At 53.4% G+C, this 56,452-nt stretch carries 57 protein-coding genes and 1 pseudogene (2 of these 58 only partly in view); 32 read left to right on the top strand and 26 right to left on the bottom strand.

What is annotated here, in order from left to right:
• The 3 genes from porT to B051_RS0105560 form a co-directional block, all read right to left on the bottom strand.
• Positions 1–735, bottom strand: partial view of a type IX secretion/gliding motility protein PorT/SprT gene (gene porT, locus B051_RS0105570; RefSeq protein ID WP_018477196.1) — the 5' portion only. 33 nt of this gene lie to the left of the window's left edge; 735 of the gene's 768 nt are visible here — the first part of the coding sequence; the start codon lies at positions 733–735; the stop codon falls past the left edge of the window.
• Entirely contained in the window at positions 684–1,406 is a 723-nt protein-coding gene (gene ubiE / locus B051_RS0105565; protein ID WP_018477195.1) for a bifunctional demethylmenaquinone methyltransferase/2-methoxy-6-polyprenyl-1,4-benzoquinol methylase UbiE, read from the bottom strand. Before ubiE ends, porT begins: the two co-directional genes overlap by 52 nt.
• A 140-nt stretch (positions 1,407–1,546) precedes the next feature.
• The gene (locus B051_RS0105560) at positions 1,547–3,514 is read right to left on the bottom strand and encodes an OmpA family protein (RefSeq protein WP_018477194.1); all 1,968 of its coding nucleotides are present in this window, start codon (positions 3,512–3,514) and stop codon (positions 1,547–1,549) included.
• A gap of 745 nt (positions 3,515–4,259) precedes the next feature.
• Here B051_RS0105560 and yihA point away from each other — a divergent pair.
• The 4 genes from yihA to B051_RS0105540 all read left to right on the top strand — a co-directional run bounded on the left by yihA (position 4,260) and on the right by B051_RS0105540 (position 6,240).
• Positions 4,260–4,877, top strand: a complete 618-nt coding sequence (gene yihA, locus B051_RS0105555; RefSeq protein ID WP_018477193.1) for a ribosome biogenesis GTP-binding protein YihA/YsxC — start codon at positions 4,260–4,262, stop codon at positions 4,875–4,877.
• 66 nt (positions 4,878–4,943) lie between these two features.
• Complete coding sequence (locus B051_RS0105550) at positions 4,944–5,351, top strand: energy transducer TonB (RefSeq protein ID WP_018477192.1); 408 nt, start codon at positions 4,944–4,946, stop codon at positions 5,349–5,351.
• A 20-nt stretch (positions 5,352–5,371) separates the two neighbouring features.
• Positions 5,372–5,851: a DUF5606 family protein gene (locus B051_RS0105545; protein ID WP_018477191.1), complete on the top strand. Its 480-nt coding sequence runs from the start codon at positions 5,372–5,374 to the stop codon at positions 5,849–5,851.
• Between the two features lie 80 nt (positions 5,852–5,931).
• Positions 5,932–6,240: a hypothetical protein gene (locus tag B051_RS0105540; protein WP_018477190.1), complete on the top strand. Its 309-nt coding sequence runs from the start codon at positions 5,932–5,934 to the stop codon at positions 6,238–6,240.
• Here the strand turns inward: B051_RS0105540 and fbp are convergent.
• Positions 6,237–7,262 carry a class 1 fructose-bisphosphatase gene (gene fbp, locus B051_RS0105535; protein ID WP_018477189.1) on the bottom strand — a complete coding sequence of 342 codons (1,026 nt, stop codon included), beginning with the start codon at positions 7,260–7,262 and terminating at the stop codon, positions 6,237–6,239. The genes B051_RS0105540 and fbp overlap by 4 nt on opposite strands.
• A 91-nt stretch (positions 7,263–7,353) precedes the next feature.
• On the opposite strand from fbp, the gene B051_RS0105530 reads away from it, so the two are divergent.
• The 4 genes from B051_RS0105530 (at position 7,354) to B051_RS0105515 (ending at position 11,047) form a co-directional block, all read left to right on the top strand.
• Entirely contained in the window at positions 7,354–8,616 is a 1,263-nt protein-coding gene (locus B051_RS0105530; RefSeq protein ID WP_018477188.1) for an aspartate kinase, read from the top strand.
• Between the two features lie 262 nt (positions 8,617–8,878).
• Entirely contained in the window at positions 8,879–9,652 is a 774-nt protein-coding gene (locus B051_RS0105525) for an enoyl-CoA hydratase-related protein (RefSeq protein WP_018477187.1), read from the top strand.
• Positions 9,653–9,913: 261 nt separating this feature from the next.
• Complete coding sequence (locus tag B051_RS0105520) at positions 9,914–10,378, top strand: Fur family transcriptional regulator (RefSeq protein ID WP_018477186.1); 465 nt, start codon at positions 9,914–9,916, stop codon at positions 10,376–10,378.
• A 30-nt stretch (positions 10,379–10,408) separates the two neighbouring features.
• Positions 10,409–11,047: a peroxiredoxin gene (locus B051_RS0105515; protein ID WP_018477185.1), complete on the top strand. Its 639-nt coding sequence runs from the start codon at positions 10,409–10,411 to the stop codon at positions 11,045–11,047.
• 82 nt (positions 11,048–11,129) lie between these two features.
• Here B051_RS0105515 and B051_RS0105510 read toward each other — a convergent pair whose 3' ends face one another.
• Complete coding sequence (locus B051_RS0105510; RefSeq protein ID WP_018477184.1) at positions 11,130–12,041, bottom strand: ClpXP adapter SpxH family protein; 912 nt, start codon at positions 12,039–12,041, stop codon at positions 11,130–11,132.
• 126 nt (positions 12,042–12,167) lie between these two features.
• On the opposite strand from B051_RS0105510, the gene B051_RS0105505 reads away from it, so the two are divergent.
• Positions 12,168–12,482, top strand: a complete 315-nt coding sequence (locus B051_RS0105505) for a winged helix-turn-helix transcriptional regulator (protein ID WP_018477183.1) — start codon at positions 12,168–12,170, stop codon at positions 12,480–12,482.
• A gap of 101 nt (positions 12,483–12,583) precedes the next feature.
• On the opposite strand, the gene B051_RS0105500 is transcribed toward B051_RS0105505, so the two are convergent.
• The 4 genes from B051_RS0105500 to B051_RS0105485 all read right to left on the bottom strand — a co-directional run bounded on the left by B051_RS0105500 (position 12,584) and on the right by B051_RS0105485 (position 15,365).
• Positions 12,584–13,306, bottom strand: a complete 723-nt coding sequence (locus tag B051_RS0105500; protein WP_018477182.1) for an HAD family hydrolase — start codon at positions 13,304–13,306, stop codon at positions 12,584–12,586.
• Positions 13,307–13,437: 131 nt separating this feature from the next.
• Positions 13,438–13,920, bottom strand: coding sequence for a GNAT family N-acetyltransferase (locus tag B051_RS0105495; protein ID WP_018477181.1), 483 nt, complete (start codon positions 13,918–13,920; stop codon positions 13,438–13,440).
• 8 nt (positions 13,921–13,928) lie between these two features.
• On the bottom strand, positions 13,929–14,573 hold the full coding sequence (locus B051_RS0105490; protein ID WP_018477180.1) for a trimeric intracellular cation channel family protein: 645 nt from the start codon (positions 14,571–14,573) through the stop codon (positions 13,929–13,931).
• Between the two features lie 111 nt (positions 14,574–14,684).
• Positions 14,685–15,365, bottom strand: a complete 681-nt coding sequence (locus B051_RS0105485) for a hypothetical protein (protein WP_018477179.1) — start codon at positions 15,363–15,365, stop codon at positions 14,685–14,687.
• Positions 15,366–15,635: 270 nt separating this feature from the next.
• Here B051_RS0105485 and B051_RS0105480 point away from each other — a divergent pair, with 270 nt between their 5' ends.
• From B051_RS0105480 to B051_RS21815, 3 genes and pseudogenes are all read left to right on the top strand, one after another.
• Complete coding sequence (locus tag B051_RS0105480; RefSeq protein ID WP_018477178.1) at positions 15,636–16,886, top strand: 3-deoxy-D-manno-octulosonic acid transferase; 1,251 nt, start codon at positions 15,636–15,638, stop codon at positions 16,884–16,886.
• Positions 16,883–17,806, top strand: a complete 924-nt coding sequence (rsgA, locus tag B051_RS0105475; RefSeq protein WP_018477177.1) for a ribosome small subunit-dependent GTPase A — start codon at positions 16,883–16,885, stop codon at positions 17,804–17,806. Before B051_RS0105480 ends, rsgA begins: the two co-directional genes overlap by 4 nt.
• Positions 17,807–18,710: 904 nt before the next feature.
• A pseudogene (locus tag B051_RS21815) lies at positions 18,711–19,411 on the top strand (SDR family oxidoreductase).
• Between the two features lie 57 nt (positions 19,412–19,468).
• On the opposite strand, the gene B051_RS20930 reads toward B051_RS21815, so the two are convergent.
• Complete coding sequence (locus B051_RS20930; protein WP_018477176.1) at positions 19,469–20,101, bottom strand: fasciclin domain-containing protein; 633 nt, start codon at positions 20,099–20,101, stop codon at positions 19,469–19,471.
• A 193-nt stretch (positions 20,102–20,294) separates the two neighbouring features.
• Here B051_RS20930 and B051_RS0105460 point away from each other — a divergent pair, with 193 nt between their 5' ends.
• From B051_RS0105460 to B051_RS0105435, 6 genes are all read left to right on the top strand, one after another.
• Positions 20,295–20,753 carry a peptidylprolyl isomerase gene (locus B051_RS0105460; protein WP_018477175.1) on the top strand — a complete coding sequence of 153 codons (459 nt, stop codon included), beginning with the start codon at positions 20,295–20,297 and terminating at the stop codon, positions 20,751–20,753.
• 274 nt (positions 20,754–21,027) lie between these two features.
• The gene (locus B051_RS0105455) at positions 21,028–22,338 is read left to right on the top strand and encodes a dicarboxylate/amino acid:cation symporter (protein WP_033316650.1); all 1,311 of its coding nucleotides are present in this window, start codon (positions 21,028–21,030) and stop codon (positions 22,336–22,338) included.
• 129 nt (positions 22,339–22,467) lie between these two features.
• On the top strand, positions 22,468–23,202 hold the full coding sequence (gene pxpB / locus B051_RS0105450) for a 5-oxoprolinase subunit PxpB (protein ID WP_026236207.1): 735 nt from the start codon (positions 22,468–22,470) through the stop codon (positions 23,200–23,202).
• Positions 23,192–24,199 carry a 5-oxoprolinase subunit C family protein gene (locus tag B051_RS0105445; RefSeq protein ID WP_018477172.1) on the top strand — a complete coding sequence of 336 codons (1,008 nt, stop codon included), beginning with the start codon at positions 23,192–23,194 and terminating at the stop codon, positions 24,197–24,199. The genes pxpB and B051_RS0105445 overlap by 11 nt, the downstream gene beginning before the upstream one ends.
• Positions 24,196–24,975, top strand: a complete 780-nt coding sequence (pxpA, locus tag B051_RS0105440; RefSeq protein ID WP_018477171.1) for a 5-oxoprolinase subunit PxpA — start codon at positions 24,196–24,198, stop codon at positions 24,973–24,975. The genes B051_RS0105445 and pxpA overlap by 4 nt, the downstream gene beginning before the upstream one ends.
• Positions 24,972–26,162 carry an NRAMP family divalent metal transporter gene (locus B051_RS0105435; protein WP_018477170.1) on the top strand — a complete coding sequence of 397 codons (1,191 nt, stop codon included), beginning with the start codon at positions 24,972–24,974 and terminating at the stop codon, positions 26,160–26,162. Before pxpA ends, B051_RS0105435 begins: the two co-directional genes overlap by 4 nt.
• A gap of 8 nt (positions 26,163–26,170) precedes the next feature.
• On the opposite strand, the gene B051_RS0105430 is transcribed toward B051_RS0105435, so the two are convergent.
• Positions 26,171–26,902, bottom strand: a complete 732-nt coding sequence (locus tag B051_RS0105430; RefSeq protein ID WP_018477169.1) for a hypothetical protein — start codon at positions 26,900–26,902, stop codon at positions 26,171–26,173.
• A gap of 190 nt (positions 26,903–27,092) precedes the next feature.
• Between B051_RS0105430 and B051_RS0105420 the strand changes: the two genes are divergently transcribed.
• The 3 genes from B051_RS0105420 to B051_RS0105405 all read left to right on the top strand — a co-directional run bounded on the left by B051_RS0105420 (position 27,093) and on the right by B051_RS0105405 (position 29,463).
• Positions 27,093–27,611 (top strand): hypothetical protein, encoded by a 519-nt coding sequence (locus tag B051_RS0105420; RefSeq protein ID WP_018477168.1) that lies wholly within the window; start codon positions 27,093–27,095, stop codon positions 27,609–27,611.
• A 233-nt stretch (positions 27,612–27,844) separates the two neighbouring features.
• Positions 27,845–28,258, top strand: a complete 414-nt coding sequence (locus B051_RS0105410) for a hypothetical protein (protein WP_018477166.1) — start codon at positions 27,845–27,847, stop codon at positions 28,256–28,258.
• Between the two features lie 128 nt (positions 28,259–28,386).
• Complete coding sequence (locus B051_RS0105405) at positions 28,387–29,463, top strand: calcium:proton antiporter (RefSeq protein ID WP_018477165.1); 1,077 nt, start codon at positions 28,387–28,389, stop codon at positions 29,461–29,463.
• Between the two features lie 13 nt (positions 29,464–29,476).
• Here B051_RS0105405 and B051_RS22385 read toward each other — a convergent pair whose 3' ends face one another.
• The 3 genes from B051_RS22385 to B051_RS0105395 all read right to left on the bottom strand — a co-directional run bounded on the left by B051_RS22385 (position 29,477) and on the right by B051_RS0105395 (position 32,725).
• The gene (locus B051_RS22385) at positions 29,477–29,758 is read right to left on the bottom strand and encodes a hypothetical protein (protein WP_157578513.1); all 282 of its coding nucleotides are present in this window, start codon (positions 29,756–29,758) and stop codon (positions 29,477–29,479) included.
• Positions 29,759–29,998: 240 nt separating this feature from the next.
• Positions 29,999–31,525, bottom strand: a complete 1,527-nt coding sequence (locus tag B051_RS0105400) for a sigma 54-interacting transcriptional regulator (protein ID WP_018477164.1) — start codon at positions 31,523–31,525, stop codon at positions 29,999–30,001.
• A 99-nt stretch (positions 31,526–31,624) separates the two neighbouring features.
• Positions 31,625–32,725: a vWA domain-containing protein gene (locus B051_RS0105395; protein ID WP_018477163.1), complete on the bottom strand. Its 1,101-nt coding sequence runs from the start codon at positions 32,723–32,725 to the stop codon at positions 31,625–31,627.
• Positions 32,726–32,881: 156 nt separating this feature from the next.
• Here B051_RS0105395 and B051_RS0105390 point away from each other — a divergent pair, with 156 nt between their 5' ends.
• Positions 32,882–33,163 (top strand): DUF427 domain-containing protein, encoded by a 282-nt coding sequence (locus B051_RS0105390; protein WP_018477162.1) that lies wholly within the window; start codon positions 32,882–32,884, stop codon positions 33,161–33,163.
• 77 nt (positions 33,164–33,240) lie between these two features.
• Here B051_RS0105390 and B051_RS0105385 read toward each other — a convergent pair whose 3' ends face one another.
• The 4 genes from B051_RS0105385 to B051_RS0105370 all read right to left on the bottom strand — a co-directional run bounded on the left by B051_RS0105385 (position 33,241) and on the right by B051_RS0105370 (position 36,916).
• Positions 33,241–34,218, bottom strand: a complete 978-nt coding sequence (locus B051_RS0105385) for an acyl-ACP desaturase (protein WP_018477161.1) — start codon at positions 34,216–34,218, stop codon at positions 33,241–33,243.
• A gap of 192 nt (positions 34,219–34,410) precedes the next feature.
• Positions 34,411–35,376 (bottom strand): glycosyltransferase, encoded by a 966-nt coding sequence (locus B051_RS0105380; RefSeq protein WP_018477160.1) that lies wholly within the window; start codon positions 35,374–35,376, stop codon positions 34,411–34,413.
• On the bottom strand, positions 35,369–36,490 hold the full coding sequence (locus B051_RS0105375; protein ID WP_018477159.1) for a DegT/DnrJ/EryC1/StrS family aminotransferase: 1,122 nt from the start codon (positions 36,488–36,490) through the stop codon (positions 35,369–35,371). The genes B051_RS0105380 and B051_RS0105375 overlap by 8 nt, the downstream gene beginning before the upstream one ends.
• 12 nt (positions 36,491–36,502) lie before the next feature.
• A complete protein-coding gene (locus tag B051_RS0105370; protein WP_018477158.1) occupies positions 36,503–36,916 on the bottom strand; it encodes a sugar 3,4-ketoisomerase in 414 nt (137 codons plus the stop codon).
• A 140-nt stretch (positions 36,917–37,056) separates the two neighbouring features.
• Here B051_RS0105370 and B051_RS0105365 point away from each other — a divergent pair, with 140 nt between their 5' ends.
• From B051_RS0105365 to corA, 3 genes are all read left to right on the top strand, one after another.
• Positions 37,057–37,965 (top strand): EamA family transporter, encoded by a 909-nt coding sequence (locus tag B051_RS0105365; protein ID WP_026236206.1) that lies wholly within the window; start codon positions 37,057–37,059, stop codon positions 37,963–37,965.
• Positions 37,966–37,969: 4 nt separating this feature from the next.
• Positions 37,970–38,572 carry an IMPACT family protein gene (locus B051_RS0105360; protein ID WP_018477156.1) on the top strand — a complete coding sequence of 201 codons (603 nt, stop codon included), beginning with the start codon at positions 37,970–37,972 and terminating at the stop codon, positions 38,570–38,572.
• Positions 38,573–39,517: 945 nt separating this feature from the next.
• Complete coding sequence (gene corA / locus B051_RS0105355) at positions 39,518–40,645, top strand: magnesium/cobalt transporter CorA (RefSeq protein ID WP_018477155.1); 1,128 nt, start codon at positions 39,518–39,520, stop codon at positions 40,643–40,645.
• 3 nt (positions 40,646–40,648) lie between these two features.
• On the opposite strand, the gene B051_RS0105350 is transcribed toward corA, so the two are convergent.
• Complete coding sequence (locus B051_RS0105350; protein WP_018477154.1) at positions 40,649–43,366, bottom strand: PQQ-binding-like beta-propeller repeat protein; 2,718 nt, start codon at positions 43,364–43,366, stop codon at positions 40,649–40,651.
• A 173-nt stretch (positions 43,367–43,539) separates the two neighbouring features.
• Between B051_RS0105350 and B051_RS0105345 the strand changes: the two genes are divergently transcribed.
• Positions 43,540–44,421 (top strand): universal stress protein, encoded by an 882-nt coding sequence (locus tag B051_RS0105345; RefSeq protein WP_018477153.1) that lies wholly within the window; start codon positions 43,540–43,542, stop codon positions 44,419–44,421.
• A gap of 8 nt (positions 44,422–44,429) precedes the next feature.
• Here B051_RS0105345 and B051_RS0105340 read toward each other — a convergent pair whose 3' ends face one another.
• A complete protein-coding gene (locus tag B051_RS0105340; RefSeq protein ID WP_245539593.1) occupies positions 44,430–45,308 on the bottom strand; it encodes an ATP-grasp domain-containing protein in 879 nt (292 codons plus the stop codon).
• 161 nt (positions 45,309–45,469) lie between these two features.
• On the opposite strand from B051_RS0105340, the gene B051_RS0105335 reads away from it, so the two are divergent.
• The 4 genes from B051_RS0105335 to B051_RS0105320 all read left to right on the top strand — a co-directional run bounded on the left by B051_RS0105335 (position 45,470) and on the right by B051_RS0105320 (position 48,677).
• Positions 45,470–46,120, top strand: coding sequence for a hypothetical protein (locus B051_RS0105335; RefSeq protein WP_018477151.1), 651 nt, complete (start codon positions 45,470–45,472; stop codon positions 46,118–46,120).
• A gap of 752 nt (positions 46,121–46,872) precedes the next feature.
• Positions 46,873–47,325 carry a D-aminoacyl-tRNA deacylase gene (gene dtd / locus B051_RS0105330; RefSeq protein WP_018477150.1) on the top strand — a complete coding sequence of 151 codons (453 nt, stop codon included), beginning with the start codon at positions 46,873–46,875 and terminating at the stop codon, positions 47,323–47,325.
• Positions 47,326–47,411: 86 nt separating this feature from the next.
• Positions 47,412–48,335 (top strand): hypothetical protein, encoded by a 924-nt coding sequence (locus tag B051_RS20925; RefSeq protein WP_157578511.1) that lies wholly within the window; start codon positions 47,412–47,414, stop codon positions 48,333–48,335.
• A gap of 15 nt (positions 48,336–48,350) precedes the next feature.
• Positions 48,351–48,677 carry a nucleotide pyrophosphohydrolase gene (locus tag B051_RS0105320; RefSeq protein WP_018477148.1) on the top strand — a complete coding sequence of 109 codons (327 nt, stop codon included), beginning with the start codon at positions 48,351–48,353 and terminating at the stop codon, positions 48,675–48,677.
• 231 nt (positions 48,678–48,908) lie between these two features.
• Here the strand turns inward: B051_RS0105320 and B051_RS0105315 are convergent, their stop codons facing one another.
• From B051_RS0105315 to B051_RS0105305, 3 genes are all read right to left on the bottom strand, one after another.
• Positions 48,909–49,634 carry a 2-phosphosulfolactate phosphatase gene (locus B051_RS0105315; RefSeq protein WP_026236205.1) on the bottom strand — a complete coding sequence of 242 codons (726 nt, stop codon included), beginning with the start codon at positions 49,632–49,634 and terminating at the stop codon, positions 48,909–48,911.
• Between the two features lie 91 nt (positions 49,635–49,725).
• Positions 49,726–50,814: a glycine cleavage system aminomethyltransferase GcvT gene (gene gcvT, locus B051_RS0105310; RefSeq protein WP_018477146.1), complete on the bottom strand. Its 1,089-nt coding sequence runs from the start codon at positions 50,812–50,814 to the stop codon at positions 49,726–49,728.
• 139 nt (positions 50,815–50,953) lie between these two features.
• Entirely contained in the window at positions 50,954–51,175 is a 222-nt protein-coding gene (locus tag B051_RS0105305; RefSeq protein ID WP_018477145.1) for a hypothetical protein, read from the bottom strand.
• A 112-nt stretch (positions 51,176–51,287) separates the two neighbouring features.
• Between B051_RS0105305 and B051_RS20920 the strand changes: the two genes are divergently transcribed.
• A complete protein-coding gene (locus B051_RS20920; protein WP_018477144.1) occupies positions 51,288–52,760 on the top strand; it encodes a sensor histidine kinase in 1,473 nt (490 codons plus the stop codon).
• 48 nt (positions 52,761–52,808) lie between these two features.
• Positions 52,809–53,243, top strand: a complete 435-nt coding sequence (locus tag B051_RS0105295) for a response regulator (RefSeq protein ID WP_018477143.1) — start codon at positions 52,809–52,811, stop codon at positions 53,241–53,243.
• A 7-nt stretch (positions 53,244–53,250) separates the two neighbouring features.
• Here B051_RS0105295 and B051_RS0105290 read toward each other — a convergent pair whose 3' ends face one another.
• The 3 genes from B051_RS0105290 to B051_RS0105280 all read right to left on the bottom strand — a co-directional run.
• The gene (locus B051_RS0105290) at positions 53,251–53,847 is read right to left on the bottom strand and encodes a ribonuclease HII (RefSeq protein WP_026236204.1); all 597 of its coding nucleotides are present in this window, start codon (positions 53,845–53,847) and stop codon (positions 53,251–53,253) included.
• 175 nt (positions 53,848–54,022) lie between these two features.
• Positions 54,023–55,531: a RagB/SusD family nutrient uptake outer membrane protein gene (locus B051_RS0105285; RefSeq protein WP_018477141.1), complete on the bottom strand. Its 1,509-nt coding sequence runs from the start codon at positions 55,529–55,531 to the stop codon at positions 54,023–54,025.
• 90 nt (positions 55,532–55,621) lie between these two features.
• Positions 55,622–56,452, bottom strand: the end of a protein-coding gene (locus B051_RS0105280) for a SusC/RagA family TonB-linked outer membrane protein (RefSeq protein WP_026236202.1). It continues 2,298 nt past the right edge of the window; only the last 831 of its 3,129 coding nucleotides appear in the window; the start codon falls outside the window, past its right edge — the gene reads right to left on this strand; the stop codon is at positions 55,622–55,624.

Below are 56,452 nucleotides of genomic sequence, written 5' to 3'. Positions count from 1 at the left end.
GTTGGTCATCTTGTCAATCAGGTCGCTTTGGGGGCTCGAGAAGGACTCGTCCTTCTGGTTGAAAAGGCCATGCGAGAACCGGAGTTCTGGCGCAAACTTGAAGTACGGGTAGAAGATGTCTAACCCAACGCCATACTCCAGCGCAAGGTCATACTTCTCGGTTTTAAGTTTCGTACCACCGGATGACGTGTCTTTCCTGCTGCCTAAGTCTATACCTGGTTTCACGCCGGCTACCAGGTATGGCCGGAAGTTATTACGGCGCTTGGACCTATACTTCAGCAACACGGGGAGTTCTACCATAGTGGAGCTCACAATAACGCCATCGAAACCCGGTTCTTCTCCTCCATTCGCCCCACCTTCAGTAAACTCTGTCTCACGTCCATAGAAGCCTACACCTGGCACAAATCGGGCATCCAGGTAATCAAACAGGCGCACGTTCAGCACCAGTCCAGTATAGAAGCCCGGACTGAACTTTGGGTTCACCTTAATGCCATTGGGTAGTTGGTCTGCATATGCCTGTGAGTGCTCAATGCTATACCTGGTGAGCGGCATGGCCAGGTAGAAACCGTAGTGTATGCGCTTTTCGTCATAGCCGGGCTTGTTCTCGGCCATGATTTTCTTCCTTCTCTGCGCCTCCGCCTCGGTAGCCCCCAGCAGGCAAAGGAGCAGTATACCTGCTACCGTTATTTTTTTCCGGTGTAGATGGAGCTGATGCCAAATGTAAGTGAATGCCATTTTGTTGTTTTAAATCCGACCTCTTCAAAGATGTTCAAAAAGTCCCTGCCGTCCGGGAATGCCTGCACCGACTCGGGCAGGTAGGTATAGGCGGCGCGGTCCTTAGAAACGAACCGACCCACCACCGGTAGTATATTCTTGAAATAAAATTGATACAGCTGTTTCATGGGGAAGCTCTGCGGCTTTGAAAACTCCAGCACCACGGCTGTTCCTCCAGGCTTCAGCACACGGTTCATCTCGGCCAAGCCCTGCTTCAGGTTCTCGAAGTTGCGCACGCCAAAAGCCACTGTGATGGCGTCAAACGTGTTGTCCTCGAACGGCAGGTTCTCGGAGTCGCCATATCGGAGCTCTATCTTCTTGTCTAGGCCCTTGCGTTGCAGCTTCTGCCGCCCTACCGCCAACATACCCTCCGATATGTCCACCCCAACTATCTTGTCAGGTTGCAGGCTCAGCGCCTCAATGGCGAAGTCAGCGGTGCCGGTGGCTATGTCCAGCAGGAACTTCGGCTTCTCGGGAGCGAGCAGGCTCACCGCCTTTTTCCGCCAGATGATGTCGATGCCAGCGCTCAGGAAGTGGTTCAGGAAATCGTACTTGCCGGCGATGTTGTCAAACATCTGGGCCACCTGCGACTTCTTGTCATTGTTCTGGTCTTTGTAAGGGACTACCGCCATGGGTTCTTGCTAAGGTAAACGTAAGGCAAAAATACTGTTCCTGAAACTATTCTGCATGGTTTATGTTCCATTATTCACAAAAAAACAGGCTGAGCGTCTGCCCAGCCTGTTTTAATCGTTTCGGAAAGGTTGCCCTGTACTTATTGGTTCGGAGTGGTCTCCTCTGTCTGTCTTGGGATAACTCTGAACTCGGTTCTTCTGTTCAACTGCATGTTCTCAGCAGAAGTGTTCGGAGCAGCCGGACGGCGTTCGCCGTAAGTCACAGTCACCATTCTTCTTGGAGAGATGCCCTGCTTCACCAGGTAATCGAAAGCGGCGTTGGCGCGGTTATCACCAAGCTTTTCGTTGTAGGCATCGCTTGCACGGGAGTCAGTGTGGCCTTCAATGCTGATGTTCACGCCTGGGTTAGCCTTCAAGTAAGCAGCCACGGCATCCAAATCACGGATTGACTCGGCACGCAGGTCATACTTGTCTGTATCGTAGAAGATGTTCTTCAGCTCGGCGATAGCAGCACCAGGCTTCACGCGGGTAGTGTCCACGTAGTCGATGTAGAAGTCGTGCGTGATGGCAGTCGTGTCGTTCAACACCATTGGCATCTCAAACGCCTCAGTCGTGATGACCTTGCCGTCTCTGCCAATCTCCACCTGGTACGGACGACCAGACAGGATGCTCACTTCATAGGTACCTGAGTCTGGCTTGGTCACGTCTCTGTAAGAGATAGGGCGTTTGTCAGCCTGCTGGCCGTTGAAAACCAGTTCTAGGCCAGGTATAGCCAGGCTATCCTGTCTTGAAAGCACACGGCCTGTCACACGCGCCGCACGGATATAGTTGATGGTGTAGATGTCCTTTTCGCCGTAGCCGCCGATGCGGTAAGAAGAAAGGTAAGCGTAGCTGCCGTCTGGGCTCAGGCGGTAGTAGGTGTCATCGTCAGGCGTGTTGATTGGAGAACCCATGTTCACAGGGCGGCTCCATCTTCTGGCTACGGAGTCATATTTGGCACCGAAGATGTCGTAACCACCCATAGTGTTGTGGCCGCGCGACGCAAAGTAAAGCGTTCCGTTCGAGGCGAAATATGGGCTGTCGTCGTCGAATTTGGTGTTGATGGAGTTACCCATGCTGCGTGGCTTGCCCCACTCGCCATTAGCCTGACGCTGTGATACGTAGATGTCCAGGTCACCGTCTTCGGAGTAGTGGCTGGTAGAGAAATAAAGCGTCTTGTTGTCTGGTGTGATGAAAGCATCAGACTCGAAATCGGCTGTGTTGATGTTAGAACCGATGCTCTTTGGCTGTCCCCAGCTGCCGTCGGCTTGGCGCTCGGAGTACATGATGTCACCGTTGTTCACGGAGCGGTACAACAGCATTTTGGTGTCGTTGTCGAACAGTTGGATAGAGGCGTCGTGGCCAGAGCTGGCCAGGTTACCCGCAATAGAGCGAGGCTGCTCCCACTCATCACCGTTTACCCTTTTTGTCTCGTAGATGTCCTCATAGTACTCACCGTCACGGGCTTTGGACGCGGAACTGTTGGTGCCTGCGCTGCGCGAAGTGAAGAGCAGGTAGTTGTCATCAGAAGAGATGACAGGGCTGTGCTCTGAGTATTGTGTGTTCACCACACCACCCAGGTTCTTCACGAAAACGTCTTTCGGGTTAGCCACTTCGTTTTTGGCGTTACGGCTATGCTGAATCAGCACGGCTACCTCCTCGCGGCGCCAGTCGTCACGCTTGCGGACGTTCGGGATATAGGCTTGGTAGTGCTTGATGGCGTCATCAAAGCGGTAGTTGATGTGGTCGATGCGGCCCAACCAGTACTCGATGTCACGGTCTACGTTTGGCTTGGCAGCCTGTGCGCGGTAGATGTAGTCGGCGGCTTTCTCCTTATCGAAGGTCATGTAGCTGATGCCTGCATAATACAGTGCCTCTGCGTTGTTGGGGTCGTTGGCTAAAACCTGCTCATAATAAGGTATAGCCGCTCTGTAATTTTCGCGGTCAAAAAATTTGGTTCCTGTTCTAAGCAGCTTTCTGTTGCTCTGGGCATCTGCTGGGGTAGCGAGCAGACAAGCCAATGCCAGCAGTAAAGAAAACCGCGAAAATGATTTGGCTAAATTATCCATGTTGTAAAGGGTTTGTTATACTATTATAGTTTGTTTGCTAGAAAGAGTCAATAAGGTATCAAAAATAGACCTATGCTGCTTAACGCCGTTATTGCACCGTTGGTATACGTTAAATATTAAAAAAGATGTATCTTCTAATTTAAAATATTCGCCCCTTGTTGGCACCCATTCTTCACAAACCCATCCCTTACGCCTCCACTAGCTTTACAGATACACCAAAGGTATAGTATTTTGCACTACTTTGCAGGTATACATTCTGATGTAGCCTGCAAATATATGAAAATATACATATAAAACTACACCTAACAGGATTTAAGTTTCTAAATATATTTAACTGCGGGAATATATCAAAATGACTTATTTGTTGGAACAGTACCACTCCCCCAGCCATACCTTGCTATCCCTCTGCCTGCTAGCCTGCGCCCGCTCCTCAAAACTACAAATCTGCGCACCTTCTGAAAAGCACTAATTCGCTTTGTGAAAAAGCCCAATTAAAATTTTGCCGGCCGAAAGAAGAACAGGCAATCCATGTATAGCTCCCGCTTCTCCTGCCGTGACTCAGGAGGCAATCAATCAAGGGCGCCCTCGCCACAAATGGAGCGGCCTGCATGTTAAATAAAATAATGGTAAATTTGTGGTTCACAACTGTACGGCGTCGCCAAATGGTGCTCGATGCGTACATATACAGAAAGCTGCCCTGCCGGAATGCCAAGGTATACCCAGGCGCAGCATAAGCTTTTGCAGTATGGTAATAAAAGAGGCTAAGTTTTTAGTGAGCAACACGCGGGTAGACCTCTGCCCCGAAGCCGACAAACCAGAGTATGCCTTCATTGGGCGCTCCAACGTGGGCAAATCGTCGCTCATCAACATGCTGACCGAGCAGAAGGGACTGGCCAAGACCTCCCAGACGCCCGGCAAGACCCAGTTGATAAACCACTTCCTGATAAACAACCAATGGTACCTGGTCGATTTACCCGGCTATGGCTATGCGAAGGTGGGCAAGGAGTCGCGGGAGCAGTGGCGCAAAATGATTAACTACTATATGCAGAAGCGGGAGAATCTGACCTGCGTGTTCGTGCTCATCGACTCGCGCCACGACCCCATGCAGGTGGATTTGGACTTCATCAACTACCTCGGCAATCTTGGCGTGCCTTTTGTACTGGTATTCACCAAAGCAGACAAGCAGTCGGCTTCCAAGACGGACTCAACCATAGCCGCCTATACCCGTAAAATGCAGGAAACTTGGGACGAACTGCCCCGCATGTTCAAAACCTCAGCCGTGAAAAAGGACGGCCGCGACGAAATCCTCAACTTCATAGACGAGGTGAACGCCTCGGTTCAGCAGCAACAACAGCAGCAATAGCGGATTGGGTATGCGAACAGGGCCAGGGGGCGCTCAGTGACCTTCACCTTAAATTGTTTTACCCTTATGAAAAGTAAAATCTCGATTTTGTTTCTTTTATTTGCCCTTGTGTCCTTTGCGGCCACAGCCCAGACGGCAGGAGCCAAGCCGGCGGAGCAGGAAAAGAAAGTGTGGATGCCGGACAAAGCCATTCCAGTAGCCGAATTTTATAAAGGCGGGCAGGAGGCCATGTACAACTTCATCGCCAAGGAACTGAACTACCCGCCCATGGCACGCCGTAACCGCATGCAGGGCGAGTGCATCATCAGCTTCACCCTCAACGAGGACGGCTCCACTTCCGGCTTCAAGATTCTCAAAAATGTTGGCGGCGGAACCGGCGAAGAGGCCATGCGCGTGGCCAAGCTGCTGAAGTTCAAGGCGCCAGGCCCGGGCTTCGGTATGGTGGCCAGCCTGCCCATTACCTTTAAACTATAACCAAAGTTCTATACCTTATTATGCCTATTGATTTAAGACAAGTTGCTGCCATTGCCGGCATGAGCGGACTCTACCGCATAGTGAAGCCTACCCGCAACGGCGTAATCGTTGAAAGCCTCTCTGACAACCCGACCCGTATGGTGGCACAGGCGCGCCACCGCATGTCGCTGCTTGACGAGATATCCATCTACACGACCGACGAGGAGACTACTGTGCCCCTGGCCGAGGTGATGGACCGCATCCACCAGAAATACAACGGCGAGCTGCCGCTGAGCGAGAAACCGTCTGACGATGAGTTGAAGGACTTTATGGCAGAAGTGCTGCCTGAGTACGACGAAGACCGCGTGTATGTGTCAGACATGAAGAAGCTGGCTAACTGGTACACCATCGTGAGCAAGCACCTGGAATTCTCTCCTGCCGCAGACGAGGCAGCCGGTGAAGAAGCAGAGGCTGATACCGAGGTAAAAGCCGAATCAAAGGCAAAGAAGAAAGATAAGTAGCATTTTTAACAATAGAAAAAGCCCTCCGGCAACAGAGGGCTTTTTCTATTTATAGCCATACCTAATATTGACGCATACCTATGTCCTATCCGCAGGCTTTGCTTTCCAGTGCCGCCAGGCAGCTGCAGCGCGTGTTTGAGGCAGACCATCTGCAGGCCTCCAGTGAGGAGGAACTGCACCAGCAGGTGACGCGCATGGTGCAGCAGCTGTTACGCCAGAACCTGAACCATCTGCTGCACATCCTCTACCGTATAGACGTGGACGAGCGTAACGTAAAACGGGCCATGCTTGCGGCCTCCGAAGGAGAGGTGGCCGAAAACATAGCCCGCTTGATTGTGGAACGCGAGCTGCTCAAAGCACAGATTCGCTTCCGGTATAGCCAGAATTAGTTAGCAGCCACTGTGTCAACTGATTTCACAGAAGCTTTCATAAACTCCTCCACTTTGTTCACCATCTCAGATGAGCCGATGATGAGCGGCGAGCGCTGGTGCAGTTCCGTAGGCTCCACCTCCATGATTCTGGTATGCCCGTCAGATGCCTTGCCACCTGCCTGTTCGGCGATGAAGGCCAGCGAGTTGCACTCGTACAACAGGCGCAATTTGCCTTTCGGCGACTTGGCCGTGGCTGGATAGATGTACACCCCACCCTTAATCAGGTTGCGGTGAAAGTCAGCTACCAGTGAGCCGATGTAGCGGCCTGAGTAACCGTTTTCCTTACAGTAAGAAAGATAGTTCTTGATGCCTTCGGGGAAGCTGTTGTAGCCACCCTCGTTGCAGGAATAGATGGTGCCCGTTTTCGGAGTGGTCATGTTCGGGTGCGACAGGAAGAACTCCCCCAGCGAGGGCTCATAGGTAAAGCCGTTTACGCCGTGTCCTGTAGTATATACCAACATAGTGGAAGAACCATACACAATGTAGCCAGCGGCAATCTGGTGCGTGCCGTTCTGCATGCAGTCTTCCATATTGCCATCTTCGCCCGGCTCTGACAGTCTTCTGTAGATGGAGAAGATAGTGCCGATGGACACGTTCACATCAATGTTGGAGGAGCCATCCAAAGGGTCGATGGCCACGATGTACTTGCCGCGCTTGTTGCCGGTATGGATGATTTCTTCTTCTTCCTCTGATATGATGGTGCATACCTCACCGCCATTACGAAGTGCGCGTATAAAGCGGATGTTGGCAATCACGTCCAGTTTCTGCTGCTCTTCGCCCTGCACGTTCTGCTGGCCATAGGCGCCAGTCACATCCATCAATCCGGCACGGTTAATCTCACGGTTTACGATTTTGGCAGCCAAGGCAATGTCGCGCAGCAATTGCGACAGTTCTCCGGTGGCAAAAGGGAAGTCCTCCTGCTTTCTCATAATAAACCTATCAAGCGTGGTGCCGACAGGTAGCGCTAGTTTGTCATTCATGATGTGATATTTAAATATATGGCTACAAAAATATGATATTTTGAAACATAACCGAAGGATACTTACATTTACGATGCAAGAGCCAAAACCGATGAAAGTATACAAGTTTGGGGGCGCCTCCGTCAAAGACGCCGATGCACTGCGCAATCTGGCCCATATCGTAAAGGAATACGGGGCGAATCAGCTCTTGCTGGTGGTGTCGGCCATGGGCAAAACCACCAATGCGCTGGAGCAGGTGTTTGACTTGGCCTACCAGCAGCAGGATTTCGCTGCCACCCTTGGGCATAGCCAGCAATACCATGCAACTATTGTTAATGAGCTTTTCCCGGAGCAGGGGCACCCTGTATACGCGCGCCTCGAACATCTGTTTTCTCAGTTGCAACAACAACTGCAACTAATTGCAACCCAGAGAAAGGGCTCCTACGATCAGCAATACGACCAGGTGGTCAGCTATGGCGAGCTACTATCCTCTGTTATAGTGCATTACTTCCTGCAGCAGCAAGGTATAGCCAACACTTGGGTTGATAGCCGGAAATATATCCAGACAGACACTACCTGGCGCGAGGCGCGCGTGGACTGGGCCTGGACGGAACGCGTTATCAAACGGGACCTCCCAGCGCTGCTGGAGCAGCAGCCGGTTGTGACACAGGGCTTCCTGGGCGGCACCAACAACGGCCTCACCACTACACTGGGCCGTGAAGGCTCCGACTTCAGCGCCGCCATCTTCGCCTACTGCCTGGATGCGGAGAGCCTCAGCATCTGGAAAGACGTGGCGGGTTTGCTCAATGCCGACCCCAAGCGTTTTGCTGATACGGTGCGCTACCCCCTGCTCTCTTACCAGGAAACTGTGGAGATGGCGTATTACGGCGCCTCCGTCATACACCCCAAAACCATAAAACCGCTTGCCAACAAGCGCATCCCGCTGTATGTGAAGTCCTTTTTGGACCCTGCTGGGGAAGGCACCGAGATTTGCGATTGCCGGTTTGAGGTGACGACTCCGGCCTACATCGTCAAAGACAGGCAATGCCTGGTATCCTTCAGCGCCAAAGACTTTGCCTTCATCAGCGAGAAGAACCTGGGCACTATTTTCAATGCCTTGTCGGAGCTGCGCATCAAAATCAACCTGATGCAGAACTCGGCCATCTCCTTTTCCATCTGCACCGACCTGCACGAGGAGCGCCTGCAAAAACTGATTGACACCTTACAGGACCAGTTCAGCATCCATTACAACACGCAGCTGCAGCTCTACACCATCAAGAACTACAGCAACGACAGCATACAGGAAATCATGGCTGGGAAAGAGGTGTTGCTGGAGCAGCGCACCCGCAATACCTTCCAGATTGTGTGCCGTTAAGCAACTGGCGCGAATCTCCAGATTCGTGACCAGGAGTAAAGTTGAGTCTGTGACTCAACGGGTTCGCAAATCCAACTGGCGTAGATGTAGCTATACCTATACCTGTGAGCGAAAGCTTCCCTATACCTGCTAAGAAGTTTGCGCCTGACGAGTCGCACACGCAACGCTATACCTTGGCACGGAAATAAATCCCTCGCCAGAAACTCTTTTCCCGATTGACCTAAAAGCCGTAAATTCACCGAAACAATAACCAGACTAAACTATGGAATTTATACTTGTTACCCCACAGGCCCGTACGCACGTGGCCCTCATCCAACTCAACCGCCCCAAAGAACTGAATGCCCTCAACCTGCAACTGATGGGCGAGCTGCGCGATGCGCTCAAGGAGCTGGACGAAAACGAGGAGGTACGCGCCATCATCATTACCGGCAACGAGCGCGCCTTCGCCGCCGGTGCTGATATCAAGCAGATGGCCGGCAAAACCGCCATTGACATGCTCAACATGGACCAGTTCTCCACCTGGGACCAAATCCGCAAAACCAAAAAGCCCATCATCGCGGCCGTATCAGGTTTCGCGCTAGGCGGTGGCTGCGAGCTAGCCATGACCTGTGACATGATTATCGCCTCCGAGACAGCCATGTTTGGCCAGCCGGAAATCAAGATTGGCGTGATGCCAGGTGCAGGTGGCACACAGCGTCTGACCAAAGCCATTGGCAAGGCAAAGGCTATGGAAATGGTACTCACGGGCAAGTTTATGACAGCTGACGAGGCCGAGAAACAGGGCCTGATAAACCGTGTGGTGCCAGTGGAGCTATACCTGGAGGAAGCTTTCAAACTGGCAGGCGAGATAGCTCAAATGTCGCCGGTAGCAGCCAGGCTGGCCAAGGAGTCAGTGAATCGCTCTTTTGAGACGCAACTGGACGAGGGTCTGCACTTCGAGCGCAAGAACTTCTACCTGTGCTTCGCCTCTGAAGACCAAACCGAAGGTATGAACGCCTTCGTGGAGAAGCGCAAGCCGGAGTTCAAAGGAAGGTAGTTGAGTTTAGAAGTTATACCTTCTGTCATTCCGACGAAAGGAGGAATCTTATACAAATAACTGCTGTAACAGATTCCTCCTTTCGTCGGAATGACAATCAAGAATTCCTTCTCCATTCCTAAACTCTCAAACTCCTCAAATTTTTCACTCCTAAAGTTCCCCCATTCACGCAGAAGATTTGCAGCTTCACTTTTAACTTTCAACAATACCCCCTACCTTTGCAGGAACTTTTACCAAGTAAGAATCATTCTTATCTAAGTGATGCAAAACCTGACCCGAGACGAATTACGACAGCGCCTGCTGGCATGCGGCCTTAAAGCCACACACCAGCGCATTGTGGTGTTCGAAACGGTGATGGCGCTGCACGGGCAGCATCCGGTGGCCGAAGAGGTATACCAGCTGTTGAAGCCGGCTAACCCGAGCATTTCGCTGGGAACGGTTTACAAAACGCTGGACACCTTTGTGGAGAGCGGCCTCATCAACCGCGTGTTCACCGAGGAAGGCGGCAAGCGCTACGACCCTAACACGGAGGCGCACAGCCACATCTACTGCAGCAACACCAAAGAAATCATCGATTTTGAGGATGCGGAGCTAGACCAGCTGCTGCTGGAGTTCTTTAAGACCCGCAACATGGAGAACTTCCAATTCAGGAGCTGCTCGGTGCAGCTGATGGGCTGCAAAGTAGAGCCCGACAAAAAGGTCACTATACAACGAGTTTCTAAATAGATTTTCTTATAACCCAAAAACACAATAAAAATGGCAGTATTAGTAGGTAAAAAAGCACCTTCGTTCAAAGCTACAGCAGTGGTAAACGGTGAGTTCGTAGAAGACTTCTCTCTTGACCAGTACATCGGCAAAAAGCACGTTATCTTCTACTTCTACCCAATGGACTTCACGTTTGTTTGCCCAACCGAAATCATCGCGTTCCAGGAGAGAATGGCTGAGTTCGACCGCAAGAACGTAGCAGTAGTGGGTTGCTCAACCGATACGCATTTCTCTCACTTTGCATGGCTGAACACACCGCAGAACCAAGGCGGTATCGAAGGCGTGGAGTATCCGCTGGTGGCCGACGCTACCAAGACCATCTCTTCTAACTTCGACGTGCTGGCTGGCCACTACGACTATAACGAAGAAGGCGAGATGACTTTCGTAGGCGAGCCGGTAGCTTACCGTGGCCTGTTCCTGATTGACAAAGAAGGCATCGTGCGTCACCAAGTAGTGAATGACCTGCCGCTTGGCCGCTCTATTGACGAGGCCCTGCGTATGGTGGATGCCCTGCAGTATTTCGAAGAGAAAGGCGAAGTTTGCCCGGCCAACTGGTCAGAAGGCAAAGAAGCGATGCAGGCTACAAAAGAAGGCGTTTCCAACTACCTGGCTGGCAAATCTGCTCACTAAGAAACCTGCTTCTTCTGAAGCACACAAACAAAAAGCCCCTGCTCTGGCAGGGGCTTTTTGTTTTTAGGCGGGCGATGTGCGCTTATTGTTTCATCCACAAGGCTCCATTCTTGGAAGCATACTTTCCTATCTTACCCTGTGCTTGCAGCTCCTGCAAGTGAGTTTCAGCCTCAACGGTCTTCATACTTGATAGCACCGCGAACTCTTTGGTGGTAAGTGTGCTATACCTGCCAAAGAGCGAAGCGTAGGCAGTGTCATACGCCTGCTTCGTCGCCTCCGGATGCAGCTGGAGCAGCGCCTGCTCGTACTGCTCGTAAGGGCGGGAGCCGTATATTAGGATGCGGTTGTCGTTCTTGTCAGTCACAAATATGGTCGGGAAACCCCGCACGCCCAGCTGACGCGCCAGCGCCAGGTCCTGCTGGAACAACGCAATGGCTTCGCCCTCGAAATCGGCCTTGAGCTGCGCCACATCCAGGTTGGTTTGCTCGGCGGCAAGCGCCAGGTTTTCCCAGCGGGCAATGTTTTTCTTCTCCAGGAAAATCATCTCCTTTATCCTTCGCAGGAATTTCCCGGCTTTTTCCTCGCCTTGTAGCTGGGCCGCTTTGAAGGCGATGGAAGGCGGGTAAGAGGATGGCAGCGGGTCTTCGAGCCACAGGTCGCCGTTTATCGGCATCTCGTAGTGGGCGCCGGCCTCTTCCCAATGCTGGGCTACGCTGGCCGGTCCGTTCACGTCGCGTCCGCCGTAGGCTTCCCAGCTTGGCAGCAAGCCGCCCATGCGGTATTCCACCTCAAAGTATGGCCCATACTCCAGCGCCAGTTTCTTCAGTTGCGGGTCGATACCCCAGCATGAGGAGCAGATGGGGTCTGTGAAGTACAGCAGCTTGATTGGCTTTTGAACTGAGGCGATATTCGTATCTTCTATGCTTGCCTGTGTTGTCGGTATTTCGCAAACTCCGGTTTCTGTATCGCAATACAGGATTGGTTTTGTCTCCATGGTCTTCTTATCTTAGCGTTAAACATTATCTAAATCAGCCTGTTAGCCAGCAGTCGACTGGCCTTGCTGAATCAACTTTAACAAAGGTCGGGCTAAACCTTTGAAGAGTCAATTAGTCAAAAAAACATGACTACCAACAATTTACCACAAGAGGAAGCGAGCTGCCCTGCCGAGGGTATACTAAAGCAGTTGTCCGGAAAATGGAAGCCGCAGATTTTCAGGCTGGCCCTGGATGGGCCGGTGCGGTTCAACGGTTTGCTGCGCCAGCTGCCGGGCTCCAACAAGCAATCGGTGGCGACGGCGCTCAAGGAGATGGAGGAGGCGGACATCCTGGTGAAGACCGTAGTGCAGGAGAAACCGCTGCATATTGAATATACCTTGTCAGAGAAAGGGTTGGCGATGGTGTCGGTGTTCCGGAGTATGGAAGGGTTCCTGAGCTAAGGCTCAGGCCTATATGACCAGCCACCGGGCAGGTATAGGTGACCTGCGTGCCGACGGGCACCTATACCTGCCCGAGACGCAGGCTGATTTCGAAGATTATCTTACCTGTACCGCTTTAGTTTTCCATCCTTTATCAGCCAGGCCTTTTGCGCCTCGTCCAGTATCTCTTCTTTGCTGTCAGAGAAGGCCTCCACTATTTTGTAGCGTTTGCCACCGAAGTGCTCGTCCAGGCGCTTCAGCTTTTCCTCCGCCTTGCAGGCCTTGCCGTCCACCAGATAGGTATTGTCCACATAGTTGGCTTTGGTGCCGAAGATTCCGTCAATTGGGTATAGCTCGAACAGCGGATTCACGTACAGCTCCAGACCACCTGTGGCGCAGTATACCTGCACTCCCTCCTGCTTCAGTTTGTCGAGGCGCTCTTTTACCTCCTGGTTGAAGTTGTCGGGGTACTCCTGCTGCCAGAACTCACGGGCGTAAGCCTCCACCTGCTCTGGTGACAGGTTGTCGAGGTAGTTGAAGAAGTTCTCCTTGAACTCAGTCTGCCGGATTTGGTTCAGCTTGAGGAGCAGCTTGTAGTAGAGCATCTGGAAGTAGTAGGCCACTTTCCGAGGCTTTTTCTTGCTCACGAACTTGAAGAACTCATCTTTGGAGCTGTCGTTGTAAAACGTGCCGTTCAGGTCAAAGACCGCCACCTTTATCTCATTCTGCTTGTTTTCCGTCATACTAAGTTGCTCTATACCTGCCGGGGCAGGTATGGGGTTTACGGAAAACCGGCCGGCAGGGCTAAGCAAAAAAGAAGAGAAACCTGCTTTGTAGTGCTTCATGAGCCTCCATTCGTGGCTATACCTAGTGCAGGAGTAAAGTCAGAACCCAAGGTATACCTGTCGCTGTGGTCGAAGAAGCTCGTTTGAGGGGATGTAAATCGTGTTGCCCGCTTGTCAGGTTTGCTCAGCGGTTATAGGTCTTTCAGCATCCAGATAGTACAGGCGAAGTGGCCCGAGTTGCCCATTGCATGCGGCAGAGGCCTGAACCCGGCCTTCTCGTACATCGAAACGGCTCTGGCCAGTTCGGGGAACGACTCCAGGTATAGCTGTTTGTAACCGAGCTCGCGGGCGGCCGCTATACTTTGCTGCATCAGTTGTTGGCCTATTCCCTTGCCCCTGGCTTCAGCGGAGAGGTAAAATTTCACCAGCTCCGCACAACCTGCTGGCAGGCCGTCGGTGGGGTATACGCCGCAGCCACCTATTATCTTGCCATCCTCTTCGGCCACGAAGTAGGCGCTGGCAGGCTGCTGAAACAGCTCGTACAAAGCATCGGTGGTCGGGTCGGTGTACACGGTGCCGGGCCTGTCGATTTTAAACTCGCGGAAAACCTGCCGGATTAAGGCGGCCAGTGGCGCGTTGTCCGTTGGCTGTATGGGTCGGATGATGCTAGGCATACGCTGGATTATATTCTGTCGGGTTGGTCTTTGTCTTCCTGCTTCACGGGACTCATCACGGGCAGGTGGATGTTGAATTTTTCAGCTACTATACGCACCAGTATCACCACCAAAGCAGCTGTCAGTTCTGTCACGCTTGTAGAGAAATGGAGCTGCGTGCACAGGTAATAGACAAGCCCACCCATGACGCAGGCCAGCGCATAGATGTTCCGGCGCAAGAGCAGCGGCACCTCGTTTAGGAGCACATCCCGGATAAGCCCTCCAACCGAGCCCGTGACGGCCCCCATCACAATCGCCACCCAGAAAGGCAGCTGCGCCTCGAGGCTTTTGCTGATGCCCACCACCGTGAACAGCCCCAGCCCGATGGCGTCGAACAGAAACAGGGCGCTCCCCAGTCTGAGTATTCTGTCTTTGAACAGCAAGGCCGCCAAAAGCGCGACACCCGTGGTCAGGAAATACTTGCCGTCCAGCATCCAGAAGGGCGTCACGCCGAGAAACAAATCCCGGATGGTGCCACCGCCAGTAGCCGTGACCAGCCCAATGATGTAAGCCCCAAACCAGTCGATGTTCTTACCCGAAGACAGCCTGATACCGCTTATGGCAAACGCAAAGGTACCGATTAAATCAATGGCGGTGATGAAGAGTCCTTCCAAGGGTGTGGTTTATTGGTAAGGTGGTGGATTAAAATTGTTTATCCCTATGTGCTTCTTGAGTCTATAACGGCTTGTATAAAAGGCAATCGAGGCGAAGCCGAAACAGTACTGTTATACTTTGTTGAGGGTTGGCTTTATAACATTTACATCAATCTTATCAATGTCAGCAATAGGTATTTTGTGACTTATATCACTAATATCACCAATATAAAACTCAAACGGGTGTTCTACCTTATTTGGAATCCACAATCTAAATTCGTTTTGGTAACTGTATCTGTCATCTTTGAAAAATGGACTTAACTCTCCTTCATAAGTTTTAGAATCGTAGTAATGAATTGGTGAAATATTATATTCTTTACCTAATTCCTTTAAAGACTTTTCAATCCTGTTAACAAATTCTTGTAGATTGTAAATCAATAGAGCAGCCTTGCCGAAACCAACGGCTTCTTCTTCAATCCTTACTCGCTGGATAGCTTTGATAGAAAGATTAATAAGTTTTGTTTTTACTCCATATATGCAGAAGATATTTCCTATATCATCTGGATGGTTGTAGTAGAGTTGAGCATTTGGCGCTATACCAATTACTCTGCCTTGATGCCTGATTTTAAAATCCTTTAGCTGCTTTAGGTATGCTTTCCCTTCATGTAAATCTCCTCTTAAGCCATCATTCTCAACAGTTCGAAAATACCTTATTGTGGTACAGTAAAAATGGCCTTTTCGCTGTAAAGCATCAATATGTTTTTCTTCACCGATTTTTATAAATAAGAAGTAATTTAAATCTTCTTCTTTCATAATCTACGTTTTGTAGCTTACTCACAACTTATACTAAAGCGTAAACATACGCTTTTGCTCCTAACGTCTGTTGGCTAAACGTAACTACCACTGTTTATCCAACCAAATATAGCAGATACTAGTAACTCCACAAGTTATTCCTCCCTCCCCTCTCACAAAGCAAAGCCCCCTTACCACTATCGCTTTAGAATACCCTATATTTGCAGCGTGAAAGCACCAAGACGCTCACAAGAGCTGCTCCCTCTGTAAGGTCATAGCCAGAAATTATACTTGAAACTACTCTACGACATCGGACTGAAAGCCTACCAGGCAGCTATTGCCTTGGCATCTCCCTTCCACCAGAAGGCGAAGCTGATGCGCGAGGGGCGCTCAAATCAGTTCGACCGGATGCAGCAACAGCTGCAGGGCAACACGGCTCCCGTGGCCTGGTTCCATTGCGCGTCGCTGGGGGAATTTGAACAAGGGCGACCGGTGATAGAGGCGTTTCGGGAGGAGTATCCGGGGTATAAAGTGGTGCTGACCTTCTTCTCGCCTTCGGGCTACGAGATACGCAAAAATTACGCGGGTGCCGACTACATCTTCTACCTGCCACTCGACAGCCACTCCAACGCCAACCGTTTTCTCGACATCGTGCAGCCGAAGCTGGCCGTGTTCGTGAAGTATGAGTTCTGGCACTACTACCTGCAGGCGCTGCAGCAGCGCGCTATACCTGTGTTGTCCATATCGGCCATCTTCCGGTCAGACCAAGTGTTCTTCAAGCCCTACGGCTATTTTTACCGCGACATGCTGCGCCGCTTCACGCACATCTATACCCAGAACCAGACCTCGCTGCAGCTGTTGCAAGGTATAGGTATAGCACAGGCCAGCATCGCCGGCGACACCCGCTTCGACCGGGTGCTGCAGACGGCCGCCAGCGTGAAGGCTATACCTTTGGTGGAAACGTTTGCGCAGAAGCAGCCAGTATTCATGATAGGCAGCAGCTGGCCCGCCGATATAGACGTGCTCCTGCCGCTCATACAGCAGTACAGGCAACATATCAAGTTCATTATTGCGCCGCACGAGATACACGAGAGCGGCATCAGTCAACTCATGCAGCAGCTGGGCGAAGGAGCGATTCGGTTTTCGCAGGCCGATGCGGCGGACATGGCCAGGTATAGCGTGCTGGTGATTGACAACATCGGGATGCTGTCTTCGCTTTACAGCTACGGCACCTATGCTTACATTGGCGGCGCCTTTGGAAAAGGCCTGCACAATACGCTGGAGGCCGCCGTGTTTGGGTTGCCGCTTTTCTTCGGGCCGAAGTTCGATAAGTTCCAGGAGGCCCGGGATCTGGTGCGGCTTGGCTGTGCGTTTCCGGTGCAGGATGCGGCTGGCTTGCTGGCCGCCTTCGGGCAGGTATACCAATCGCCGGAGCTATACCACCGTATAACCACCCGGGAAAAACAATACGTACAAGAACAGGCAGGCGCAACCGACCAGATAATGAAAGACATCAAACACCTGCTTACCCCTACCGCATGAAAGGAGTCGTTGTAAAATCCACAGGGTCGTGGTACCTGGTACGTGACGAGGCAGGCAAGCTGCACCGGGCCCGCCTGCGCGGCAAGTTCAAGCTCAAAGGCCTGAAGGTGAGCAACCCGCTCGCCGTAGGCGACCGCGTGGAGTTCGACGTGGAGACCACCGGCGAAGACACCGCCGTCATTCACAAAATCGAGGACCGCGAGAACTACATCATCCGGAAATCAACGCATAAGGCAGAGCACGCCCACATCATAGCCGCTAACCTGGACCAGGCATTGCTCATCGCTACGCTGGTGTCGCCGCGCACCTCTTTTGGGTTTATTGACCGCTTTCTGGTGACGGCCGAAGCCTACGGTATACCTACTGTGCTGGTGTACAACAAGACCGACCTCTATGACGAGGAAATGCAGGAGTACCAGCGGCAAATATCTTACATGTATGAGAAAATCGGCTACAAAAGCATGGCTGTTTCGGCTCACACCGACGAAGGCATGGAGGAGCTCAAAAACCTGCTGCACGGCAAGACCACGCTCTTTTCGGGCCACTCCGGTGTGGGCAAGTCTACGCTCATCAACCTCATCGTGCCCGACCTGGAGCTGAAGACATCCGAGATTTCCGGCTTCTCTGACAAAGGCGTGCACACCACCACCTTCGCCGAGATGTTTGAGATTGACGGGGATACCTTCATCATCGATACGCCTGGCATCAAGGAACTAGGCATTGTGGATATACCCAAGCAGCAGTTGGGCCACTTCTTTCCCGAGATGCGCGCGCTCATGAACCAATGCCGCTTCAACAACTGCACCCACTTCAACGAGCCCGGCTGCGCCGTGGTAGAGGCCGTGCGCCACAACGGCATCTCACTCACGCGCTACGAAAGCTACCTCAGCATCCTGCAGGGGGACGATAACAGGAAGTAAGCGTTGGGGAGTTTGAGAATTCAGGAGTTCGGGAGTTAGAGAGTTTGGGAGTTGAGAAGTTAGAAGGCTGCAATGATGGGCCTCACCTCAGGAGGGGAGTCGAAAACAACTGTCATCCCCCTACCCCCCCCTGCACGAGTTGTTATACCTGCCATTATTGTCATTCCACCCGCTATTGACAAAACACTCCATTGTCATTTCGACGATAGGAGAAATCTCACACCTTACTAGCCAAGCATCTAGCGCCAGCGCGGATGCGGCCTTTTTGAGGACGTTGAGGAACGAACAGGAAAGTGCTGGGTGTGAATCGGTTGGCATTTTTCACCGCTGGTTCCCACTGCGCTCGAACCAGCGTTAGTAGTGGTAGCAGATTCCTCCTTTCGCCGGAATGACAGAAAAAGGAAGGAAATAAAGGTAGAGACACAGGTATAGGTATAGGCAAAAGCCAAGCCCAGCCACCCTTGGTCCGTCCTTATCCAAGGAGGGGAATTTGGAACGATTACATCCCCCTGCCCCCTTCAAAGGGGGACTATCTGCCACAGCTGCTCTTCAGGTATAGCCGTTGTAGTAGCTGTTACAGACCACTGGCAGGTATAGCCTTAACACCCCTCTGACTCCCCTCAAGGGGAGAGACTCCACCGCTGCTACGGAGCAGCGACAACAGCCAGGTGCACTTTGCGGTGCTCCACTGTCTGAGCGTTCAGTGAGTTTGGAGCGTCTTGATTTTTTTTCCTACTTTGGGGGTAGGGGCCCTCGATTTTCATCAAGGAAAAAGTAGGTGCCCGCCGCACAGGCGAAGCTATGGAAAAAGGCAGCGAGCAAGCTAGCTTAAGCTGCCGCGACAACCCGACAATCAACCATCTCCTTTTCCCGTTACAGAAAATAAAACCACTTCTATACAGCTATGAAAATTGAAAACGCGAACATCCTGATAACGGGCGGCACACTGGGCATAGGGTATGCTACCGCCAAGCTGCTCATCGAACACGGCGCCAATGTGGCCATCACAGGCCGCGACGAGAAGCGCACCCACAAAGCCGCCCAGGAAATAGGCGCTCTGCCCATCACCGCCGATGTAGCGAACCCGGAGGATGTCGAGCGTACCTTCCAGACCTTTATGGAAAAGTATGCCGGCTAGATGCCCTCATCAACAACGCAGGTATAGGCATCTCTAGGCGGCTGGAGGAAGTGCGCTATGAGGACTTTCAGCAGGTGTATAGCGTAAATGTGTTCGGTGCTGCCATGATGGGCGCCCGGGCGGCAGAAATCTTTAAGAAACAGAACTACGGCAACATCATCAACATCGGCTCTACGGCAGCCACCAAGGGCTATGAAGGCGGAACGGTATACGCTTCCTCCAAATTTGCGCTGCGCGGCATGACACAGTGCTGGCAGGCGGAGCTGCGCAGGTACAACGTGCGCGTCATGCTCCTCAACCCAAGTGAGGTGACCACCGCCTTTGGCCGCCAGGACCGGGAGGAACGCGATAGCCAACCTAACAAGTTGCGTGGCCACGAGATAGCTTGCGCCATCAAAGGGGCGCTGGAACTGGACGACCGGGGCTTTATACCAGAGTTGGCTGTTTGGGCGACAAACCCTTTCTAAACCAAAGAGCAGCTGGTATACCTACCGGCTGCTCTTTCTATTTTTTTTAGCTGCTTGCTACTGTGCTGGCATCAAGACCTTGTTGATGCCGTGGAGCACGCCATTGCTGCTCATCAAATCAGGCTCTTCAATCAAAGCGCCGTTTACCATCACTTGCCCGTCCTTCTTAGAGACCTTCAGTTGCTGCCCTGACACCGTTTTGAGCATGGCGCCGTCCTGCAGGTCGGCTATTGCCAGTTTGCCGGCTACCAGGTGGTTGTTCAGGAGCTGCTCCAGCTGCTGCCGGTTCTCGTCTTTCATCAAATCTTCTAGCCTGCCGCCTGGCAAGGCCTTGAAAGCGGCCTCATTCGGGGCGAACAAGGTATAGGGACCTGTTCCGTTGAGGGTGCCTACCATGTCGGCGCTTTTGAGCATCGACACAAACGTCACCATGTTCTGGTTGTTGGTGGCGTTCTCCACAATGTTGCGCGAAGGCGTCATGGTATCGTCTCCTACCCTGCCCCCGCCCACGGGCTCGGCGTCATTTTTCTGGTCTACATGCGACGGGGGAGCCATGTTGCGAGCTGCCTTGTCCTCGTCGATATACTCTGTGCTGCCTTCGCTCTGGCTCGACTCCTCGTGGTCGGCGCAGCTCATCAAAGAGAGGCCCATCAGCGCGAGTCCGGTGAAAAATATGTTTTTAGCTTTCATCTTATCGTGTCGTTTATAAGTACGTGATGTTAATTGCGTGTATTAGTACAATTACTGTTTTTAAGCGCCACAAGTTTTTGCAAAATGTGGCGCAGCCCTTGTAACAACCACAATCCTGCCCTGTCTTGGCCCCCGAACCATATTTTCCGTACTTTTGTAGGCAAAGTGTTTTTACATACAAACCGATAAAATTATGAGAACCGCTGAAATCCATACCGCCAAAGGGGTGATGAAAGTAGAATTCTATGAAAAAGACGCGCCTAAAACGGTCCAGAACTTCATAGACCTGGCCAAGAAAGGCTTTTACGACGGGCTTACCTTCCACCGCGTTATTCCGGACTTCGTGATTCAGGGTGGCTGCCCGAACACACGCGAAGGCGCCAAAGGTGTACCAGGCACAGGAGGCCCTGGCTACAAGATAGACTGCGAACTGACCGGCGAGAACCAGTACCATGACCGTGGCGTGCTGAGCATGGCGCATGCGGGCCGCAACACCGGTGGCTCCCAGTTCTTTATCGTGCACAGCCGCAAGAACACCGCTCACCTCGACCGCAACCATACCTGCTTCGGCAAGGTGGTAGAGGGCGTGGACGTGATTGACTCCATCAGAGCCAATGACAGAATCGAGAAGATAGTGGTGCACGAAGAATAGTCGGACCGTTGTTAAAATTTCATAAGGCTGCACCCACCGTGCAGCCTTTTTTTGTACGCTCCCTGAATAGCATGTTTAGGGGTAATGGATTTACTAATTCTAATATAGGGTCGGTTCCTAAAGGATTTATGCATATTTTTACCTGACATGGGCTGGTCTGGCAAGCGTTTTTTGCTATCCATACAAGCCAGCCCCATGCGTATAGCCACGTATTTCTGAACCTTTTCCACCTTACGGCAGGCCTTTCTGTGCGCTTCCTGCCACCAACCTATTTATGAAGAAACTAGCTCTACACTGGCAAATCCTGATAGGCATGGCACTGGGCATAGCCTGGGGATTTTTCGCAAGCTCTGTCGGCCTCATCGAATTCACTGCAGATTGGATTAAGCCTTTCGGCACCATTTTTATCAACCTGCTCAAACTCATTGCCGTGCCGCTCGTGCTTGTGTCGCTCATTACGGGCGTGGCCAGTCTGAGCGATATCAGCAAGCTTTCGCGCATCGGCACCAAGACCATCGGCCTATACCTGATGACAACCGTGATAGCCGTGGTACTCGGGCTTGTTATCGTGAACATAGTGGAGCCGGGCAAGGCCTTTTCTCCGGAGAAGCGGGAGGAGTTCAAAGCCCAGTTCGCCGCCACCGCCTCTGAACGCTCCACCGACGCCGAGGAAGTGAAACAACAAGGTCCTCTGCAGGCGCTCATCGACATTGTGCCAGACAACGTGTTCGGGGCCATGACCGATAACAGCAGCATGCTGCAGGTCATCTTCTTCGCCCTGCTCTTCGGCATCGCCCTTATCCTCATACCCAGTGAAAAGTCAAGCCCTGTCACTTCCTTTTTCGATGGGGTCAACCTGATTATACTCAAGATGGTCGACATCATCATGATGGCCGCCCCTTACGGCGTATTCGCCCTGTTGGCGGGCCTGGTGGTGGAGTTCGCCGGTGATAATCCCGCCTCTGCCGTAGAGTTACTCGTTGTGCTGGGCTACTACTGCATCGTTGTGATTGCCGGCCTGGCTATTATGATGTTCGTCGTATACCCGATTCTGGTGACCACGGTAGGAAAGACGAGCTACAAGACCTTTTTCAAAGGCATATTCCCAGCCCAGATGCTGGCACTTTCCACCTCCTCGAGTGCCGCCACGCTACCCGTGACCATGGAGCGCTGCGAGGAGAACCTGGGCATCAACCGTGAAATCACCAGCTTCGTGCTGCCCCTGGGCGCCACCATCAACATGGACGGCACCAGCCTGTACCAGTCCGTGGCCGCGGTGTTCATCGCCCAGGCCTATGGCATGGACCTCTCGTGGGCCACGCAGGCAGGCATTGTGCTCACGGCCACGCTTGCCTCGATTGGTGCGGCCGCCGTGCCCGGTGCCGGTGTGGTGATGCTCGTGATTGTGCTGCAACAGGCAGGTATACCCATAGAAGGTATAGCCCTCATTCTGGCACCCGACCGTCTACTCGATATGCTCCGTACCACGGTGAACATCACCGGCGATGCGACCGTCGCCATGGTGGTGGCCCGCTCCGAAGGGCAGCTGCATCCGCCTGTGATGGAAGACGCCGGCCTCAACTAAAGACCATACCTGCGATTTCAGCAGTACTGCAAGAAACACAAGAGCCAATGGCAACGCTCTTGTGTTTTTTTATGTACCTTGGTTAGACCAGTGGCTGCCGCAGAGCAGCTTAAAAAGGGAGGTTCAGGTATGAAGCAAGAGGACATGCGCTTATTCCAGCTGTACCCGCTGGGCGATGCAGCCATCACCGTGCAGTTTGGGGACAGCATTGATTCGGACACCCACAACAAGGTGCGCATCTTCAGCGCCTACCTCGACCGCCATCCTTTCCCTGGGCTGGTGGAGCAGGTGCCGGCCTTTACCACCGTTACCGTCTACTACGACCCATGGGTGGTGAGCGAAAAAGGCCTCTACAACCCCTATGCCCGCCTGACGGAGCAGCTGCAGCGCATGCTTCAGTTGGCACGCGAAAGCCGGAAAAAGCCCAAACCCCGGGTAGTAGAGATACCTGTCTGCTACGGAGGCCACTTCGGTCCGGATTTGGAATATGTGGCACGGCGGAACAAACTCAAACCACAGGAGGTAATCGCCTGTCATGCCCGCAGCAAATACTTGGTCTACATGATTGGCTTCGCCCCCGGATTCCCGTACATGGGCGGCCTGAGCAAGAAAATCGCCACACCTCGCAAAGACACACCTCGTCCGCACATACCTGCCGGCTCTGTAGGTATAGGCGGTAACCAGACGGGGATATACCCAATTGAGACGCCCGGCGGATGGCAGCTGATTGGCCGCACCCCGCTCACCTTGTTTGACCCCAACCGTGCGCATCCCAGCCTGCTGCAGGCCGGTGACCAGGTTCGTTTTGTGCCTATTTCCGAAGAAGAATTTCAGCAGAGAAAGGAGCTGGAAGATGAGTCTTGAGATACTGAAGCCGGGGCTGCTCACCACGGTGCAGGACAGGGGCCGGTATGGCTATCAGCGGGAAGGCATCATGGTGGGGGGCGCCATGGATACCTTCGCACTGCGAGTGGCCAACCTGCTGGTGGGCAATGCCCAAAACCAGGCATCCTTAGAGATAACACTGGCAGGCCCCACCATCCGTTTTAGCCAGGACCACCTCATCGCACTTACCGGAGCCGACCTCTCACCTACGTTGGATGGCGAGCCGCTGAAGCAATGGCGCACCCTTTACGTGAAGGAAGGAAGCACATTGGCCTTTGGTGAGCCGAAGAGCGGCTGCCGAACCTACCTAGCTGTGTCGGGCGGCTTTGCCATACCTGCCGTCATGGGAAGCTACAGCACCTCCCTGCGGGCTGGAATCGGTGGACTGGAAGGTCGTGCGCTCAAAGCCGGAGACCGTATCCCCTGCACGGGCATCACACCAACAGGTATAGCCCTGCTCCGGGAACCGGCTACCACGTTTAGCAACGGCACCTATACCTACACCAACTGGACGCCGGACCCGCAGCTATACCCCAACTACCACCCCAACCCCACGCTTCGCGCCATCAGAGGGGCTGAATACGAACTCTTCTCTGAGAGTAGCAAAGCTTTGATTTGGTCGGAACGGTTCCAGGTATCACCGCAGTCTGACCGCATGGGCTACCGGCTGCAGGGAGTGACCATCTCCCTGGCCGAGCACAGCGACCTCATCTCCAGCGCCGTCACCTTCGGCACGGTGCAGGTGCCGCCTGAGGGGCAGCCCATCGTGCTGATGGCCGACCACCAGACCACCGGCGGCTACCCACGCATTGCACAGGTGATTTCAGCCGATTTGCCTATCTTGGCTCAGGTTGTGCCCGGTCAGACGATAGACTTGGTGGAAGTGACGCTGGAGGAGGCACAGCAACTCTACGTCCGGCAGGAACAGCACATCGCGCAGCTGGAGCGGGCCATTCAACTGAAAAACCACCTATGAGCACACCCTTTACTGTTGACTTGAACTGCGACCTGGGCGAGAGCTTCGGTGCCTACTACATGGGAAACGACGAGCAGATTTTACCCTTCGTGACATCTGCCAACATCGCCTGCGGCTTCCATGCCGGTGACCCCAGCGTGATGCGGAAGACCGTACAGCTGTGCCTGCAGCACAACGTGGCCATTGGCGCGCATCCCGGACTACCCGACCTGGTAGGCTTCGGCCGTCGCGAGATGGCTGTCTCACCGGCAGAGGCTTTTGATATGGTGGTTTACCAGATAGGAGCCCTGATGGCTTTTGTGCAGGCAGAAGGCGGCTTGCTGCACCACGTGAAACCTCACGGCGCCCTCTATAACATGGCCGCCACCAACAGCGCCTTGGCAACAGCCATAGCGGAGGCGGTCTACAAAGTGAAACCCAATGCCATACTCTACGGCCTGGCCGGTAGCGAATTGGTAAAGGCAGGTATGAAATTAGGTATACAAACGGCCCATGAAGTATTCGCGGACCGGACCTACCAGCAGAATGGCACCCTCACCTCCCGCCGCCAGCCCGACGCGCTCATCACCAATCAGGAACAGGCCGCACAGCAGGTGGTGCGTATGGTCAAAGAAGGCAAAGTGAAGTCACAGCAGGGCCAGGACGTGGCTATACAAGCCGACACCGTGTGCCTGCACGGCGACGGACCGCACGCGCTGGCGTTTGCGCGCCACATCCGGGAGGTGCTCCAGCAGGAGGGCATTACACTTGCTGCTAAAACTCCTAAGAGCCGATGAAGCAGCAGCGGAACTGGAGCGTGCTCCTCGGGGCGGCTTTTCTGATGGCCACTTCTGCGGTCGGACCCGGCTTCCTCACCCAGACCACCGTTTTCACCCAATCGCTTGGCGCGAGCTTCGGGTTTGTGATTCTGGCCTCCGTCGTCTTGGACGTTGGCGTGCAGCTGAATGTGTGGCGTGTGATTGCCGTGTCGGAGAAGCGGGCGCAGGACATTGCCAATATGGTGCTGCCTGGGTTGGGGCTGTTCATTGCGGTGTTGATTGTGCTGGGTGGTTTTGCCTTCAATATCGGCAACGTGGGGGGTGCGGGGCTTGGGTTCAATGTGCTGTTCGGCGTATCGCCGGAGGCGGGGGCTGTCATCGCGGCGGCCATTTCCATTGGCATCTTTCTGGTGCGCGAAGCGAAAAAGGCGATGGACCTCTTCGCCCAGTTCATGGGCCTGCTCATGATTCTGCTTATCGTGTACGTCGCCGTCACCAGCGCTCCCCCAGTAGGCGAAGCGCTGGTGAAGAGCTTTGTCCCCGATGAAATCGACATCATTGCCATCATCACGCTGGTGGGCGGCACGGTGGGCGGCTACATCACGTTTGCGGGCGGCCACCGCCTTTTGGATGCTGGTGTGAAGGGCGAGGCCGCGCTGCCCCAGGTGACGACCAGTGCCGTGTCAGGTATAACGGTTGCCTCCATCATCCGCATCTTTCTTTTCCTGGCGGCCCTGGGAGTGGTCAGCAAGGGGCTGGCGCTGGACGAGAGCAACCCGCCGGCCTCTGTGTTTCAGTTGGCGGCAGGCAACGTAGGCTATAAACTGTTTGGCATCGTGATGGTCTCGGCGGCTGTTACGTCTGTCGTCGGCTCGGCCTATACCTCGGTCTCCTTCCTCAGGTCCTTCCACAAAAGCATTGAGCGGTACGAGAACTGGGTCATCATTGGCTTCATCGCGATTTCTACCCTCATCTTTGTGACCATTGGGCGCCCGGTGCAACTGCTCATACTGGCGGGGGCGCTCAACGGACTTATCCTGCCCATCACGCTGGGCACCATTCTGCTTGCTGCCCACAGGGCAAAGATTGTAAAGGATTACCAACACCCGCTGTGGCTGACCGTTTTTGGCCTACTGGTGGTGCTGGTGATGGCCTGGATGGGCGGCTATACCTTGCTGCAGCAGCTGCCGGCCTTGTTTGGGTAGGTATAGATTCAGAGCGACAGCAGTAGGATGGAATAGGCGCCCGCTCCCAACGCGAAGGCCCAGTAGCGGCTTTCACGCTCTTCGGGCAGCTCCTCCTTCAGCACGTTCAGCACCACGCCGCCTCCCACAAACGCCATGAGTAATATTACAACAGAAGCAGGTAACTCTACAACAAAACCCAATCCCCAGCCCAATAGCAGTGCCGCCACCAGAATCCAGCGGCCAAAGTGCCGGTATATGTTGCGGTGGTGCTCCTGCAGGCCATAGTCGTTGATGATGAAATGCAGCGCCATGGCCACGGAGAAGAGCAGCATCTCCTGCAGCGGCCCCTGCTCCCGCTGGTACAGGATGTAGCCAATCAGGCCGTTGTAGATGGCGAACGAGCCGATGTGCACCCAGAAGATGCCTTCGGCCGGCTTGTCCTCCATACCTTTCACTCGTTTCTCCCGCCTCGACACGATGGCCACCCGCTCCAGCCCATAGAAAACCGCCAGCCCCACCAGCGCCATCAGGTAGACATGGTGCTGCAGAAAGCCCATGGTGCCGTGCACCTCCTCTATGTGCTGCTGCCCCGCCCCCAGTTCCGGGAACAGGTGCAGGAAAACATAGGCCACAGAGGCGCCGCCCGCCCCCGACAGCCAGATGCTCCGGGGCAAGCCTCCTAAAAAAGCCAGCCGGCTCCCCAGCAGGTGAATCAAGCCGAGCCCGATGATGGGCCAAACGGATATAGGATGTTCCATAGCAGAGGCTACTGTGAATTATACCTTCGGGTTGCTGAGGAAGGTGCTGTTTGAGCAGGGGAAGTTTATAGAATATTTGGTATATTTAGGGGAAGGGCCGGAGGATGATGGATAACTGGCTTCCGTCCCGCTTAAATGATGGGTAAACGTCATAATGGCGTTTGTACGGTAGTTGGTAAAATTATGAGCAATGAAAAACAAAGCACTCCCACTTGTCCTGCTCATTTTTTTATTGATGAGCAGCAGTGCTTTTGGTCAGGGCGTAGAAGAAAGAATACGTTTTCACATTGCTCCCTATAATTTTTTCGACCCAATTACAGGCGTTCTACAAATTGGTGCCCACAAGCACATACATCAACGATTCGCATTGTCTTTAGACCATGGGTTCAAAATGCAGACTTTCCGAAATATTATAACAGACGGTAAAAACGAAAGGAAGAATCACAGGTATTCTAAAACGAAAGCTGAGTTAAAATACTTCATTCGGAAAAACGCATCTGTCGCTTTTCCATACCTATCAGTGGAGGGAATGTATTTCCCGCAGAAATATGTAAAAGAGAGTGATTATCTGATTACAAATAATTCATACTACAGGTATGACTTTTCGAATATAAAGAGGACAGTATGGGTTGCAAGTATGAAATACGGGCTAGAGGTCAAAGTCAGCAATTTTGTATTCGACCATTTCATTGGCATAGGGGTACGATGACTTTCTATAGCGCACCAACCTATTGGCTTAGTAGAGTATGAGTATTTTGAAGAAAGGGATGTTTGGTTTCCTCCCATCGACCGAAATGAAGGAGTATTCTACCGACCGCATGTATCTATGGGCCTAAAGGTAGGGTACATCATCAGGTAATAAATTACCAACCACACCTAAAGCACACTAGAGCGTGCCTTAGCCAAGTCCGTTATAAAACTCAATCATCCAATCAGCATAAGATGCAATTAGCAGAAGATACTTTCTTACAGCGTTTCCCTTTGATGATAATTGCTTCGCTGGTATTGTTTCACATGGTTATATGGGTGGTTTTAGGGAAAAAGAATTTCTATAAAAACCTGTATTCTAATTCTATCTTCGGGCTTTCCATCGTTGTTGTAGTCATCGGGATGCTGTTCGGAAAATATGGCGCAAACTTCGGGTTAGAATGGTGGGTCTATTACCCCGTTCCCATGTTGATGAATGTCCTGTTGCCTCCGCTAGTCTTGAAGATGAACGGTAGAAAAACTGCTTTGTACCTACTCCTGAGTTTTTTATCTGCGCCAATCATCCATATCTTTTTCTCCTTCTTCTTCAATTGGACTGAATACATGCCTTTTTGGGAGATACCCTATTTCAAATCTATCTTGAGTTGACAATAAAAAAGGATATTAGCCGCACCCAGACAGTATATATGACAATGTTCAACCAAACACGTTATCCATAACCTGCTACAGGAACGGGTTTAAAACCTTAACTTGCGACTACTCATCAAATTGACCTAATGCGACTATTCCTTCAGTGGACAATCATCATCCCTATCCTTGCCTGGATGCTGTTTTTTTCGGGACTTATAAATGACAGCAGTATCTTTCAGGTTGCAGCGAGTATCCTGCTCATTTTCAGTGTGATGTCAGCCGTGCATCATTCCGAAGTCATCGCGGAGAGGGTGGGCGAACCGTATGGCACCATCATCCTGGCCATATCGATAACAGTTATAGAGGTCTCCATCATTGTTTCCCTGATGATGACGGAAGGGCAGGCGGCTGCCTCACTGGCCAGGGACACCGTGTATGCCGCCACCATGCTCATCCTGAACGGCATAGTCGGGCTCTGCCTGTTGATTGGAAGCCTGAAGCATTACGAACAGGATTTTTCCAAGCCTTCTGTCACCATCGCCCTGGTCTCGCTAATTTCCATTGTCGTCTTTACGTTGGTGTTTCCCACCTTCACCGAGAGCGTCTCAGGGTCCTACTATTCAACGCCCCAACTCATTTTTGCCTCCATCGCCTGCCTGGTTATTTACTCCTGCTTCCTGTTCGCACAAACTAGGAGGCACCGGCAATATTTCCTGACGATTGGCAAAGATGAAGACGAAGAAAAAGCGCAACCCCTCATTATCAGCAATAGGTTGTTTGTCACAAGCTTGCTGCTGCTCATTGTCTGTCTAGGTATAGTCGTGCTGCTGGCAAAAACGCTCTCTCCCACCATAGAAAGCATCATCACGGGCTACAACCTTCCCAAAACATTGGTAGGTATCGTCATTGCGGCCATCATTCTTTTACCCGAGGCGATTGCCGCCATCATCGCGGCCAGAAACAACAGACTCCAGACGAGTATAAACCTATCGCTAGGTTCGGCTCTGGCGAGTATAGGCCTGACAATTCCGAGTGTGGCAGTAGTATGTATTATGTATGACATGAACATCATTCTGGGGCTGGACATCAAATCCATCATCCTGTTGGGATTATCCGTTTTCACGGTGATGCTGTCGCTGAGCGGTGGCAAGACGAATATAGTCTACGGCGTGGTACTCTTGGTGAATCTGTTCGCTTTCGTGTTCCTGATGATATACCCTTGATATCGGCAAATTCCTAAAGCCCGGCTATACCTGTATGGTGCACAGAACAGGTATAGCCGGGCTTTTTTGTGAGAAGCGACGTATGGTATAGGCAGTGAATCGCTCTCTGGTTCCGCGTTATACCTATACATCCCACTGCCCCATCCGAAGGGGACCCTGCTATACCTGCACACTCTATTGTCATTTCGACGAAAGGAGAAATCTGGTACGCTTCGGGCCGCACATCCAGCGCCATCGCCGATGCGGCTTTTCTGTGGGCGGTGCGGAGGGAAACAGTGGGGAATACCAGGTGCAAGCTGGGACCATCACTTCCTCCGGTTACCGCTGCGCTCGAACCGGAGGAAGTGATGGTCCCAGATTCCTCCTTTCGTCGGAATGACAGGTAAAGAAGGGAATAACAGACGGGTGTGCAGGAAAGGCAAGAGCAGGTATAGGTATAGCCACTCCAGTTGCTCCAGACCCCAACAAAAAAGCAGAGGCACAACCCATGTACCTCTGCTTTTTTTAACTCTCAAACTCCCAAACTCTCTAACTCTTAAAAGTCGTCTTCATCCTCCTCTTCTTCGCCAAAGCTGGGCATGGAGAACATACCACTGAGCAGGTCTTTGAACTGCAGGCCGGAGCTGAGGCGGTTTTTGCTGAGCTGGCTGTGCTCGGCCAGGCCATGCAGGGCAAACTCCATCAGAAACAGTTTTTCCTTGTCCTCGGCCTTTGGCTGGTACTTCTCCACCAATTCGGCTAGGCCCGGCACCTGCTGCAGCGCTTTTTTGTAGGCAGCCGCAGGGGCATCGTTTAAGATGTCGAGCGTGTTGCCTTCGCCAAACCAGTCGGTCACCTTCTTGTAAGGGTTTGGTGTCGCTTTGTTCTTTTTGGCTTTATCCGGGTCTGGGAAGTACTTGAGGAACTGCGTCCGGATGGCTTTGCCCATGAGCACCTGCGCCACATGGCCGGCTCCCTCCTGCTCGCCTTCGTACACCAATTCCACCTTGCCCGTGACGGCAGGTATGGTATTCAGGAAATCCGCCACCCGCACATACGTCGCCTTCTCCCCGTTCAAAAGCGCCCGGCGCTCCGCCGCGCTCAGCAGGTTCTCGAAAGCGGAAATGGTAAGGCGTGCCGACACACCGCTCTTAGGGTCCACGTATTCGCTTTCCCGCGCCTCAAAGGCCACTTGCTCTATCAGGTCGCTGATAATGTCGTTATAGGTGACCAGTTGCTCCTGCTCCTCCTTGATGTGCGCCTCCTGCCGCGTGATTTTCTTACCAATCTCGATGCTCTTGGGATAGTGCGTGATAATCTGTGAGTCGATACGGTCTTTGAGCGGCGTCACGATGGAGCCGCGGTTGGTATAGTCCTCGGGGTTGGCCGTGAACACGAACTGAATGTCGAGCGGAAGGCGCACCTTGAAACCGCGAATCTGGATGTCACCTTCCTGCAGGATGTTGAACAGCGCCACTTGGATGCGCGCCTGCAAATCGGGCAGCTCGTTGATGACGAAAATGCCCCGGTGTGAACGCGGAATCAGTCCGAAGTGGATTACCCGTTCATCGGAGTAAGGCAGCTTGAGCGTAGCCGCTTTGATGGGGTCCGCATCACCTATGAGGTCAGCCACCGATACATCGGGCGTGGCTAGTTTCTCAGTATACCTGTCGGAACGGTGCATCCAGCCGATGGGGGTGTCGTCGCCGTGCTCGTGCACCAAATCCTTGGCGTAGCGTGAGAGCGGCTGTAGGGGGTCATCGTTCAGCTCCGCGCCCTGCACCACAGGTATGTACTCATCCAGCAGGTCCACCATCAGACGGGCGATACGGGTCTTGGCCTGCCCGCGCAGACCCAGCAGGTTGATGTGGTGCATGGCTAAGATGGCGCGTTGCAGGTCGGGCACCACGGTCTCTTCGTAGCCCCATATACCTGGAAACACCTCCTCCTTTTGCTGCAGCTTCTTAATCAGGTTGTGGCGAAGCTCCTGCTTCACCGTCTGTGGTTCGTAGCCGGCGGCGCGCAGCTGCCCGAGCGTTTTTATCTTCAGTAAGTTTTCGGATGGAATATCTCTGTAGTTCATGTAACAGTTATCAGTAAACAGTTAACAACTAGCAGTTAACTGTCAGTTAAATCAATATCGTTTTAGGCTTGGAATTACCCCTCCCCTAATCTTCAAATCTTAAAAGCTCTTTTTCCGGTTGCGGCCGTAGTCACGGAACACCAGGTGGCCCAGGCCCTTCAGGCTGCTGTAATAGGCCTGTCCGTTGTTCACTTTCGTAAACTCGTCTACGAATTGCTGCAGGTATGGGTCAGACGCAATCATGAACGTGGTGATGGGAATCTTGATGCGGCGGCACTGCGCGGCCAGGTTCAGCGTCTTGTTCACCACCTTGCGGTCCAGCCCGAAGCTGTTTTTGTAGTAGTGCAGCCCTTCCTTGAGGCAAGTGGGTTTGCCGTCCGTAATCATGAAAATCTGCTTGTTGGGTGTTTTGCGCTTGCGCAGGATGTCCATGGCCAACTCCAGCCCGGCCACCGTATTGGTGTGGTAGGGGCCCACCTCCAGGTAGGGCAAGTCCTTGATTTCTATCTGCCAGGCGTCGTTGCCAAACACAATCACGTCCAGCGTATCCTTGGGGTATTTCTGCTTCACCAGTTCTGCCAGTGCCATCGCCACTTTCTTGGCCGGTGTGATACGGTCCTCGCCATAGAGTATCATGGAGTGCGAAATGTCAATCATCAGCACGGTAGAGGACTGCGTCTTGTGCTCCGTCTCGGTAATCTCCAGGTCCTGCTCGGTGAGCCGGAAGTCTGAAAGGCCGTGGTTGATTTGGGCGTTGCGGATGGAGTCGGTCATGGAAATCTGCTCCAGCGCATCGCCGAAGCGGTACTCGCGGCGGTCGGTGCTGGGCTCATCGCCTATACCTGTCTGGCGTGTGGCGTGGCTGCCTTTGCCGCCTTTCTTAAGCTTGCCAAAAATCTCCTCCAGCGCGCTCCGGCGTATGTTCTGCTCGCTTTTGGCCGTGAGCTGCAGGCTGCCGTTCTCTTGCGGATTCTCATCAATGTAACCTTTCTTTTTGAGGTCCTCGATGAAATCGCCTATACCGTACTCGTCGTTGGTGAGGCCGTACTGCTTGTCCAGCGAGCTGAGCCACGAGAGCGCCTCGGCCACATCGCCGGACGTAATCATGACCAGCTGCAGGAAAATCTTCAGCAGCGACTCGAAGCCCTGCTTATCGTCCTCTGGGGGAACGTACTCTGCGAATCTATATCCTAAAGCCATGTGTACTAACGAATGATTTATACTTCAACAACGCTGCGCCCTGCAATGTTCTTGCGCAACCTTATCTTATACGTGCTTTAGCCAGCAACCAAGGTATAGCAACCCTAGGGTGTGCGACAGAGTAGGTATATACAGACACTAAATCTATAAAAGACTATGAAAGCGATTTTCAATAACATGGTGATAGCCGACAGCGACCGAACCATCAAACTGGATGGCCATCATTACTTTCCGCCCAACAATGTGAAACAGGAGTTTCTGGAAGAGAGCCGCAAGCACAACACCTATCCGGGCAAGGGCGAGGCCTCTTACTACCATGTGAAGGTGAACGGCAAGGTGGAGCTGGATGCCGCCTGGTACTACCCTGACCCGGAGGACAAGGCGAAGGAGGTACGAAACTACATAGCCTTTACTGATGTGGTGGAGCTCCAGGATTAGGTATAATACCCATAAAAGAGGCGGGGCCTGTCAGCAAACTGACAGGCCCCGCCTCTTTTATGGGTATCGCTCAGGGATTAGTCAATCCAGCGGAATTTGTACTCCAGTTGCGGCGCTTTCATGCGCTCAGCCACACGCTTCAGGCGCGTAGGCAGGGCCACTAAGTAGTCACGGGCGCGCTCGCCGGCTTCGTTCAGTCCGGATACGGCCTCTATTTTCCACTCCTTCACCAGGTCATCCAGGATGTCGGTGTAGTCGAGGGCGGTGTATACGTTGATACGCTGGGCAGCATCTGTGAAGTGACCAAAGGTCTTGCCCATGTCCACACCTAACTCACGCATGTAGTGGGCCGGCATCACGATTTTCTTGCGCATCATGTCCTCAAAGGCCAGCATCATCTCGTTGGGGTCTGCTTCGAATATCTTGCTCACGAAAGCCTTATACGCTTTGGCGTGGCGTGCCTCATCAGAAGCTACATAGCCACACAGTTTCGCCAGCATACCGTCTCCCTGCTTTTTGGCGATTTGGGCCACGCGGCGGTGCGACAGGTTGGTAGCTGTCTCCTGAAAACTGGTATACACAAAGGCGCGGTACGGATCGTTATCGGTCTGCAGGTCAAAGCCGTCAGCGATGAGGTACTGCGTGGAAGCCTCCATTTCACGCATGTTCACGCGGCCAGACAGGTATAGGTAGCGGTTGAGCAGGTCACCGTGGCGGTTCTCTTCGGCCGTCCAGGCGCGGTTCCACTTCATCCAGGGGCTTTCCTCATTCTGCGGCAGGTCTTTGATGGTCATCAGCCAGCTTTCGTAAGTAGGCAAGGCCTCTTCGGTGATGGTATCCCCGATAAGCACAGCTATCAAATCATAGGAGAGCTCACGGGCACGCTCGCGCAGGCCACGGATTTCTTCAAAGAAATTATCCATGCGGGAGTCGGGCAGCAGGTCGGCAGGCTGCCAGCTGTCTTCAACAGACTTAAGGAATTCGTTCATTTTTTCTTGAACGAAATCTTCCATCCATTTCATGACTTCAATACGGGAGGCAACAGCTGTGATCATTTTATTGTTTTAAGAGATTGAACTTCAAATATAGGCAAATATGCTAATATACTTATCTGCAGCTTTACATTAAGTTAACTCATTGCAAAGAAGGTAGTTCCGCTATACCTGAATTCATACTTACGTAAAAATACGAAACAGTTTCACGTATACCGGAAGAGTATAGCTATACGGTAAAAGAGTACAATTATGTTAGCGTCTTATTTTGTAGTAGAAACTCCTCAAAAAGCTTAGGTCCACTTTCAGTTTGTTGAGAAGGTGGATGGTCTGGTACACAGGGCCCAGGCCCGCGTGCCGGCGCAGCAGGTCCAGGAACTGCGCTGCCTGCTCGTGGTGGCCTGTGAGGTAGGCGTGGCGCGCCTCGTACTGCAGCCGCTTGGTGAGCGCGTTCTTCTCTTCCTGCGTCCGGACCAATTGGACGGCCTTCTCGCATACCTTCACCGTAGAGGCCACTAGGCTGCTCCCAGGCTTGTACCATTGCTGCGAAAGCGAACGCGCATGCACCCGACGCTTGGTGGTGATGACGGGCAGGAAAAAGTACTTGTATGTGCGGGAGGACCTTACCCAGAAGTCGAAATCCTCGTAGGCGAGCGTCTCGTCATACCCTCCCAAGTCTTCCAGCACGCTGCGCCGCATCATCATGGTGGGCGGGCAGATGAAATAGCGGCCCAAGAGGTGGTGGAATATATCGCCGGAAGGGGCAAACGACGTCACCTTGCCCTGGTCGTTGCGGGTGCAGTGGAAGCCGGTATGGTTGCCCTCGTCGTCAATGTACTCGGCATCGGAATAGACCACGCCAACGCTTTTGCCTTGCTGCTGGAATGCCTGCACCTGCTTCTCCACCCGGCCCGACAACAGCACATCGTCGGTAGCGAAGTCGATGATGTATTCACCTCTGGAGGCGCGCCAGCCTATGTTAAAGGCCCGGGTATTGCCCAGGTTGGTGCCGGTACTGATGAAAGTGAGTTGCGGGTATTTTTGCAGGTACTGCTGGATGATTTCCACGCTGTTGTCGGTGCTGCAATCGTCCACGATGATGATTTCCAGGTTGGGGTACGTCTGCGCCAGCACAGAATCCAGCGCCTCCGAAAGGAAGCGGGCATGGTTGTAACACAGGCAGATAATGGAGACGAGCGGAAGCGCAGCGGTATCAGCCATGGGTACGGAAGAACGTCTGAATGGAAGTGATAACCGCCTGTTGCTCCGTCTCGGTCATGCCCGGGAACAGCGGCAGGCTCAGGCTGGTAGCCGCCAGTTCCTCAGCTATTGGAAAGCTGCCTCTCTGGTGACCGAGGAAGGTATAAGCCTCCTGCAGGTGCACTGGCACCGGGTAGTGCACAGCGGTCTGAATCCCCTGCTCCGAAAGCCAGGCCTTTAGTTCATCACGGCGGCGGGTCCGGATGTTGAAAATGTGATAGACGTGCGTGCTATCGGGTGCCGTGACGGGCAATATCAGGTCCGCTATACCTTGCAACGCCTTCAGATAGACCTGTGCCAATCGCTGGCGTTCCTGGTTCAGTTGGGGCAGGTGCCGCAGTTTTACCCGCAGCACGGCGGCCTGTAGCGTGTCGAGCCTGGAGTTGATGCCGATGATGCTGTTGTGGTACTTCTGCTCTTGTCCGTAGTTGCGGTACATGCGGGCAAAGGCGGCCAGGTCTGCATCTGCCGTCACCACAGCACCCGCATCACCAAGCGCCCCAAGGTTCTTGGTCGGGTAAAAGCTGGTCGCGTTGATGTGGCCAAAGCTTCCCACCGGTTTGCCCCTGTAGCTAGCCCCTTGTGCCTGGGCGAAGTCTTCAATCAGCGTCAGATTATATTGTTGCGCCAACTCCATTAATTCATCCATCTCACAGGCTTGCCCATACAGGTGAACGGGTATGAGGGCTTTGGTTTTGGCAGTCAGAGCTGCGGAGGCGGCCTTTGCTGTGAGGTTGCATGTATGGAGGTCGGGTTCGGCCAGCACAGGTATAGCGCCTGCCTGCACCACCGCATTGACCGTGGCGATGAAGGTGTTGGCCGGCACAATGACCTCGTCTCCCGCACCCACCCCCGCTGCCTTCAGCGCGATGACCAGCGCGTCGTAGCCGTTACCCACGCCAAGGGCTGTGCCTGTCTGGAGCGCTGCGGCCAGTTCCTGTTCAAAGGCCTCTACTTCCTCCCCCAGTATGAACTGGTTGCCCCTGGCCACCTGTACCAAGGCCTGTTCCACCTGCTGGTTTATACCTTCGGGGAAGTCTCTGAAAGCGAAATAAGGTAGGGCGAACTGGGTCATGGGCAAGAGAGGCTACAGCGCAATATGGGCGGCCATTCGCTTGAAAGTCTGGTAGTCCCGGATGTAGTCTGCCTCGTCAAAGTCGGTGGAGGTCAGGCAGAGGCCGATGGTTCCTTCTGTGAAGTAGAGATTGGTCCAGCACATGGCAGGTATGTAAAGCCCCTGTGTCGGGGAGTCAAGCACGAACGTCTCTTTGCTGCGGCCCATGTCGGTTTCCACGGTGATGCTGCCTGTCAATGCCACCAACACCTCCTCGGTTGCCTTATTGGCGTGCTGTCCGCGTTGCACCCCGGTGGGCGTGCCATAGGTCCAAAACACACGCTTCACCTTGAATGGGAGGCTCCGGGCGAACTGGGTGGAGGCGATGTACCCGATGGACTCGCTTCCTACTTTGGTGAATGGCAACAGGTATGGCGTGGCTGACAAATCATTTGGGTTAGTGCAGCCACAAATTAAAACATTTTCCGCGTATTGTGGCTATAGAACGTCGTTTGGCTTTGTGCTTGCTTGTAAGTTCCGCTAAATTCGCAGGCTTGCTGGCAGTCGGTCTGCTGCTTTTGGAACCTATGCTATACCTGCTACTGAGCGTACTGTCCAGCGCCTCACTTATTTTCATCTTCAAGCTGTACCAGCGCTACAACGTCCATACCTTCCAGGCGATTGTGGTCAACTACATCGTCTGCATAGCGGTGGGGCTTGCGTTTCCGGGCGGCCCGGATGTGCTGCAGCCGCAGGTGCTGCAAAAATCCTGGGCTATTTACGCTGTGGTGCTGGGGGCTATCTTCATTGGTGCCTTCTACCTGATTGCGCTCGCCACCCAAAAGGTGGGTGTGACGGCAGCCTCAGTGGCAGCCAAAATCTCGCTCGTCATACCGGTGCTCTTCAGCCTACTGGTGCTCAAGAGTAGCCTCAAGGAGTATACTGTACTGAATTATGCAGGTATGGCTTTGGCCCTGCTGGCCATTGTACTGTCTTCCATCCGACCCGGCTCAGATGGTGAGAAGCGCACCCCGATGCTGCTGGCGCTGGTGCTTCCGTTCTTTATTTTCCTGTGCGTCGGTGTGGCCGATTCGCTCATCAACTATGTGAACGTCCACCACTTGCAGGCGCACGAAGCGAGCCAATTCACCATGCTCACCTTCACCGCATCGGCTGTGCTAGGTATGGCCGTGCTGCTATACCTGCTGCTCCTTCGCAAGACATCTTTTCATTTCAAAAGTATTCTGGCAGGCATCGCGCTGGGTATCCCGAATTATTTCTATATCTTCTTCCTGATACAGGCACTCTCGGCCTTCGGCAACGACGGGGCTTTTCTGTACCCGGTCAACAACATCGGCATCATCCTGGCTGGCGCGCTTGGGGCCATTTTTATATTCTGCGAGAAACTCACTACTACCAACCTGGTGGGGCTGGGTATAGCGGTGCTGGCTCTTGTGCTTATGTCGTATCAGGAGATAGCCGCCAACTTGTTCTAAACATATGGAAGACACCTACCGCACTATCGCCGCCCCTTCTGAGGGCCTCTACAAAGAGAAAGGCAGCAAATTCATAGCGCTGGCTTACCCGGTATACTCTGAGGAGGAGGTGAAGGAGATTATAGTCGGCCTGAAGAAGCAGTACTACGATGCCCGCCACCACTGCTACGCCTACAGCCTGGGTGCCGACAAAAGCCGCTACCGCGCCAACGACGATGGGGAGCCCAACCACTCTGCCGGCGACCCCATCCTGGGCCAAATCCGCTCGGCCGATTTAAGCAATGTGCTCGTGGTGGTGGTGCGCTATTTCGGGGGCACAAAACTGGGTGTCAGTGGCCTGATACACGCCTACAAAACCGCCACCGCCGATGCCCTGGCAAGCGCTGTTATCGAAGAGAAACATGAAATGGCGCTTCTTCAGGTGCATTTTGCCTACCCCCAGATGAACGACGTGATGAGCCTGGTGAAAGAGTACGACCTGGGTGTGAAAGAGCAGCAGTTTGAGCTGGATTGCCAACTCACGCTGGAGGTGCGGAAGAAGCTCCAGGAGGAGGTTGCTGCAAAACTGGAGGCAGCGGATGGTGTGAAGGTGGGGATTATTAGCTAGCTTCTAGAGCCTACTGCTATAAGCTATGAGGTTTATCATTTCATAGTTGCTGCCGTTCCGGTGCCCTTATACCTTTAGTTTCATTGCTGCTGTTCGAGCGCTCAAGCCGCGGGGCACCGTCCTTTGGCCTCGCGCTGTGTATCTGTCCTTTGCTCCTATCGTCGCAATGCCTGCGGCACCGGAAACCTACAAGGCGCTCTGCCCAAGGACTGGGTAGGACACATCTTGGCTGCAGCCGTTGGTGATGCCGCTGTACTGATTCCCTCTCAAAAGAGAAGCTGAGAACGATTGTCATCCCCCTGCCCCCTTCGAAGGGGGATTTCTCTTACACGAGCTTTCATTTACTACAGTTTCTGTCATTTCGACGAAAGGAGAAATCTTAAGCCCTTACGGCCAAGCATCCAGCGCCAGCGCGGATGCGGCTCTTCTGAGGACGACAAAGGGAGGTAGTGGAGGAAAGGGCAAATAACAAGCCGGTTCGCATCTTTCACCGCCTGTTCCCGCTGCGCTCGCACCGGCGGCAGTGATGGTAACAGATTCCTCCCTTCGTCGGAATGACAAACTAGGTATGATTGGAGCGTGAGCAGGTGTAGCAGGCGAAGGCCAGGAAAGGTACCGCTGGCAGGTATAGCGTTAACACCCCTCTTACTCCCCTCACGGGGAGAGTTCCCACAGCAGCCACGGAGCGGCAGTCAGACCCAGGTGCACCTGATGACGATTTTGTGTTTGAGCGTCAGCGAGTTTAAAAGCGTCTTGACTTTTTTGCTTACTTTTTGTGTCAAGACAAAAAGTAAGTGCCCGCCGCACAGGCGAAGCGATGCAACAACACAACGAGCAGGCAGCATGGGGCTCCTGCCTGCAGCAAGTTGAGCAGCAACCACTCCAAAGCAGACCGAAACTTTATTTTCACTACCTTGTACAGCTGCAGCAGATTCTACTTACACCATGGCTAAAAAGAAACGCATCCGCTTCCGCCACAAAATCTTGGACCGAAAAATAGGCATCAGCCCAGGCACGCTCTTCGTGTCTGCCGAGGCCCATGCCCCACGGTACTTCCTCATGTCTTTCAACGAGACCACGTTCAAGGAGCAGGAGCTCGCCACTTATGCTCAACTCCTGCAGCAGGTGCAGGAACAGCCGGAGGCCAACCACTGGATTGACATACGCGGCTACGCAGACCTCACCATGCTGGAGCTGCTCAAGAAGGACTTCGGCATCCATTCGCTGCAGATGGAGGATGTGATCAACGATTACCAGCGCCCCAAGGTGGATGAATTCAGCAACCGCCTGTTTCTCATCACCCGCATGCTGCGCTGGTCCACGGAGCAGCATACCCTGGAGGACGTGCAGCTTTCCATCTTCTCCGGCACCAACTACATCATCACCCTGCAAAGCGACTACGACGACTGCCTGGACCCGCTGCGCGAGCGCATCCGGACAGGCAAGGGCATTATTCGGCAGCGTCCGCCCATGTACATGGTGTATGCCATCCAGGACGTGGTGCTGGACTACTACTTCCCGGTCATCGCGGACATTGGCAACTACGTAGAGCAGCTGGAGCAGAACATTCTGGATAGGCCTTCTAAACAGACGCTACGCCAAGTGCTCGAGCTGAAGAACGAGCTCGTCAGGCTGCGCCGCATCGTCTGGCCTGAGCGGGACAAGATGAACGACCTGCTCCGCCTGGAGGCCGACATCATACCAGATAACCTGAAAGTGTACTTCCGCGACGCCTATGACCACACCATCCAGCTCATCGACCTCATCGACAGCCACAAAGAAATGACCACGAGCCTCGTGGAGCTTTACATGTCTACGGTGAGCAACCGGATGAACGAGATAATGAAGGTCCTCACCATCATCTCCAGCATCTTCATTCCGTTGAGTTTCATTGCAGGGGTGTACGGCATGAATTTCTCCCGCGAGAACCCGGAGACAGGCGAGGTATACCCGCTGAGTATGCCGGAGCTATACCAGCCTTACGGGTATCCGCTCCTGATTTTCCTGATGATTTCGCTGGTGGGGGTGCAGCTCTATTTCTTCTGGCGGCGCGGCTGGTTCAGGAGTTTCTAACTGCTAGTTGGGCAGCTTGAAGTTGAGTTTCTGAAGCTCCCGCCCGAACACTTTATAGACCGAGTAGTTGTTGGTCACTTCATTGGGATGGATGACCACTGACTGATTGCTCTCCAGCGACCTGCCGCCAATCAGGCGTGCGTTGGAATCGTAGAGGTATGTTTTCCGTGGCCCCGTCTCCGTGATGGCGTATACCTTGTTGCCACCGCCAAAGTGGAAGTACTGCACCAGTTTGGGTGCTGAGGTCACGTAGCGCTTTTCGAACAGTTCCTTCAAATCCTGGTCGAAGGCGGCCACCTTGCCCTGGTCCTGCCGCACGATGATGAAAGAGCGCCCGCTTGCCTCCGGCACCAAATCAAACATGGCGCTCTTGCTTGGCCGCGGGAGCTGCTCCCGGTCCTGCACCTGCCCCTGTAGGTTAAACGTCACCACTTCCCCGTAGCGCGTCACCACCGTCACCTGCGACCGGCGCAAGTCGGCACCAATCCGGACCATACCCTCTGATGTGATGGGAACCCGCAGACTGAACGGGAAGCCTGGGTAGGTCTCGCCTTTGGTGTTAAGCGCGTACACGTAGCCGTTTTCCAGCAATACCAGTATCACATCCTTTCCGGCCACACGCAGGTGCTGCGGCGTGGCTGCCAGCCGGTAGTCCATGCGCCGTGGCTGCCAACCAGGTATGGCGTCTCCGCGGGAGTCGTACATGTACAGGTTGCCCAAGGCATCGTCTACCAAAAAGCGGTAGTCGCGGTTCTTGGCGTAGTCAAACACGGCCAGGTGCTGGATGCGCAGCGTATCTCCTATGTTGAACGGGTAATTCTCCAGGCTGCGCCCCTGGTTATCGATGGCGTGTATGCGGTTGTCTGTCGCGAAAACGTACCGCAGCTTGTAATCTTGCCCCATCTCTACCTGGTTGATGGAGCCGCGCAATTGGCTACCGAGGGTGTCTACCCAGCCGCGGCTGCCGGTGGCTGTGATGTTATGCAGGATATGGAGAGAGTCCTGCACCACTATTTCGCGGCTTCGGTCCACGGCGTTCTGTATCAGGAAAGGCTGCGACTGCAGGCGGTGCGCAAAAGGGATGGAGATTTCGGCCTCAAAGCCCCCCTCACTGTTGGCCACTGCCCGCTCCTGCCTTCTGAACAGGAAACTGGTATAGTACTGCCTCTCGGCTTTGGCAAACTGCAGGCTCACCTGGTTGAACTGCCGGATGAGGCTGGAGTTCTGCAGCAGGTCCTCCCGGTTCTCTTCCTGCACGTAGCGGTTCAGGATGTACCAGGCATTCACGGTATTCAGGTATAGGCTGAAGTTCCCTTCCTGCAGGGTCTCCTCCAGAAAAGCCTTCTGAGCCACCGAGCGGCCCCATACCTCTCCGTTGGATATATCGTCGATGAGCGCGCGCAACGTGGCGGCCTCCGGAGCTATCACCAGGTAATTGTCCAGTTGCACCAGGTAGCTCTGCTCAAAGCCTCCGAACAAACCCCCAAACAGGCGGAGCGGCAGCTCCTCCAGGTCAATCATGCGCAGGGTATAGTCGCCGTACTTCTCCGTGTATACCTTCTCATCCTGCGCCTGGCTCACCTGTTGGCTCAATGTATTCAATAGGGAGGTAGTTTTCGCGCCATTGCCCACATGGGCGAACACCATCTTCTCCGGGTTGGTGTTCATGTTGTATGATTCCAGGTAGGCAAGGGCCACCTCTTGGCTGAAAGTGCTGGCCAGGCTATCGAGAATGGTGCTGTAGGCATCGGCTTTGGCTTCTGCCGGTTCCCGCAGGCGCGCCACCTCCCCTACCCCAAAGTGCAGCAGCATGGCAGTGCGGTTGGGCAGTAGCTGTTTTATCTCGAGTGGCCGCGGGGCCGATGGCCTCAGCTTCGCCTGAAAAGAACCCTGCAGCGTTTCGGGGTTAGAGAAGCCGTTCAGGAACACCCTGTTCTGGTCCAGCTTGAGTTCCAGCAGCGCGTTGCGGCAGAAGCTGCTCAGGAAGCGCACCTGTGGCATGATGTCCTCCTGCAGGAACAGGCCCAGCAGCTCGGGCAGCATCCGGTAGTTGACGAAGACGTTGGCATATACATTGGGCTGGTCCAGGTAGTTGGTCTTCTGGAAGTCGGCGGCGATGGACGTGAGCTTGCCCCGGCTGATGCGGCGCACGATTTCCTCCACCAGCACCGGCGATGCACTCAATATGATGTTGTTGTGATAAGAGAAGTAGGTGAAGCTGCTCCCCAGCTGGGTGTTGGTTACATCCGTCAGCAGAAATCCCTGGTATTCCCGTGACTCCTCCGTGAAGTTATCGCTCTTGATGATGTTCTCGGTGAGGGTGCGCAGAAAACGGTGCTCGCCCACCGACACCACCGGCACATAGTACACGAACTCCACATCTGATTTTCCCACTACGTGGACAGAGGAAAGGATATTCTTTTTATCCAGAAAGCGTTCCAGCCGCTGACTGCCGGGGGCCACGCTGTCAAGCATGGCCATGTTGTCGTGGAAGCGCTGTGCGGCGGGCAACACCGAAAAACTCTCCCACAGCCCCGTCTGTTCCAGGTGGCGCAGCAGCTGATTGTGGTTGTTGGTCTCCACCACAAAGGCCGCGTTTTCGGGCACCAACGCCCACAAGTCCACCTTTTCCCGCGTGTCCTGCCACCTGCTAAAGCCGTAGAAAGCCAGCGAGGCCAGCACGACGAACCCGATGAAGTAGAATACAATGCGTTTCGCCATGGTGAAGCGTTGTGAGACTGCAAAAGTAACCGAAAATTTGGAATATTACGGGTCCGGGACAGAAGAGGGCTTTCCCTTAAGTCAGCTTACCCTCTGCACGATATTGGCTGGGTATATCAACTCAAAGGCGGCTCCACCACGTATATACTTCCCAACCCTTAAAACAGCACAGCATGTATCGGATACTGATTCCCGTTGATTTCTCGGAAGGCTCTTATAAAACCTGTCTATACGCCCTGCAACTGGCTAACGGCGTACCCGATGCCAAGCTGCTGCTGCTGCACTGCTTCCAGGATTACCTGGCCGATGCCGACCCGACTCCGGCAAGCGCCGCCAGCCTGTCACCCACTGAACAGGTGACGGAGCGCGTGTTGCACCGCAACGAGCTGGAGGCACAGCAGCAGTTGGATGACCTGTACCAGGACCTGCTGCACAGAACCCGCAAAGCGGGTCAAACGCTGCACATTGAGCGTGCCTTCATACACGGGCTTCCCGAAGAAGAGATACTGGAGCAGATTGAGCGGTTCCGGCCTGCGCTGGTTCTGATGAGCACCAAAGGAGAATCGAGCATTGGGCGCACCGTGTTTGGCACCGTCTCCACCAAAGTGGTGCAGGAAACGCACGTGCCGGTGCTCACCGTGCCCAGCCAATATACCGGAAACACGATAACCAAAGTGCTATACGCGGCCAACTTCGGCACTACAGACGCCTCCGACATCGACCAGATACGGAAGCTACTCCAGCACCTGCAGCCCATGATTTACTGCGTCCACATCTCGGATGACCCGGAGGAGGACAGAGAGAAGCTGCTGGCCTTGCAACAGACGCTGCAGACAGGCACTTTGGGGAGCGACATCCGCTACGCCCTGCTGGAGGGCAGCGACGTGGCACAGGCCCTGCAGGATTTCGCGCGTGGCGAAGGTATAGATATGCTAGCCCTGACCACCCGTGAGCGCACTTCACTCGAATCCCTCTTCAAGCCGAGCCTTGCCAAAAAGATGGTGCTGCATGCGCAACTACCGGTGCTTGTGTTCCACGGCAAATTGCAGGAGTAGGCCCGCCTTTAGCTGAGTGATACCTTCTGTTGCTGCATCAGCTGCATCAGGCCCTGGTAGTAGCGCTCCAACGCCCCATCGCTGGTGCTCAGGAACAGGAAAGGTTCAATCAGCTCAAGTTCCATCAACACCAGTTCGCCGTTCAGCTCCACGCCGTCTACGCGAGCGTATAGGCAGCCGGAGGCAAACTGCTGCACAATGTGTGTGGCCGTTGCCAGCAGCCCAGACGGAGGCTCAGGGGTATGCACGCTGCCGCCAAAGAAATGCTGCACCCGGAAATCGCCAGACTTGGCTTTTTTAAGCACGCAGTGGCTGTACGCCTCGTTGAAAAACAGGAACGACCACTCACCCTGCGTTTTGATTTGTTCCAGGAAGGGCTGCGCCAGGAAAGGCTCCTCCTGCAACAGCGCATTGATGCGGGAAGTATAGGCTTCCGCCTCGCCCCGTTCAATGGCCAGCGTGTTTTTGGCGGCTCCGCTCACGCGCGGCTTCACGATGATTTTGTCCTGCCCGATGGCCTCAAAGACAGCGGCCGCGTCAAAGGTGCTGCCCTGCTCCAGCCACACGGTGGGAACCACCTGCACGCTCTGCGCCTGCATGTCTTTGAAGTATATTTTGTCGGCGTTCCAGCGGATGGTCTGGACCGGGTTTAACACCGGACACCCCAAGCGCTCCAGCTTGTCTAGCCACTGGTAGAAGGCGTGTATTTTGTCGAAGTAATCCCAGGGCGACTTAATGATGATGGCGTCGAAAGAAGTCCAGTCCACCTGCTCGTCATCCCATACCTGATATGAAATTTGGAGGCCTTTTTCTTCCAGAAACCGGTATAGGCGCTCGTCTTCGCTGTCGGCGTTGTGGGTATAATTGCCTAAACTTTGACAAGTCACCAAAGCTATTTGTTGTAATGACATAAATGCTGATATTTGCTGCAAAATTATACTTTCCGCCGCAGAAACTACAGAATAAAAGCCCCTTTAAGTAAAACTTTAAGAGAGCCGGTTCTCGTATGTAAAGTATAGTCCGCTTGCCCCTTTTTAACTCTTCAACCATGCTACACTTCTTCGGCCACAGCTTATGCTACAGGTACAGCCTTACTGTACGCCTGCTGCTCCTGCTGTTGCTGATGAGTACATCGGCCGCCGCGTGCAGCGCAGACACTGGTTCTGACGAGGAACGCCGGGTGGCTCCTGAACGTTCCAGCCAAAACGTACAGGCTGACACCATGCTAGCGAGGCGTATGCCTTCCGGTCCTCCTGCCACCATCGAGTTCCTCGGCAACCCCATCCTGTCAGACTACCGCCAGAGCAAAAAGCTGGACGCCTACTTCTCCCGCATCAACACGGACTTCACATTGGATGCCGAGGCCATCGAGAACATTCACCGCCCGTCTGTTTCGGACACCATCTATACCATCCGCTTCGGGGAGTCGGTAATTGAGCTGTACGCCCCCTCCCAAACAGGTGAACTGCTACTGCAGGTGGCCGACATCCGGAATGCGGGCATCGCGTTGCGCAACAACATGAAGGTAGGTATGGGACAGCCCGAACTCATGACCAAGCTCAAGAACTTTGACGTGCGCATCCTGCAAACCAATTCTGAGATTGTGGCAACCTCTGTGGAAGGTGCGCCTACCTCCTTGCGCTTTTTCCTCAAAAACGGCAAGGTGAACCGGATTCGGTACGAGGGGTACGTGGATTAAAATCACTCTCCAGCAAATATTATCTGCTGCTCTAGCGTAGCTGCTGCCGTTCCAGTGCCTTTATACCTATCGTTTCAGAGCTTCGGTTCGGGCGCTCAAGCCGCGGGGCATCGTCCTTGGGCCTCGCGCGGTGTATCTTTCCTTTGCTACCCTGACGGTCGCAATATCGCTGCGCGATACCGGAAACCTACAAGGCGCTCCGCCCAAGGACTGGGTAGGTCACTTCTTGGCTGCGGCCGCTGGCTATGCAGCCATACCTGATGCTACAGCGCCTATACCTAGCAAGCAGTAGTGGCAGGCTCCCCTCCTTAGGCAAGTAGGGGCAGGAGTGGTTGGACCCGGGGCTGTGACCGGCTATCCAGGTATACCTGTGCTTGATTGACATCCCCCCACCCACTTGAAAGGGGGAGTTTCTGTTATAGCTTTTTCTCAGGCATAGGCGCTGTAGCACACAACACTGGCAGGTATAGCAAGGCATCCTTACAACGGCAGCCACGGAGCGAACACACCAGTCAGGTGCACCAAACGACAGCACACCGTTTGAGCGGTCAGCGAGTTTGTGCTGTCTTGATTTTTTTGCCTACTTTTTTCATCAAGGAAAAAAGTAGGTGCCCGCCGCACAGGCGAGGCTATACCATAAAGCTAGGATGAGGAAGCAAATTCCACTGCTACGCTAGCAAAAGCATCATCTACAAAAGTCCACATTGTTCAATCTAGAACTCTACATTTGCATTAAACCAACGGCATCATTCATGCGAATCGTGATACAACGGGTAACACAGGCCTCCGTTACCATCCATGGCAAAGTAAAAGGAGAAATAGGGCTAGGGTTACTGCTGCTGGCAGGCTTCACGGCCGAGGACACAGCCGAAGACCTGAAGTGGATGGCGAGCAAAGTGGCGCAGCTCAGGATTTTCAGCGACGCCGACGATAAGATGAACCTGAGCGTGCAGGATGTGCAGGGCGACCTGCTGGTCATCAGTCAGTTCACGCTTTACGCCAACACTAAAAAAGGAAACCGCCCCTCCTACATCAATGCAGCCCCTCCTGCCATCGCCATACCTTTATATGAGCAATTTGTGGCGCTTCTGGAGGAGGCGATGGGCAAGAAAGTACAGACGGGAGAGTTTGGTGCCGATATGAAAGTAGCTTTGCTCAACGATGGTCCCGTGACCATCACCATGGACTCCAAGAACAGAGAATAGGGGCAAAAATATAATTGGCAGCAGTTGAAAAAGGAATAAATTTAATCCCTATATTCCTATATTATTTCAACTCCTAGAGCCGTTGTATGTCTGCTTCCCTCGCTGTTGCCCAGTCCGTTAAAGCCTTTTTTGTCACGGTTCTGCTCTACGTTGTTATGGCAGCTGCTGCCGGGCAGGCTTTCGGCCAGACCGACACCACTTTCACCCAAAGCGTGGTAGGAAAACGGTGGATTGTGGAAACGCGCGATGGCTCTGTGATTCAGGGCATCTTTTTGGGCCAGACCGAAGACGGCATTCGGCTCAGGACGGACAGCGCCGGGGAAATCACCATCCCGAACATACAGATTAAGAGCACCAAGATTGTGGACGACACCCGTATCCGCAACGGTGAATACTGGTTCGAAAACCCGAACGCCACGCGCTACCTGTTCTCCCCCTCAGCCTTTAGCCTGAAGAAGGGGGAGGCCTACTACCAGAATACCTACCTGGTGCTCAACTCTTTCAACATCGGCATCACGGACAACATCACCATGGGCGGCGGCTTTGAGCTTATTTCCACCTTTACCGGTAATCCCGCCTTCTACCTCACTCCCAAAGCTTCCTTTAAACTTAGCGAGAAATGGCGCGCCGGCGGCGGTGTGCTCTACGCCAACGTGATAGGTATAGAGGAGGATTTTTCGGGTCTGGGCATCGGGTATGGCCTGGCGACTTACGGCAACAGCGACGACAACGCCACGCTGGGCCTTGGGTATGGGTTTGTGGACGGGGAGTTTTCAAGCAAGCCCGTCATCACGCTGAGCGGCATGAAACGGATAAGCCGCCGTGCGGCACTTGTGACGGAGAACTGGCTGGTGCCTGCAGATGGCTATTACGGGGTATTGTCGTACGGCGTGCGCTTCATGGGCGAGCGCATCACCGTTGACCTTGCCTTCCTCAACAACCGCGACATCGCCAGCGAGATAGCGATTGGTGTGCCTTATATCGATTTTGTGGTTAAATTTGGCAGATAACTATACCTGCCTGCCATGACCATAGCCGAAGCACAGCAAACCGTTGACACCTGGATAAAAGAAAACGGCGTACGCTATTTCAATGAACTCACCAACATGGCCATACTGACGGAGGAAGTGGGTGAAGTGGCGCGCATCATAGCCCGGCAGTACGGGGAGCAGTCGTTCAAGCAAAGCGACGAAGGCAAGCAACTGCCCGATGAACTGGCCGATGTGTTGTTCGTGCTCATCTGCATCGCCAACCAAACAGGTATAGACCTGACCGAAGCCCTCCGGAAGAACCTCGAAAAAAAGACCTCCCGCGACAGCGACCGCCACAAGCAGAACGAAAAGCTGAAGTGAGTTAAAGAGTTAAGAAGTTGAAGGTATAGTACAACCACTGGCGCTGTATTCAGTCGCGTACCATACCTATACAAACGGTTCTGAGACTCACTAAACAGAAAGGGCCGCTGTATCTACTTTCGCAGAAACACCGGCCTTTCCATTGACATAACCTCTTCACAAGGTATAGGTATGGCTCAAACTATGTGCGTAACCTAGGATAGGAGCCATAACTCCCAAACTTTCTGAATTCTAACTTTTCAACGCTTCTACACTTAAATCCACCAACCGGTCGTGTTTCCAGACAGGAAGTACGTTGAAGGTGTCGTGCTGCAAACAGAACTCAATGTCTTTGTGAATCTCCAGGTTTTCCAGACGCTGCACGTGGGAAGATTGCCGCAGGAAAGCGACCAAATCCTGTTTGGCGGCGTGGTAGAGGTATAGCGAAGCCAAAGTGGCGTCATTCTCAAAAGTGAATTCATTCTGCAGACGTTCGGCCAGCGCTCCGGCAAACAAGGTATCTTCCAGGTTGAATTTGCCTTTCCAGCCGGCGCATACCACCAGCACATCCAGTTGCAGTTCCCGCAGGTGTTGCGCCACCGCCTCCAGATTCAGAAAAGCACCCACTATAATCTCCTCGGCCGCTTCTGACAGACGGATGGCCCGTGTGCCGTTGGTGGTGGTGATGGCCACTGTCCTTCCCTTCACGTTGCCATCCATGTAGGCGAAGGGCGAGTTACCCAAATCAAACCCTTCGGCTTTGATTCCGTTGCGCTCGGCGGCCGTCAGGCAACCCTGCGCCGCGTAAGCCTGGCACTCCTCCAGTTGCATTACAGGTATAATATCGGTGGCGCCATACGCAAATGCCGTCACCATGGTAGAGGTAGCGCGCAGAATGTCAACGGCCACCACAGCCTTTCCCTCCAGTTCATACAAATGCAATAGCTCGGGGCTATAGCACACATCTATACTCGGCATGTATTCATTGTTGATGGTTAAACTATTGCTTGCTGGTCGCAAAAACGTCCGGTAAAGGATACCAATCCACAACCAGCAAGCAACAATCTGACTATTTCTTCACGAATGGCAGCTTCACCACTTGTCCCTTCATGTCCTTGTTGCGCACGCGCACGAACACCTCGGAGCCAGGTTTGCTGTACTCCGTCTGCACATAGCCCAGGCCAATGCCCTTGCCCAGCGTAGGCGACATGGTGCCTGAGGTCACCTCCCCTATCGCTTCCCCTTCGGCGTTCACAATCTCGTAATGCGCTCTAGGTATAGCCTTCTCCAACATCTCGAAGCCTACCAGCTTCTTGGACACACCAGCGGCCTTCTGCTCTTTCAGGTTGTCGGAGTTGATGAATTGCTTGTCGAACTTGGTAATCCAACCCAGGCCTGCCTCCAGTGGCGAAGTATAGTCGTTGATGTCGTTGCCGTAGAGGCAGAAACCCATCTCCAGACGGAGCGTGTCGCGGGCGCCCAGACCTATTGGCTTAATACCAAACGCCTTGCCCGCTTCCATGATGGCATGAAACACCTTCTCGGCGTCCTGGTTCTTCACGTATATCTCGAATCCGCCGGAACCGGTATAGCCGGTCGCCGACAGTATAACATCAGGTACACCTGCAAACTCGCCTAGTTCAAAGGTATAGTAGGCCATGCTGCCTAGGTCTACAGAAGTAAGGGACTGCAGCGCCTCCACCGTCTTCGGGCCCTGCACCGCGAACAGCGACGTTTCGTCAGATATGTTCTGGAGTTCTGCTCCTTCGGTGTTGTATTTGTTCAGCCAAGCCCAATCTTTATCGATGTTGGAGGCGTTCACCACCAGCATGTACTCTTCTTCGGCCATGCAATACACCAGCAAGTCATCCACTATGCCGCCACCTTCGTTGGGAAAGCAGGAGTACTGGATTCTGCCGGGCGTCAGTTTGGAGGCATCGTTAGAGGTCACGCGCTGAATCAGGTCCAAGGCGCGCGGGCCCTTCACCAGGAACTCACCCATATGCGATACATCGAATATACCTACCGCATTGCGCACGGTGTTGTGCTCATCCAGGTCTGATGAGTAGCGCACAGGCATGTTATACCCTGCAAAAGGCACCATTTTCGCACCCAGCGACTCGTGCACATCATTCAAAGCGATTTTCTTCAGTTCCATATAAGGTTCGTTTCTATGTCCAGTGATTGCCGGTAAAATTAACTAAAATAAACCCGCTTCCGAAATTTTATGCACAAGTCTGCACCGCATCCTTTGCCTGTGCCGCCTCAAGCCATTCCCGCTGACACCATTGCGCAGGTCAGCATACGCCAGGTATAGCCATACCTCCAAAATACTTGATATAGTGCAACAACACTCCGGTTAGACCGCATAACCTTGCCACCGTGGCCCCGTACAACCGAGTCATCACTTTTAGCCAAAAGAAGGATAATGACACTCGGAAGAACACCCAAGCAGCCGCCCCTCGGGAGGTATGGCTCTCATCCTTGCCGCCTTGCGCGGCGCGTTTCACTTCTCTCATCACAAGTCAGGCTTTTCAAATAGGATTGATCTTGCTACCTTAGCATACCGTCGGTCCGGCTCATCCTGGTCCAGGAAGCCAGCTTATATGCTCAGAGACAGGTAAAACACACATGAATTTATCAACCAAGCTCTTCATCGGGTTCGTGCTCATCTCGGTGCTCTTCACTGCTGTCGCCATCGTAAACTTCCGTCTGTCAGAAGATGTGATTGAAAACTCGCAATGGGTGCAGCGCTCCCAGATTGTGGTACGCAACTCGGCCTCCCTGCAGCGGAGCATCATCGACATGGAGGCGGGCCTGCGCGGCTTCCTTCTGAACGGGAACGAGGTGTTTTTGCAGCCATACCACGAGTCCAAGCAACTTTTACCCAAGATGTTTGATGACTTGAAGCTGTATGCCTCCGACTCAGCCAGCCAACTAAGCAAGCTGAAGGATATATATAGGTTGCAAGCCGAATGGCAGACAGCGTACGCCGAACCACTTATTGGCATGAAGCGCACCGATACCCTTGCGGCAACGAGCCGTGCCTTTGACCTGAAGCTGGACACCCTGCTGTTGGGGGAGAAAATAGTGATGGACTCCATTCGCAGTTCATTCCGTGACTTCAACTCCTCTGAGTACAAACTGCGGCAAGAGCGGCAAGGGGTTCTCAGCAGCAGTATCAGCAACACCAGGCAGGTTTCTACCATACTCACCATCCTATCAGTGTTGTTGGGCCTCGGCTGGGCCTTCTACATCACGCGGCTCATCTCCAAGAGGATTGTGAAGATGGTGACACTGGCAGACAAAATCTCCCATGGAGAGTACCAGACCCAGATTGTAGATGACTCAGGCGATGAACTCAGCCATCTTTCCAACTCGCTCAACAGGATGTCAGCCACCATTGACGAAACCTTCACTGAGCTGGACCGAAAAAACAAGGAACTAGACCAGTTTGCCTATGTTGTGTCCCATGACCTGAAGGCCCCATTGCGCGGTATAGAGGTAGCCTCCCGGTGGGTGGAAGAGGACATGGGCAAAAACCTGCCGCCCAACATAAAGGAGTACCTGGCGATGATGCGGGTGCGGGTGCACCGTATGGAAAACCTCATCAACGGCATACTGGCGCTGGCACGCATTGGCCGCACCAGCCATACCCAGGAAGAGGTGGACGTGAACCAACTGCTGACGGAGGTAGCCGACATGGCCTCTCCTCCCCCTGGAATCACGCTTAGCATTGCCCCAGATATGCCTGTGCTGCACACGGAACGGGTGCCGCTCCACCAGGTCTTCCTGAACCTGATTACGAATGCCATCAAATACCACCACCAAGACCAGGGCCTTGTGGAGGTCACCTGCAAAGAGTCCGATGCCTTCTATACCTTCTCCGTATCTGATGATGGACCAGGTATAGCCCCAGAGTACCATGACCGCATATTTGTGATTTTCCAGACGCTGCAGGAGCGCGACGCCGTGGAGAGTACCGGCGTGGGCCTGGCCATCGTAAAGAAGATTATTGAGCGGCACGGAGGTTCCATTTGGGTGTCCTCTAGCCTAGGCAGTGGCGCCACCTTTAGCTTTACTTGGCCTAAAAGTCAGGTCTAAGTCAAAATTTTAGCTTAAATTTGTAATACCCTACAGCGACAACCAATCATGACGAATAAAAAAGTTAATATCCTGCTTGTGGAAGATGACTACCTGGATATTATGAACGTAGAGCGGGAACTGAAGAAAATAAATATTACGCATCCCATACATGTGGCACGAAATGGTCGTGAGGCCCTAGATATGCTCCGTGGACATGGAGTAGAGAAAATCTCTCCAGCGCCCAGCGTCATCCTGCTCGACATCAACATGCCCAAGATGAACGGACTGGAGTTCCTTGCCGAGCTTCGCACAGAGCCAGAGTTCAGCCACATTCCTGTGTTCATCATGACTACTTCAAACGAGGAGACGGACCGTATGGCTGCGCAGCGTCTCAATGTGGCAGGCTACATCGTAAAGCCAATGTCTTTCGACAACTTCGAGAACAGCCACTCCTCTCTCGCCAGCTTCACCCTGTTCCTGGACCTTATCAAACTGAAGTAAGCCGCTCTTAAAACAGCGGGAGCTGGTCAGGCAGCAGCCTGAACGTGCGTCGGTGATGCGGGGTGGCACCCGCCGCTGCAATGGCAGCCCGGTGCTTTAGAGTAGGGTAGCCTGCATTCTGCTCCCAACCATACGCAGTATACTCTTCCGCCAGTTTTAGCATCAGGCCATCGCGGTGCGTTTTGGCCAGCACAGATGCCGCCGCTATTGATAAATACTTCCCATCTCCTTTGACGATGCAGGCATGCGGCACCTGCCTGTAAGGCTTGAATCTGTTTCCGTCTACCAGCAGGTACTCTGGTTGCATCCCCAACCCGGCCACTGCCCGGTGCATGGCCAGGTATGTGGCCTGCAGGATGTTCACCACATCTATCTCCTGAGGTGTTGCCTCCCCTATCGCCCAGGCCACCGCATCTCTGACAATGTCTTCTCGTAGCTGCTCCCGCTGCTCCCTGCTTAGTTTCTTGGAATCGTTGAGGAGTGAATGGCTATACCCTAGAGGAAAGATGACCGCCGCAGCCACTACTGGTCCGGCCAGGCATCCTCTGCCGGCTTCATCTATACCTGCCTCTACTATTTTTCCGCTGTAGTTGGATAGGAGCATATACTTATAATATGTTTCTTGAGCCGCAAGGTAGGACAAGGCTCGGATACAAGCAAGCCGCTATACCTTAAGCTAGCCGTCCTATGTCTTCACCCCCTTCTTAGAAATGGCTTAAAAGAAAAAGCCTGCCAATGTAGCATTGGCAGGCTTTTTTACTATTTACTTTTCCTATGGACTAGTAACCAGGGTTCTGCTGATCCGCTAGCACAGGGTTAGCGTTAATCTCAGAGATTGGCAGAGGCCATATGAAACGGAAGTCATCGTAAGGGATGAAAGGGTAGGCAATGGCTGCCTCTCTGACAGAGCCACTGGCGGCCTGGAAATCCTCTACCTTCATGTTAGCTGAGGCTACTTTGGCAGGTATACCGGCAGGGCCGAACTTACCTTCTTTGGCCAGACGGTGGATGTCCTTCCAACGCAGACCTTCAGCCAGGAACTCGATGCGGCGCTCGTTCACAATGGCCTGAACCAACGCATCACCAGTCAAGCCTGTGTACAGCTGGTCAGTAGAGCGGCCACGCACTGCGTTCAACAGGGCAAGCGCTCTGTCGTTGCCACCTGTTCTGGCTTCAGCCTCAGCTACGTTAAGCAACACTTCAGCATAGCGAATGATTGGAGACCAGTCAGTCTGCGTAGTAGCGTCTCTGTACTTCTTTGTATAGATGGCTCTTGCAGTAGTGTTTGTAATCTCACGGCGTTTGTCATTGGCAGGCCAGAAGCTGGCATTCCAGATAATCGGGCTGATGGATACCAGGGCACGACCACCTGTACCGGCGTTGTACATCTGACCCAATGAACCGTTCACGCTGGCGTTGTCATTGGCAGTGTTCTCAAACGAGAAGATAGACTCCGTGTTGTTAGCGTTAGCAGCCCATGGTCCGTCAGGAGAAGCTGTCAAAGCATAGCCACCGATTGGGCTGGTGAACGGACCTGTACCGGAAATCAACTTGTTTCCTTCCGTAATAACACCTTGCCAATCACGCATGTGCAGTTTCACACGGGTTTTCATGGCAATGGCAGCACCTTGAGTCGCTCTGGAAATCTTGTTGGTACGGGTTACCGGCAGGTTAGCCTCCGCATAATCGAGGTCTTCCAGTAGCTTGGCATACGCTTCAGCCACAGTGCCACGGCCTTGCTTAGCGGCTTCCTCAACACGAGCAGGCGTATTTACAGGAACTGTTCTGTATGGTATACCTGGGTGAGAAGCGTCTGCTGTGTGGTTGTACGGACGGGCGAAGTGCACCAGCAGTTCGTGGTGGGACAGCGCGCGCAGGTAACGGGCTTCTGCGATGTAGGCGTTGCCCACTTCAGCCGTGATAAGTCCGCCGGTAACAGCTTTCTCTACGCCCTCAATCACTACGTTTGCCTTGTTCACCACGGCATACAGTGTCTCAAAGTGATACACGTTGTTAGCAGAGGTAGCATTGTAAGTAGACTGGTACGTGATGGCGTAGAATGCCTCCAGGTTCACCATGTCCTCACCGCGCGTGTCACCCTGCGATACGTGGGCAGCACCAAACGGATAACCACGCACAGCACCGCCCGCATAGAAACCAGACTGAGCAGCGTCATAAACACCGGCTACTGTCAATTCAATACGCTCAGGAGTCGTGAAGGCACTTTCTTCTGTCAGACGGTCATAGGGAGCAAGCTCCATTACGTCCTTGTCGCAAGAAGTCAGCATCAGCGAAAAGCAAACCGCCGGGGCTAATAGCGCTAACTTCAATCTATTTCTTAAAAATGATTTATTCTTCATTGTCAGATAATTAAATAATTAGAAACCAAGATTTAAGCCCACAGTGAACACACGCTGCTGCGGCTGGCCATTCCAGTCAACACCAAGGTTGTTGTTTGTGCCTGAAATGTTGGTATAAGTCTCAGGATCAAGACCAGAGTAATCAGTGATTACGAAAGCATTCTGCACCTGTGCATAGATTCTCAGACGTTCGATGCTAGCACGCTCAGTCAGTGACTTAGGCAAGGTATAGCCAATTGCCAGGTTACTCACTTTCAGGAAGTCGCCTTTCTCCACGAAGCGGGAAGAAGCCTGACCGTTTGTGTTGATGAAGTTGTCATAACCATAAGCCAGTTTCGGAGTCTGTCCGTCACCTGGGTTCTCTGGGCTCTGCCATCTGTTCAGGATTTCTGTGCCGTTGTTCTCAAACAACATGGTCAACAGGTCCTGACGCGTACGGTTCATGATTTTGTTGCCACCTGAGAAACGCACGAACACGTTTGCATCGAAGTTGCCCAACTTGAAGTTGTTGTCAAAACCACCAAACCACTTAGGCAGCGTAGTACCCAGGATAACCTTGTCAGCAGCAGTCAGTGAAGACTGAGCGCCTAGCACGCTTGGGTTAGCAGGATCATAGCCGTAGTAAACGCCGGTAGAGCCACCGTTGCCAATGATGTTACCCTGAATCAGAGAACCGTCTGCCTTGCGGTAGATTGGGTTACCGTTCGCTGTGTTCACACCTTCAAACTGGTATCCGAACAGAGAGTTAACAGACTCGCCAACACGGTTGATAGTGTAATCATACACCATGTCGCGTCCGTTAACCAGCTCCTTAACCTCGTTGTTCTGCGTAGAAAAGTTCAGGTTAGA

It is taken from the genome of Pontibacter roseus DSM 17521, from assembly GCF_000373265.1.
Lineage (GTDB): Bacteria > Bacteroidota > Bacteroidia > Cytophagales > Hymenobacteraceae > Pontibacter > Pontibacter roseus.
The sequence above is the reverse complement of the archived record's forward strand: the minus strand, read 5'-3'. Positions and strand labels throughout refer to the sequence as shown.

Coding starts and splice junctions, on each gene's coding strand:
- ubiE (WP_018477195.1), bottom strand. CDS start 1,406: ATGGCGGTAGTCCCTTACAAAGACCAGAACAATGACAAGAAGTCGCAG.
- B051_RS0105560 (WP_018477194.1), bottom strand. CDS start 3,514: ATGGATAATTTAGCCAAATCATTTTCGCGGTTTTCTTTACTGCTGGCA.
- yihA (WP_018477193.1), top strand. CDS start 4,260: ATGGTAATAAAAGAGGCTAAGTTTTTAGTGAGCAACACGCGGGTAGAC.
- B051_RS0105550 (WP_018477192.1), top strand. CDS start 4,944: ATGAAAAGTAAAATCTCGATTTTGTTTCTTTTATTTGCCCTTGTGTCC.
- B051_RS0105545 (WP_018477191.1), top strand. CDS start 5,372: ATGCCTATTGATTTAAGACAAGTTGCTGCCATTGCCGGCATGAGCGGA.
- B051_RS0105540 (WP_018477190.1), top strand. CDS start 5,932: ATGTCCTATCCGCAGGCTTTGCTTTCCAGTGCCGCCAGGCAGCTGCAG.
- fbp (WP_018477189.1), bottom strand. CDS start 7,262: ATGAATGACAAACTAGCGCTACCTGTCGGCACCACGCTTGATAGGTTT.
- B051_RS0105530 (WP_018477188.1), top strand. CDS start 7,354: ATGAAAGTATACAAGTTTGGGGGCGCCTCCGTCAAAGACGCCGATGCA.
- B051_RS0105525 (WP_018477187.1), top strand. CDS start 8,879: ATGGAATTTATACTTGTTACCCCACAGGCCCGTACGCACGTGGCCCTC.
- B051_RS0105520 (WP_018477186.1), top strand. CDS start 9,914: ATGCAAAACCTGACCCGAGACGAATTACGACAGCGCCTGCTGGCATGC.
- B051_RS0105515 (WP_018477185.1), top strand. CDS start 10,409: ATGGCAGTATTAGTAGGTAAAAAAGCACCTTCGTTCAAAGCTACAGCA.
- B051_RS0105510 (WP_018477184.1), bottom strand. CDS start 12,041: ATGGAGACAAAACCAATCCTGTATTGCGATACAGAAACCGGAGTTTGC.
- B051_RS0105505 (WP_018477183.1), top strand. CDS start 12,168: ATGACTACCAACAATTTACCACAAGAGGAAGCGAGCTGCCCTGCCGAG.
- B051_RS0105500 (WP_018477182.1), bottom strand. CDS start 13,306: ATGAAGCACTACAAAGCAGGTTTCTCTTCTTTTTTGCTTAGCCCTGCC.
- B051_RS0105495 (WP_018477181.1), bottom strand. CDS start 13,920: ATGCCTAGCATCATCCGACCCATACAGCCAACGGACAACGCGCCACTG.
- B051_RS0105485 (WP_018477179.1), bottom strand. CDS start 15,365: ATGAAAGAAGAAGATTTAAATTACTTCTTATTTATAAAAATCGGTGAA.
- rsgA (WP_018477177.1), top strand. CDS start 16,883: ATGAAAGGAGTCGTTGTAAAATCCACAGGGTCGTGGTACCTGGTACGT.
- B051_RS20930 (WP_018477176.1), bottom strand. CDS start 20,101: ATGAAAGCTAAAAACATATTTTTCACCGGACTCGCGCTGATGGGCCTC.
- B051_RS0105460 (WP_018477175.1), top strand. CDS start 20,295: ATGAGAACCGCTGAAATCCATACCGCCAAAGGGGTGATGAAAGTAGAA.
- B051_RS0105455 (WP_033316650.1), top strand. CDS start 21,028: ATGAAGAAACTAGCTCTACACTGGCAAATCCTGATAGGCATGGCACTG.
- pxpB (WP_026236207.1), top strand. CDS start 22,468: ATGAAGCAAGAGGACATGCGCTTATTCCAGCTGTACCCGCTGGGCGAT.
- B051_RS0105445 (WP_018477172.1), top strand. CDS start 23,192: ATGAGTCTTGAGATACTGAAGCCGGGGCTGCTCACCACGGTGCAGGAC.
- pxpA (WP_018477171.1), top strand. CDS start 24,196: ATGAGCACACCCTTTACTGTTGACTTGAACTGCGACCTGGGCGAGAGC.
- B051_RS0105435 (WP_018477170.1), top strand. CDS start 24,972: ATGAAGCAGCAGCGGAACTGGAGCGTGCTCCTCGGGGCGGCTTTTCTG.
- B051_RS0105430 (WP_018477169.1), bottom strand. CDS start 26,902: ATGGAACATCCTATATCCGTTTGGCCCATCATCGGGCTCGGCTTGATT.
- B051_RS0105420 (WP_018477168.1), top strand. CDS start 27,093: ATGAAAAACAAAGCACTCCCACTTGTCCTGCTCATTTTTTTATTGATG.
- B051_RS0105410 (WP_018477166.1), top strand. CDS start 27,845: ATGCAATTAGCAGAAGATACTTTCTTACAGCGTTTCCCTTTGATGATA.
- B051_RS0105405 (WP_018477165.1), top strand. CDS start 28,387: ATGCGACTATTCCTTCAGTGGACAATCATCATCCCTATCCTTGCCTGG.
- B051_RS0105400 (WP_018477164.1), bottom strand. CDS start 31,525: ATGAACTACAGAGATATTCCATCCGAAAACTTACTGAAGATAAAAACG.
- B051_RS0105395 (WP_018477163.1), bottom strand. CDS start 32,725: ATGGCTTTAGGATATAGATTCGCAGAGTACGTTCCCCCAGAGGACGAT.
- B051_RS0105390 (WP_018477162.1), top strand. CDS start 32,882: ATGAAAGCGATTTTCAATAACATGGTGATAGCCGACAGCGACCGAACC.
- B051_RS0105385 (WP_018477161.1), bottom strand. CDS start 34,218: ATGATCACAGCTGTTGCCTCCCGTATTGAAGTCATGAAATGGATGGAA.
- B051_RS0105380 (WP_018477160.1), bottom strand. CDS start 35,376: ATGGCTGATACCGCTGCGCTTCCGCTCGTCTCCATTATCTGCCTGTGT.
- B051_RS0105375 (WP_018477159.1), bottom strand. CDS start 36,490: ATGACCCAGTTCGCCCTACCTTATTTCGCTTTCAGAGACTTCCCCGAA.
- B051_RS0105365 (WP_026236206.1), top strand. CDS start 37,057: ATGCTATACCTGCTACTGAGCGTACTGTCCAGCGCCTCACTTATTTTC.
- B051_RS0105360 (WP_018477156.1), top strand. CDS start 37,970: ATGGAAGACACCTACCGCACTATCGCCGCCCCTTCTGAGGGCCTCTAC.
- corA (WP_018477155.1), top strand. CDS start 39,518: ATGGCTAAAAAGAAACGCATCCGCTTCCGCCACAAAATCTTGGACCGA.
- B051_RS0105350 (WP_018477154.1), bottom strand. CDS start 43,366: ATGGCGAAACGCATTGTATTCTACTTCATCGGGTTCGTCGTGCTGGCC.
- B051_RS0105345 (WP_018477153.1), top strand. CDS start 43,540: ATGTATCGGATACTGATTCCCGTTGATTTCTCGGAAGGCTCTTATAAA.
- B051_RS0105335 (WP_018477151.1), top strand. CDS start 45,470: ATGCTACACTTCTTCGGCCACAGCTTATGCTACAGGTACAGCCTTACT.
- dtd (WP_018477150.1), top strand. CDS start 46,873: ATGCGAATCGTGATACAACGGGTAACACAGGCCTCCGTTACCATCCAT.
- B051_RS20925 (WP_157578511.1), top strand. CDS start 47,412: ATGTCTGCTTCCCTCGCTGTTGCCCAGTCCGTTAAAGCCTTTTTTGTC.
- B051_RS0105320 (WP_018477148.1), top strand. CDS start 48,351: ATGACCATAGCCGAAGCACAGCAAACCGTTGACACCTGGATAAAAGAA.
- B051_RS0105315 (WP_026236205.1), bottom strand. CDS start 49,634: ATGCCGAGTATAGATGTGTGCTATAGCCCCGAGCTATTGCATTTGTAT.
- gcvT (WP_018477146.1), bottom strand. CDS start 50,814: ATGGAACTGAAGAAAATCGCTTTGAATGATGTGCACGAGTCGCTGGGT.
- B051_RS0105305 (WP_018477145.1), bottom strand. CDS start 51,175: ATGAGAGAAGTGAAACGCGCCGCGCAAGGCGGCAAGGATGAGAGCCAT.
- B051_RS20920 (WP_018477144.1), top strand. CDS start 51,288: ATGAATTTATCAACCAAGCTCTTCATCGGGTTCGTGCTCATCTCGGTG.
- B051_RS0105295 (WP_018477143.1), top strand. CDS start 52,809: ATGACGAATAAAAAAGTTAATATCCTGCTTGTGGAAGATGACTACCTG.
- B051_RS0105290 (WP_026236204.1), bottom strand. CDS start 53,847: ATGCTCCTATCCAACTACAGCGGAAAAATAGTAGAGGCAGGTATAGAT.
- B051_RS0105285 (WP_018477141.1), bottom strand. CDS start 55,531: ATGCTGACTTCTTGCGACAAGGACGTAATGGAGCTTGCTCCCTATGAC.